Here is a 57,524-nt window from a genome sequence, read left to right as displayed (position 1 = left end):
CCATGGCCGTTGCCGTTTTCCACCAGCGGCTGCGGCGTAGCGCGGCCCGCCTGCTGGCTCAGCCCGGCCAGCGCGTCGTACTCGCCCAGCAACGCGATGACCGGGTGGCCGCTGCCGTAGCTGGCGATAAACGCCGTCTCGATGTCGCCCACGCCGCGCTCGACCGAGAAGCCTTCCTGCTCCAGCGCATCGGCCAGCAACGTGGCGGAATAGGTCTCGTTGAAGCGCGTTTCCGGGTGGTCCCAAATCGCGTCGCTCAGCGCGCTGAAGCGAGGCTGACGTTGGTCAATGTAGTCGTCGATAAATGCCTGTAGTTCTGAGTTGCTCATGATCCGCTCCCGAATGTCGGCAGGTTCAGCGCCAGCGACGCCAGCGTTTTCACCGCCACTGCCATCACCTGCTCGTTGAAGTCAAATTTCTCGTTATGGTGTCCGGCGCTCAGCTCGGTGCCGAAAATGACGTATGAGGCCTGGCCGCCGCGGGATTTCACCCGTTCCATCATGTAGGTGGCGTCCTCTGAACCCGCAGCCTGTTCGCGGCGATCGACCACCGAGGTCAGCTCGGTTATCTGCTGTGCCTGGCGACGGATGTAATCCACCCACGGTTGGGTCGGTTTGCTGCTCTGCGCAGCGCCCATCAGCGCGATGTCGCAGGCGACGCCGTGCATCTTGGCTGCGCCTTCGATGGCGTTCAGCGCCTGTTGATAGACGAACGCGTTGATCTCATTGGTGGCGCCGCGCGTCTCCACCTTCATAAACGCCCGATCGGCGATCACGTTGCGGCCGGTGCCGGCCTGCAGCACGCCGACATTGATGCGCGAGCTGCCTTCGCTGTGGCGCGGGATGGCGTAAAGCCCCAGCGCAGCCTGCGCCGCTGCGAGCAGAGCGTTGCGACCGTCTTCCGGCTTGGCGCCAGCGTGGGAGGCGACGCCGCGGAAGGTGACGTCCAGCTTGCTGGTGGCCATAAAGCTGTCGCTGCCGCATACCAGCTCACCAGCCGGCACGCCGGTGCCGATATGCACCGCGGTGAAGAAATCGACGTCGTCCACCACGCCGGCCTCCACCATCGATTTTGCGCCGCGTGTGCCTTCTTCCGCCGGCTGGAAGATCAGTTTGACGGTGCCGCGAAGCTGGGACTCCAGGCTTTTGAAGACGTGCGCCAGCCCCAGGCCGATGGTGGTATGGCCGTCATGACCGCATGCATGCATCATGCCGCTGTTGCAAGAGGCGAAGCCTTCACGGAACGGCAGGTGTTCGGGTTCCAGCAATTCGTTGAGATCGAGGGCGTCCATATCCACGCGGTAGGCGATAGTTGGGCCGGGGCGGCCGGTATCGAGCGTTGCGACGATGCCGGCGAAGCCGCCGGAAAAGTGCGGCAACCATTTTTCCAACGCCCCCTGATTGCGGGCGCGCTGTTCCTGCGCTTCCAGCTCATCGGACGAGGGGAGTCCCATGCGCGCCTCGGCCTTGATTACCTCGCGGCCCAGCTGCAGGCGATAACCCAGCCGATCGAGTTCTTCCGCCACCAGGGTGGCGGTGCGGAACTCAAACCAGCCGGATTCGGCATAGCGATGGAAGTCGCGGCGCCAGGCCTGCAATTGCGGGTACAAATCGGCCACCAACATCGTAAGCGAATTAGTCATAGTGATATCTCATAAGTTATCGCGCGCTGGATCGCTCCAGGCAGCAGTTATGCTCTGAACTGAAATCAGACGGTGAAGCTATTGCAAAGAAAAAGATATATTTGGTTACTAACTGCCGTGAATGGCGCTTATTGGCGCAGAAAATGCGCTTAATTAAGCGAAATAAGAATTTGGTTATTTATTATGTTTTTTCCGAATGTACACAATGGAATCTGGCTAAATAAGATGCCAATATCTTGCTATTGATAAATAACGGTTATCGCCTTTCGCCTATGCCAGCCTCGATAAAATTGCACCAATTACGTGCATTTGTGGACGTTAGCCGCCAAGGCAGCATCCGCGCCGCTAGCCGCACCTCACGCCTTTCCCAGCCTGCACTGACCAAGGCCATTCAGGAGCTGGAAGAGGTGCTTGGCGCCAAGCTGTTTATTCGCCGTAGCCAGGGTGTGGTATTGACCGACTGCGGCGATAACTTTTTCCAGCATGCCAGCCTGATCCTTGAAGAGCTGCGGGTGGCGCAGGAAGATATCCAACAGCGGTTGGGGTTGGCGGGCGGCACGGTGAATATCGGCGTTGGTGGCAGCATTGCGCGTACCGTGATGCCGCAGGTGGTCACGCAGTTTCATCGTGAGTATCCCAACGTGAAGGTACGCATCGTCGAGGGGCAGCTGGTGTCGATGATCCCTGAACTGCGCCAGGGCGAGCTGGACTTTACTGTCAATACCTACTACCCCAGCAGCCTCGACAACGAGCTGCAGTACGAACGGCTGATGGAAAAAGAGTATCGGGTGGTGGTACGCAAAGGGCATCCGATGGAGCGGGCGACCTCGCTGAAACAGCTGCAGCACTGCGACTGGACCATGCCGACACCGAAAGGCAGTTATTACCGGCTATTGCACGATCTGTTCGGGGACTTGGGCATGGCGCCGTCTATCAGCGTGACCTGCGAGACCTTTATGGCTTGTACCAGCCTGGTGGCGCAGAGCGATTTTGTTAGCATTCTGTCCGTGGACGTGATTTCGGATCCGATTCTGGGCAAGCATTTGGTGCCGCTTGAGCTGGAAGAGAGTCTGCCGAAAGCGACGTTTTATCTTATCCAACGCAAGGACACCACCCTGACGCCGATGGGCGCGCACCTGGCGCGCCTGTTTCGCCTTTACTGTCGGTGATACCGAGGCCCCGGCGGGGCCTCGGTATCAGAAAGCGATCGACCCCTGCACGAAGAAGGTGCGCGGTTCGCCGACGTACTTGCCGAAGTTATTGTCGTTGGAGCGGGTGAAGTAGCGCTGGTCGAACAGGTTTTTCACCCCGGCGCCCAGCGTCAGGTTCGATAGCTGCGGCCCGAAATTATATTCCCCGCGCATATTCCACACCATGTAACCGGCGATATCGCCGAACTGACCATCGGCGCTTTCCTGCGTGACGTACTCCGGCCCGGTGCCTGGCGAATGCTGTTTGGACTGCGCGTAACCGTCCAGATTCCATACCCAGCTGCCGGTGGCGTAGCGAGTGCCGACGGTATACACCTGGCGCGAGTAGAACGGCAGATCTTTACCGGCGAAGTCGCCCTTGTCGGTGCTGGCTTTGGTGTAGGTATAGCTGGTGTAGACGCTGGCACCGTCGAGCGCCCGGTTCAGCTCGCTGAGATCGTAGCTGAGCGCCAGCTCGATGCCTTTATGCTTGGTGGCGCCCATATTGGTCCAGCCCACGTCGTTGCTGATGTACTGCAGCTGGTTATCGAAGTCGATGTAGAACAGCGTGGCTTCGGCTTTGACCACGGTATCGTCGTAGCGGGTGCCGAATTCATAGGTGTGCGCTTTTTCCGCCGTCAGTCCCGGCGCAGGTTGGTTGCCGTTGCCGCCTTTGGTCAGTTGGAAATACTGCATGCTGCCGAACGACGTGTTGGCGTTGGCGAACAGTTTCCAGGCGTCGGACAGGTGGTACATCACGTTCAAGGACGGCAGCGGTTCGCTGTAGCTTTTCTCGCGGCTGATGTTGTTGAACGAATCGTCCACGTGGGTGCGGATGCTTTCATAACGCAAGCCCGGCGTGATCGTCCAGTTGCCGACGTTGATGGTGTCGTCGATATAGAACGCGTTGGCCGCGGTGCCGCCGGAGGTGTGCTGGTAATAGTCCGGGGTATCCGGCGTCGAGCCGATATTCGCCGGGTTATACCAGGCCGAACGCGACGCCTTTTCGTCCATGGTTTCATTCAGGTAACGGTAACCGAGGGTGATCTCGTGCGCCATATCCCAGAAGCGGAAGACCTGCGAATAGCTAGGTTCGATAGCCCAGGTTGAATAGTGACGCGGATAGGAGACCATGCGCCGCTGGCCCGTGTTTTTGCCGGTGCCTTCCGATTCGATGTTGCTGCCGCGGTAGCTGTCGGTGAAGTAGGTCAACACTTCGAACTGCTTGTCGTCTTCCTGATGTTTGTACTTGAACGACATATCCTTGCGGCGGCCTTCGAACTGGTCCCACGGCCGCGTGGACTGGAACGGGTTCTGCGCGTACTGCGCGGTGCTCAGCCCGCCCGGCATGCCGGCTTTGGCGTCGTAGTAGTGGAAATTGGCCAACAGTTCGTCGCGATCGGTAAACGCATAACGCGTTTTCAGCATGAAATCGTCGATGTCGGTGTTGTCGTTGTTGTCGCGGTAGCCCTGGCCGTGCAGGCCGGAGTAGAGCAGCTCGGCGCCGAAGCCGTTGTCTGCGGTGCCACCCACGGAGGCGCTGGTCAGGGTCTTCAGGCCGCCGTGGCTGGCGCCCTGGGTTTGTACGCCGGCGGTGCCGCCAAACGTTTTGGGAATGTCTCGGGTAACGAAATTGATCACGCCGCCGACGTTCTGCGGCCCGTAGCGCACCGCTCCGCCGCCGCGCACCACGTCCACCGATTGCAGATTACCGATAGACAGCGGAGCCATCGACAGCTGCGGCTGGCCGTAAGGCGCGACCGCCAGCGGGACGCCGTCCATCAGAATGGTGGAGCGTGGAGAAAGACGCGAAGTCAGGCCGCGCACGCCGACGTTGAGCGAGATGTCGCTGCCGCCGGTGCCGTTGCTGTCGCGCACCTGCACGCCGGGCACGCCGCGCAGGCTATCGGCGATGGTCTGGTCGCCTTGCTCGTGCATCTGCTGCTGGGTGACGATGGAACGCGCGCCCGGATGGTTGAGCAGCACCGAACTGGTATCAGGGTTGTCCAGCCAGTTGCCGACGACGGTCACGGTGTCGGTATCGTTTTGAGATGAGTTATCAGTAGCAAGGACAGGGAACGCGACGGCGATGGAAGCCGTCAGCAAGGAAAGCCGAAAAAGAGATGACATAATAATGCCTTAAGAGTTTCAGACCCGGATGTGTTTTTTTAGAAAAGACAATCTTAATGATAATTATTGGCAAGTAAATAGAATTGTTACGGGATAGTTAAGCGGGTAACTAAATAATGAATGCGGGAAACAGGGCCCGGCTGGCGGGCCCTGGCGGGGGTTATTGCGGTGTAAGCCAGAAGACGCCGCTGTAATCCAGCGCGGTGAATTTCTGGTGCACCATTTCGATATCCGCTTGCGGATCAATATCTTTAAACAGCGCCGGGTGCAGGAATTTGGCGATCGCCTCAACGGCGATAAAGTTGAGCGGCGTGTCGTAAAATTGATGGTAAATCGCCATCACGCGTTTTTCTTTCACCGCTTTCAGCACGTTAATGCCGGTGCGATCCAGCAGATGCGCCAGTTTCTTTTGGCTGGTGGCCATATCGGTGGTGTAACCCAGCGGCACCGCCAGCGTGCCGCGATGCCCGCGACTCCAGTCGGCGCCGGTCAGCAGATAGAAATCCGGGTTGCTGCTAATCACCTGCTCGACATTCACTTCACCGCCCATGTCTGAAAACAGCTTACTGCCGATATTGTTGCCGCCGGCGGTATCGATGAACTGACCGAAGCTGCCCTTGCCGAAGGTGTTGCAGCACTGTTCGCCTTTGATGCCGGCGCTGCGCTCGATAAAGACGCTGGGGCGTTGCTCCGGCTTCAGCGTGGCGACCCGCTGCCGCACCAGTTCGAGGCGCTGCTGATAGAGACGGATAAAGGCGTCGGCGTTGGGCTGCTCGTCAAACACTTTACCCCATAGCGTCATGCTGGCGACGGTATTGGTCAGCGGCTGCTGGCGAAAATCGATGATCAGCACCGGGATGCCGACTTTTTCCAGCTGGGTCAGTACGCCGCTGTCTTTCAATTTGCTCAGCAGGCCGATGTCGAAAATGATCAGATCCGGTTGGCGCACCACCGCGCTTTCCACGCTGAAATCACTGGTGTAGGGATTGTCGAAGGTAGGGATTTGCATGACCTGCGGAAATTTTTTCGCGTAGGCTTCAACCAGATCCGGCGCTTTGACCTTCAGCGAGTTGTCCCAGGCGATGATGTTTTTCAGCGGCTGCTGCGGGTGCAGAATATTCAGCGCCAGCAGCGCGCGAGCGTCGGCCAGAATAACGCGTTTGGCCGGTTGCGGCAGGGTGACCTGGCGGCCGGCGACATCGGTGACGACGATCGGCGCGGCTTGAGCGGCGCCGGCCAACAGCAATACACAGGTGGCCAACCAGCGGCCGGCTTTGGCGATAAGAACAGCGGGCATGAAGATCCTTGGGTAATCGGCGAAGAACGAGAGCGCAATGATAAGCGATATCCTTTCGCTTTTTGAACTCCCTTGATGCCGATCGGTTACCCCTGGCCCATCAGCGGGTCGCTGACGCTGTGTTCGCCATCCTCCAGCCGCCCCGCCAGGCGGCGCAGCCAACCTCCCTGGCTTTGCAGCGTAAAATCGTACCAACCGCCGCCGGCGCGAGCGTCAAACGCTTGCTGGTGGCTGCCGCCCGCAGGCAGCGTGATAGGCCACGGGCCTTGCTGCGTGTAAGGGCAGCGTTCGAGGGTGACCGCTATCGCTTCGGTGCCCGGATTATTCAGCAGCAGCAGCAGGCTGCGGCCCGTCGGGCGCAGACGCACCTCCGGCTGCGGCCGGCTCAGGGCGCCGCGCAGCTCGCGATGAAAGCCGTTGGGGCCGAGCAACCACAGATGGTACTCATCCTCCATCTGCCAGTCATCGCTGACCGCCTTGCCGGCCTCGACGGTATAGCGGCGCGGGATCTGCGTGAGGTCCCGGCGATCGTAGACGTGAAACACCGCTCCCTGCTCGCCGGTATTGAACAGGTTCAGCGTCACGCGACGCTGCTCGGCTGCGACGGCGGCCTCGACGTGCAGCTGGTAGGGCAACGCGCGGGAAGGGCGCGCCAGGCGGCGTTGGTGCGGCAAACGCTGGTGGGTGGGGGGCGGCAGGGGCACCTGCGGCAGCTGTTCCTGGCGCTGGCGCAGGCCATCGGCGGCGTGGCGATTGGTGGCGGGCAGGCTCGGCAGCGCTTCGCCGTTAGGATCGACAAAGTTGAACGCCGAGGTGAGATCGCCACATATCGCGCGGCGCCAGGCGCTGATGTTGGGTTCATGCACCTGAAAGCGCTTTTCCAGGAATTGCAGCACCGAGGTGTGATCGAAAACCTGCGAATTGACCCAGCCGCCGCGGCTCCAGGGCGACAGCACCAGCATCGGCACCCGTGGGCCGGGGCCGTAGATGCGGCCGTCCGGCGGCGGCTGATCCTGCGAACCGGGCGGCGCCACGTGCTGGAAGATCTCGGTGTCGAACGGCACCGTCGATTTACCGGCGAAGCTGCCGTCTTCGCGAAGCGAGGGTGCGGAAGGCGAAGGCATATGGTCAAAAAAGCCGTCGTTTTCGTCGTAGTTGACCAGCAGGACGGTTTTACTCCACACCTCCGGGTTGTCGGTCAGCGCGTTGAGGATCTCTTGGGTGAACCAGCCGCCCTGCACCGGGCTGGAGGGATCGGGGTGTTCCGAATAGGCCGCCGGCGCGATGATCCAGCTGACCTGCGGCAGTTTGCCCTGCTGTACGTCGGAGCGGAATCCGGCCAGCATGGCATCCAGATCGTTGCCGTCGGCGGCCGGCAGGGTGTTGCCGTTGCCTTTGTACAGCGGCGCGGCCTCGTTGAGCGCCTCGCGATAGGGCACGAAAGCGTTGAAGTCTTTCGGCGGCCGCGCCGGGTTGCCCACCTGAATGCTGGCGGCGCGGTATTGACGAAAACCCGCCAGCGGGTTGTCGGTAAAGTTGTCCGGCAGGAATTGGTACACCTTCCAACTGACGCCGCTCGCCTCCAGCCGTTCCGGATAGGTTGTCCACTGGTAGCCGATCTCCGCCGGGCCGGGGCTGTCCCATTCGTTGACCACCACCGCCACGTCGGCGGCGGACGGGCCGTTGGTGCCGGTCCAGTGGAACAGTCGGTTGGTGTTGGTGCCGGCGTGAATAGCGCAGTGATAGGCGTCGCACAGGGTAAAGGCGTTGGCCAGCGCGAACTGGAACGGCAGCTCCTGCTGACGGTAGTAGCCCATTGAGGCCGGCGTTTTGTAGGTGGGCCAGGCGCTCATGCGGCCGTGATCCCAGGCGGCTTGCTCATCTACCCACGAGTGCGGCGTGCCGGTGACGCGCTGGGCGTTGCCGCGTTTGCTGTCAAGGTGGTAGGGCAACACCAGCCGCTCGGCCCCCTGCTGCTGCCAGACGTGGCGGCCGCCGGGCAATGGGATGGTAAAGCGATCGCTGAAGCCGCGCACGCCCGGCAGGGTGCCGAAGTAGTGGTCGAAAGAGCGGTTCTCCTGCATCAGGATCACCACGTGTTCGACGTCGCGCAGGGTGCCGGTGCGGTTATTGGCGGGAATGGCCAGCGCTTTGCGAATCGAGGCGGGCAACAGCGAGAAAGCCGATCCGATGGCGGCAGCCCGCAGGATGTCTCTGCGTGAAAGGTCAGGCATGCGTCGTTAATCTCCGTCAGTGTGCTTTGAAGATAGCCGCTGACGACGATAATGGCGAAAAATAACAGGGAGATGAAAGCGAGGGAAACAATGCTCCCCGGCGGGAGCATTGGGGGATAACGCTTACTGTCTGATCAGGCGGCCGAGCGCCGGCGCCGTTTCGAAATCGCTGCGGAAGGGGTTGATGTCCAGGCCGCCGCGGCGGGTGTAGCGCGCGAACACGCTGAGTTTTTCCGGGCGGCAGCTCTGCTTGATGTCGTTGAAAATGCGCTCGACGCACTGCTCGTGGAATTCGTTGTGCTGGCGGAAGGAGATCAGGTAGCGCAGCAGGCTTTCACGATCGATTTTGCGGCCTTCATAGCGGATCACCACGCTGCCCCAGTCCGGCTGGTTGGTGACCAGGCAGTTGGATTTCAGCAGATTGGAAGACAGCGTCTCCGACACCGGTTCCCCTCTCTCGGCCGCGCCGCTCAGGTATTCCGGTTTGAAGGCGAAGTCGTCGATCGCGATATCCAGATCGTCGATGTTGATGCCCGGCAGGCGCTCGATCTGCACCGGGTAACCATCCAGCCCTGGATAGAGCTTGACGGTGACCTGGCCGTTGGCCGCCTGCGACAGATCTTGCTGCATGGCGGCGCTCACCTGTTCCACGCTGTCGAAGCGCGTTTGGTTGAAGCTGTTGAGATACAGCTTGAACGACTTGGATTCGATCAGGTTCGACGACGAGTGCGGGAAGGTAAATTCGCCGATGCCCACCACCGGCTTGCCCTTGGCGTTGAGCCAGGACAGCTCGAAGGCGGTCCACAGATCAAAGCCGCTGAACGGCAGCTGCCGCTCGTCCACGCCGATCAGATCGCGGCCGCGCGCACGCGGCAAGGCTTCGAGCAATGCGGGAGCATATTGATCCGGATAATCGGAATTGGCGCCAAGATGGGTGATTTTATCTTGCTTTTGGATATGCATATTCATTGCCTTTTGCTTGTTCGGTATTGATGTAGCGGTTAAACAGACTGCGGGTGGCGTAGATCGGCCCGACGCCCAGCAGGGCGTAAACCACCTTGATCAGGAACTGCGACAGGATCATGGTTTTGATGATGTCCCAGCTCAGCACGTTGTAGAACGCCAGCGTACAGAACACCACGCTGTCGATGGCCGACGCCACTACGGTGCTGGTGATCACGCGCACAAACAGGTAGCGGGAGTTGGTCAACTCTTTGATTTTGCAGAGCAGGTAGGAGTTGACGTTCTCGGAGATCAGATAGGCCGCCGACGAGGCCACCAGCACCGCCATGATGCTGTGCACGATGCCGTTGTAGGTCTCGCTGTACTCCCACTGCGGAATGCTTGGCACCAGCGTCGTTACCCAAACTCCCAGGACGAAGGTCAGGTTGGCGATAAACGAGATGATGATGGTGCGCCTTGCCAGCCGTAAGCCATAGAATTCGTTGAGGATATCCACCAGAATGAACGTGAGCGGGTAAATGAAGATCGCCGGCGGCGTGATGAGATTCAGCACCGGGATTTGGATCGGTTTGACGCCGCACAGCGTTGAGAAAATATAAATCACGCTGAGCGCCACGGTAATAATCAGGTAGGCGTACCAGGAGCGTTCGTGGCGATCGCTGAGCTCGTAGGCGGTTTTTTGTTGGTTGTCGCCATAGAGTTTGCGGTACAGCGCCTGCAGCTCGTGCCGGCTCAGATCTTCTGATATTTCGCTATCGGCCAGCTCATTTAGCCCCATGGTAATGGTTTTGCCGGTGGCCAAGACCATGACATTGGCCGCGATGGTGCCATGCCGGGTGAAGCCCAACAGCTTGAACTTCTGATTCGGTTCCATTTATAACCTTTCTCCAACGATGTAACCCAGGAATTGCACGGTGTCCTGAGGGCGTTTGTCCATGCTTTCGCTGTCTTTGTCGTCAACCACAAAGAAGCCACTTTTTCCCGAGTGATACAGCAAAGGCGAATCGCAAATCAGTACCGGCGGTCGTTTGATGATGATGACTTCGCCGGGAATAAATGACCCTTTAATTTCGGTCTCTATTTTCATTGCCAACATGTTCGACTCATCGCCGAAGAAATAAGTCAGAGGAAACTCGGTGACCAGTTGCCCGATCTTGCGCTGCGAGACGGCCAGATAGCGCGACTGCGGGATCACCGGAATGGCGGAAGGGTTCTTGTTGCCTTCGGTGGACAGCGTTTCGTTGAGCAGCTCCAGCTTTTCCAGATCGTAATCTTCGATCTCTTCACAGGAGACACCGAAGAAATCGGAGATCCGATTCACGGTGGATTGCTGAACGTTGTTCACTCTTCCGTCAAGAATTTTGTAGAGAGTCGTGCGCGTCAGGCCGCTGCGATTGGAAAAGGAAGCCTTGGTTTCACCGCGTGTACGCATCAGATATTCAATATTTTTAATGATGTTGATTTTGCGCTGTGCGTTGGTGGTTTTCATTGGCTGTCCTTACAAACATTACGCAGGCTTCACTATATCCTACGCATTGGCGTTGTCCAGATAAAAAGGCGCTGAGGAGTAGGTAACAGGCTGATTATTGGCGGTAATTATTGTTTCTCGTCAGCCGTTTAGCGCAGTGATATCAGCGGGGAGGCTTGCCTTCTCTGCACGAAAGATAAAGCCGTGTAAATCAATTGATTAGGTTTTGCTTATGGAAAAGTGAACACAAAAGCCGGTTTTATGTTTACTTTTATGTTGACCAAAGCCGATTTCATGGGCTACTGTTCATGCAAGCTGAAGTTTTTCTTTATGATAAAAACACGGAAGCCAACAATTTTTATAATAAAAAGCCCAGAGGGGGCGTTGCCACGCTCTGAGCATAATGGATAGCTTGCTACCGACACCAGGGACCCTAACTACCACGGCCGTTTGTCTGCGCGATCGGCCCCTCCTTTTGCACTGAATCTCCCTTCTCTAGCGTCAAACACTCCCCCGTCACCGGAGGAGTGCATTAGCGCGTGCGCGAAAATCAGAGCGACTTCTGCGAGGCCAGCGGTTGTTGCGCCCGGCGGAAGGCCAGTTTAAGCACCCAATACAGCAGGCTGGCGGCTACCAGGGAATTGATGGTCGGCACGCCCCATTCGGTCGCCAAGCCAACGACGCCGCCGGCGATGCTGGCGACGATCGCCGCCCAGCCGATGGTTGGCGTTTCGCTCGGCAACTGGCCGGTACGGCGGCTCTCGTCCAGGATCTTGCGGTGGCTGCGCAGCAGATAATAGTCCACCAGCATGATGCCGATAATCGGCGGGAAGACCACGCCAAGCACCGTCAGGAAGTCGACAAAGCGGTCAAGAATGCCCAGTACCGACAGCGTGGTGCCCAGAATACCGATCACCAACGTGGTGTAGGTGTACTTCAGCTTTTTGCCGGTGATGCCTTCTACCGCGTTGACGATGCCCAGCGAAGAAGAGTAAAGGTTGAGATCGTTGACGCGCAGGGTGGAGAACACCACCACCAGCAAACCGGCGCCGCCGGCCGCTTGCGACATGATGGTGACCACATCCGCAGTGCCCAGGGTTTTGGCTATCAGGATCGCCAGGCCGTTCACCACGAACTCGCCGGCGATGATGGTGAAGAGCGTGACGCCGAGCACATGCTTGCCGTTTTTGGAGTAACGGGTCAGATCGGGGGTCATCAGGCTGGCCACGATGGCGCCGCCAACGACGATGGTGATGCCGGCGCTGATGGTCAGCGGTTCACCCGGCGGCGCCAGCTGGATGATCTCCTGCAGGTTATGGCCGGAAAGCGCGGTCACCGAAATAAAGGCCACCAGCATGATAAACATCGGTACCGCGATACGGGCGGCGATGCGCAGTGCCTTGAAGCCGAATGCCACCAGGATGGTCAACAGCGTGCCCGAGAGCCCGGCGGCCAGGCCGAAGCCCAGCTTGTTGCCGAGCGCGAAGTCGAGCGACTTGGCGAAAATGGCGTTCTGAATGCCGAACCAACCCAGCAGGCTGACGGCCACCACTACGCCGATCAGCACCGAACCCAGACGGCCGAAGCCGCACCAGCGCGCCAGCAGGCTGCCGGAAATGCCTTCGCGCATGCCCGCCAGCCCCAGGCCGTAGGTCACCACGCCGAAGATCAGGCTGCCGACGAAAATGGCGGTGAAGGCGTCAATCAGCGTCATGGAGTTGCCGAGCACGGCGCCGAGCATGAACTGGTCCAGCGCGGTCAGCATGCCCATATGCACGATGGCCACGCTTAAAAACGAAACTCGTTTATCCTGCGGCACCCGGGTGAGCGGATAATCTTCGATCTTTATCACGGTGAGATCTTCCTTGCGGTTCAAATAAACTGAATGCCTTTGGTTATCAGGCGATCGGGAATGTAGTTATCCAGGTTGGCGTATTTGCAGTACTCTTCAAATTGCTGCTGAGTATGCACGTTGGCCTTCTGGTAAATGTTATAAATGCGGTTTTCGATGGTCTTATTGCTGACGTTATAGATTTTGGCGATCTCTTTCACTGTAAATCGTTGCAGCATAAGAAAAATGACATCGAGTTCGGCACGGGTGAACAGCTCGTTATTGACTTCGGTGGTCAACACGCTGGGTTTTTGCTGATTGATGTATTTCAGCGGCGACAGGCTGTTCATTGGCTTGGCGTTCCAGATCACGCCAATCACCTGTTTGTCATCGTTGTACACCGGCAGCTTTTCGCTGATAAACGGCGTCAGGCTGTCTTTGCCGTACCAGTAGTGCGTTTCTATGACCGTGACCCGATCGCGCGCCGCTTCGGTCATCTTGTCATGTTCGATAAAGTCGGCGGCGGAGTCGGCCCAGTCGGCGGGGAACTCGTGGTCATATTTGCCGGCGACGTCGAAATTCAGCGGCGTATTGGTATAGAGATAAGCGGCGCGGTTCATATAGAGGTGGCGGGACAGTTGGTCTTTGATGCCCCAGGGTTCGCTCAGGTGCTCCATCATGGTGATGAGGCCCTTAAAATAAGATTCATTATTTTTATGCGATGACCCCATACCCACCTCTGTGCCGCTCAGGCCGCGTTACAGGCTTTTAGCCAGGTAATGGCGGGTGTGGCGATGTGCATAGTCGCCCAGCTCGCCGTAGACCCGGTAGCCCAGTTTTTCGTAGAAGCCTCTGGCCTGGAAATCGAAGGTGTCGACATAGGCCATATGGCAACCGCGCTTGCGGGCTTCTTCTTCGGCCAACTCCATCAATTGGCGGCCGTATCCGCATTTGCGGCATTGATCGCCAACCCACAGATACTGCACTTCCAGACCGCCCCACCAGGTGCGTGCGACCAGGCCGCCGACGATCTGCTGATTGTCGTCGGTGACGGTCAGGAACAGCGGGTGAATGTCTACGGGCTGGGTTTTGTGATTGTGCGCCCAAAGGCTGTCGATAACGAACTCTTCATCCTGCGGGTTGGGTTTGTCGGTGATATTAATATTCATTTTTAATATAATTCCCTGATTTAATTATTCAAAACTGAACTAGGCGCTTTTGCCCCAACCGCTTCTAATATCACTTTCATTAATGTATTTCAAGGGTGGTTTTCACCCTTTTCCACCCGGTGAACGGGCGCTTATAGTAGGCGTCACAGGGAGAAGAAAATAGTGAAACAGGCGGTATTAAAACGCTGAAATGCCCTGCTTACACCATCTTTTCCTAACTTGCGCCTCACCAGGGCCCCACCGGGAAAACTGCAGTACTGTATGGCTCCACCGGATAGAGCAAGCTCACTTGCCGACGGGGGAGCCACTTTGTTTTTTGACGCGCCCACCCACGGCCGTCATTCCCTGTCTCAGATAGTAAACACTCTTCTTGGCAGAAGATATGCGCCGCAGATGAAAATGTGGCCGACACCTTCTGATCCGCGGACTCAGTCCTCTGCGATGACGCTGCTTAGCGCCGGCTCGATGGCCGCACCCAGCATAGCGCCGTGCCCCAAGGCGGGCCATTCCCGATAGCCGACGGTGAGACCGCCGAGCTGCGTCAGCTGTTCGGCCAGCAAATGCACCGCGTCTGCCGGCAGAATGGGGCTCTTCACGCCGGGCGGGGTCGCGCGATCGCGTTCCGCCAGGCCAACCCACAGTTGTAACCTTGTCTCCGTCTCCGGCACCGCACGTCGTTCCGTCATCTGCTGCGCTTCTTGCAAGATCATGCCGTTGCCCCACCACAGCGAGGGTTCTACGGCGATGTAGCGCTGGAAGGTGGTGGGATGGGTGAACAACGTGTGCAGAACGAAGAGCCCGCCATAGGAGTGGCCCCACAGCGTTTGCCGCTGCGGATCGACCGCCAGTTTGGCGGCAATCGCCGGTTTGATCCGAGTTTCAATCAATTGCAGGAACGCATCCGCGCCTCCGCTGGCCCGCGGCGGTTTCTTCATGCCTGCCGGCAGAGGGAGCGTATAGTCGTAGGCGCGGCCGGCGGCATCGATGCGCAGATCGTTGTCATAGCCGATCATTATCAGCACCGGCGGCCGCTTCGCCGCGGCCAATTTGGCCAGTAAGGCGGCGTTTAACTCCATCAGTACCGCATTGCCGTCGAGGAAATAAACCGTTGGATAGCCGCCAGGCGCAGGCGCCCGACGCGGCTGGGCGATGCGAACGCGGTAATGCCGTTGGCCATCGGCGGAGGTGAAGCGCAGATCGCTGAAACGGTAATCCGCAGAATCGCTATCGGCTACGGTAGTGCCGATCTTGCGTTCCAAATCGGGCCTGGCCAGCGCGGAGCCCGGCAGCCAAAGGCCGATGGCGAGTGCCAGAAGCGCGGAGATAAAATGCCGGTTGGACAAGAACATGCGGATCAACATCCTCGAAAAAGGCTGATAGTAGCATCCGTGCGGGGCCGGTAAAAACCTACCTTTAGGGCGGACATTCCGGCCGCGAAAGGCGGCCAAAACCCGGAAGAGGGCTACCAGTTACTTTGCCGGGTTAATAGCAACCCCTTGTTATTATTGATAAGTCAGGAATAAGAGAGATTACAATTAATTAGAAATGGTTATGATTTCTATAGGGCGGGGAATAGAGAAGGCAGGTAAAAAATCACGGTTATCAACGATATTTGGCAAAAAAAGCCCTATAAAATAGGGCAAAGACACACAACAACACCAGGGAAACTTTCCTGTATCTTATATTATAGCTTCCTATGCATATAGAACATTTTATTATAAATATGTAAGTGATTCTTATTAATCTCTCAATATCATTGTTTTTCAAATGGTTATGCAACCTGGTTGAGGTATTGCCCCTGGGTCGGTTGCGGGCAGCCAAGGGCGGGAGGCTAGGGATGTTGCCGTCACGGCGGCAGAACAGGTGAGAGCCTCGGCCCGATAACCCCCAAGGTAATACCGACTGGCGGGCGGCAAACGTACCGGCCGGTATTTTTCCTCAGGCGCGGCCAATCTTCACCGTGGGGCCAGGTGAAAATCAGTGCTGTTGCAACGTCAACATCTCGCCAAGCAAAACATCGGTCGGCGCCAGGATATCCGTATCCAGCCCGGCGGAAGGGGTAAAGGTCAGCTCGCCGAAAATGATCTGGCCTTTGGAGATGTAGAAATCAACGCGAACAAACTCGAAGGGCGCGGACAAGCGTGAGGCGTACTCAAACAGCTCATCGTAGCCTTCTGGCTTCACGAAGGCGTCTATTTCTTCCTGGCTCAAAGCCAGGCAGTCATCGCTGTAGCACAGAAACTTGAAATCTTTGTCGAAGAAGTAATATTTCGGCGACCCGGTATCTCTGCCGACACACAGCAACGTGCAGTAAGGCACACCGCGGAAACAATAGATTTTATAGTCTTCAGGCCCGTGACCATTGGCCGATTCGATATATTTCTCCCCAATGATCTTTTTTTGTATCCCTTTGTAGTTGAGTTCTACATAGGTTTTCCAATAATCGTCTTTCATCCAGCCATCGATCAATTTTTTGGCGCTCGTGATATTCAGCAATTTTTTATTCTGGCAAATCAGGTTATACCCGGAACCGTGATTTCCTTTGATCACAAACTTGTCCGGTAATGCGTCCCACGGAATATCGTTTACTGAATCACAGGCAAAGTACAATTCATTAAGGATCTCTTCGCACCCTTTTTCTTTGATGTACTGTCTTACCGCATATTTATCTGCACACTGCTTCACCAATGCATTGTGGCGATAGCCATTCAACTTCAGGTGATTGATCTTTTCATTCCAGGTGGATGGCGCCTGCAAGTTTAACGGTTTGCCAAATGCTTTTTTGTAGAGCAATCTGGCCTTGAATTCGGGGGCCAATACGGCCAGCTGCTTTACAATAAATTTAATGACTTGTCTTTTCATATACGTAATTCCATCAAAGCGTAGTGACAATGATTAAGACGTTCTTGTATTTAAAACGCGGGTGGCACGCTTTCACTGCGCCATTGAATGGCCGTCGGCGTGGTTCCCAGATCAAATGGCTTGTGGTCTAACGCCCGATTAAGAATGCGGGCCGATCGCCATGCCATCAGGCTCAACTGCGGATCGGCGATGCCGTGATTGTGCATGCTGGCGTTCATGGCGAATAAGCAGTTCTCTGCCGGGCCTTCCCACTCAAAGGTAAAGTCTGGGGCGATGCGGTATTCGCCATCCGCAGTGGTCAGCAAACGGTGGGCCAAAGGCTCAAGGAACTCTGGCGTTGCCGATTGGTAACCGGTGGCGAAGATCACCACGTCCGCCTTGAAGGCTTCTTCGCCGTGATCGAGATGATGACGCGTTTCGAGTTGGTAGGCGTTATCCAGCGTGTGTTTCACGGCCGTCAGCGAACGGCTGGGCAGCAGGCGCACCCATAATTTCTCGCGCAGGACATCGAAGCGGTGGTACATGGCGCGATAAATCGCCAACAGCGACTCACTGGTGATGCCGTCTGAGGTCATCTTCTGTTCGGCCAGCATATGCCGCTTGGCCGCGCTATCCAGCGAGTAAAAGCTCTCGACGTAATCGGGCGTGAAGTATTCGTTGGCAAAGGCCGCTTCATCGAGCGCGTTGTAATTGTTGCGGCGCGATATCCAGTCGAGCTGCTCCGGCTGCCCCCATTCCCCTTTAAAAATATTCAGGAACAGGTCTGCGCCGCTCTGGCCGCCGCCGACGATCGCCACGCGTTTGCCGGTCAAATCGGGATTGCGCAGCATCATTTCGCTGGCGTGGAAACAGCGATCGCTTTGTGCCGTCACACAATCCGGCAACTTTATTTTCTTGCCTATACCTATGCTGACGTGTTTGGCGTGGAAGACCTTATTCGAGGTGGTCACCACGAACTGGCGCTGCCGATCGTCAAATTCGACCCGCTGAACGTCTTGATTGAAGGCCAACGATCCCATTCCGCCGGCGGCCCAGGTGAGGTAATCGGCGAACTCTTCACGCGATGCGGTGCGCTGTTCCGTTGTCAGGAAGCGGTAGAACTTTCTGTTTTTTACCAGATAGTTGAGAAAGCTGTAGCGATTGGTTGGGGCAACCGCGCTCACCAGATCTTTTAAAAAGTTGGTCTGCATGCTGCAATCTGCCAGGATCATCCCTGGGTGCCAGGAGAAATGGGGTTTGCGTTCAAGAAATTGCCCTGTAAACCCCTCTATTTCACTTCCTAAGGCCGCCAGGCTAAGATTCGACGGGCCAAGGCCAATACCGATGATATCCAAACGCTGATTCATTAATAAGCTCCAGTATAATGAGAATAATACCCAGAAATACGGCTGCAGATAGGGTGGCTTATAGCAACCAGGCTGCCTTTTTCTTATAAGTAGGCTTCGTTAATTAAATGTAATTAAAAGGTGTGCGGGCCTAAAATACCGCATTTTTAAATGCCCGTTTAGAATTCGATAGCACATCAGGTAAAGGCTACGGGCGTATTTCTTTCCATGAAAATACCTATAAAAATTTTCGTGTGTTTTTAATGAATAGTCCTAAGTAAAAATCTGACATGCCTGATTTCTCGCGCCATGAAAACGGGCGTCATGGAAGATGCCCACCGTGTGAGTTCTTATCTGCTTTTCTGGTGTATATGCCATTGCATTGCCAGGATCTGGTATTCGTCGCATAGAATAGCCCTAAAATAGGCTCTGGGAAGGTGAAATAACGTGATATTAGAAGCAGGGCGCTTTTTGCAAAGATGAAATCGGAAGTGAAATTATGAAATCTGCGCGTTATGAATTGTTTTTTATCATTTAATTCAATGTGTTATTTGTTGCGACGTATCACATTCGTTCACTAAGGTGCTCCGTACAGTTCTGTGCCTTTATCTCTTCTTATTGCCGCCCCGAACGGTAAGATTTTACCCCGAGTTACATCACCCTGTGGGCGCGGATGGTTCGCGTTAACTATCGGGTTTAGGGTTCGTTTAATTAATGCCGGACAAAAGCTGGCCGGAGAGGGCGCTTGCTCGAGCCGAGTGTGAAAACCTGGCCGCGGTGGCGAACGATTGAATCCGATCCGGCAATCTGGCTTGTCATCGTCATTGGCCATTCTTACCGACAATAAAAATCGCTTGGTCAGCCCGGGGTATTTTTGCACCTTGGGTAGAATGAACAACCGTTGCGCCACAAGCGTGAAGACCTGCCAGATTGATCAGTCACGGGAGCTTCAAATTGCTGAGGTAATCATACTGGGCTTGCGAAATGTCCAGTTCTCCATCGCTGAAAAAGACTTTTATAAACATATCGCCCTGGCCGACGATATCGACACGTTGGTAGGTTCCCGTTATAAAACGGCGCACGATGGCCTGAATGGCATCGGTATAGTTGGCAGGAACTGCATTGTTATCCGTGACTTTTTGTTCAAAAGTAATAGGGTGCTCTGCCTGAGGATCGGGGCTGTATTGTGCGCGTTTGGCTGCGCTTTCAAACTTGAAATCATTAAAGGCATTGTGGGTAGAGTTAAACATATCGGCAAGGTTTTTGATATGCGCCGCCATCTGATTCACGACCATGGTTTTATTGGTCACGAAGCGTTTACCTAAATAAGTGCCTGTCACTACAGCGAGCTGGGCGGCATTTCTGCCTAAAATGCTGCCAACGCCAGAACCTGCTCCCGTCCATAATCCCGCGATAAAAACCAGTCCGGCCCCGCCTACGGTGCTCGACGCGATATTCTCAAAATGCTGAACACGGGCTCCCATTTGCCATGAGGTTCCGGGAAAAGAGACATTAATTCGGTTATCCAGGTGATTAATTCTGCCGCCTGGTCGTTGTCCTGACTCAATATTATTGGCTGTCAACCGGCGGTTGTTTTCATCTTTGAGTTCACCCAGCGTAAACGCGATCTGGCCGGTCTCTGTTTTTGTCAATCGAAAGACTTCTTCTGGTGACAGAGACCTGACGAGGATCAGCGCCTCATTCAAAATCTCACGGGTCAAAAAGTTGGCTGACACCCGATTATTCGATTCGTGTTGCGATGTCAGAGCTAAAATTTCATGTGACTTAGGAAATGCCATAATGCCCCCGTCATTACGATATGCACCGTAATGTGATTAGCTTTCTTTATTTTGCTTAATGTCCCAGCCCATCTGCACCGAAGCCCCTTTACTGCCTTGCTTCGCTTGCTCCCAGTATTCCATCGACACTTTACCGGCCTGAAAAGAGTATTCAATGCCTAGCGTGGAACCGTGCTCGACACCGATGAAGTCGGTATGAGTCACCAATACATCTTCCAAGGTAATGCGGGTATACTCCACTTCCTGCCCACCGGCTTTGCAAAGAGACAACTGTACCTTGGCGAGATGTTTACCCGCCGAGCAGTATTTCAATAAGGCAGGTGTCGCTTTATCTATCAGAGCCTGTACGGTCAGATCGCGAAAGTTCACTTTACCTGCACCGCCGCCGCCGCCAACGGCCATATTGCCAGGCTGCCGCGCGCCCCAGTTAAAGGAGAAGACATCGATCCATTGCTTGTGATTCGCATTTTTCGATTCACCATTAATGCCTTCAACTTTTAAGAACATATCCATTGCCATGATTTTATCACCCGATCATTAACGTATTGTTAGGTGCCCGAATGCGCTCAGCTCTCTTTATTCTGCTTGATATCCCAACCAGATTTGCTTTCCGCGCCTTTAGTGCCGCTGCTGCCTTGTTCCCAGTAACTCATGGTGACTTTTGACGCCTGGAAGGCGTAATCAACCACGATCGCATCATTTTGACCTACACCATTAAAATCGGTTTGTGTCACCAGCACGTCTTCGAGAACGATTTTGGAATACTCCACCTGGTTGCCGCCCGCTTTGCATACGGAAAGCTCTATTTTCGCGACATGTTTTCCACTGGAACAATATTTGAGAATGGCGGGCGTAGATTTGTCGATAAGCGCTTGAATACGGAGGTCTTGATAATTCACTTTTCCGGAGCCGCCACCACCGCCGACAGCCATATTTCCTGGCTGTGAAGCGCCCCAGTTAAACGAAAGTACGTCGGTCCATCCTTTATGATTGCTGTCTTGGGACTCGCCTGTCATTCCTTCAACTTTCATATACATATCAATTGCCATTGTCGTCGGATCCTCCATTATTTCGCGTTGGCAGCGGAATAGGTTAAAAATGTCTTATCAATGGGTAAAATTCAGCATAGCCTTATATGAATGAATTAACAGCAATGTCGTTTTTATTCGGAATGTTCCTAATTTTTTCCTAATATGTTGTTATTTAACAAAGTGATATGGCTATTGATTCGTAGCTGTATCCCATCACCGCTCGACAATAAAAACACACAATAAACACGGAATGTGAGCGTGCTCGTTTGACGTCCGGATAGTCGGGAATTGGGGGGCTTTCGAGAGAGTCCAGCTGTAATGCGGAGTTGCACATCTATCGGATGATGCGGTGGCGCTTCAGCGCTGGCCCGTAGGGTGAGGTCTTCAGACCGAATAATCGAACGCAGTTCGATGGAGAGTCCTGTCCCTGAAAAGCAAAAACCCAGCCATAGGCTGGGTTCTCTAAATATGGTGCCCGGACTCGGACAACCGGCGCATGCGCCGGGTTGAACAGCGCTTTAGCGCTGGCCCGTAGGGTGAGGCCTCTGGCCGAATAATCGAACGCAGTTCGATGGAGAGTCCTGTCCCTGAAAAGCAAAAACCCAGCCATAGGCTGGGTTCTCTAAATATGGTGCCCGGACTCGGAATCGAACCAAGGACACGGGGATTTTCAATCCCCTGCTCTACCGACTGAGCTATCCGGGCAACGGGGCGCATTAAACCGTATTGGCCGGATGGCGTCAATCGCTTTCTGTCACAAAGCCGATCGGTTGCTCTATTTTCAGGCAGCGAACCTGGCGGAGTGGGGGATGGGAGGGTATCGTCACTCAATAAATATGCATATAAAACGTGTATTTATACCGGTATTTAGATGGGTTTTTATATATTTTTGTTTAAATAACAATGCATTGCTGCTCAGTTGATGCGCATTAAATCAAGGCGATTCTTGCTTGAACCCCGCAACGAATCATGCAATCATTGCGCAAATTTTAGCACTCTCCGTTCCCTGACGGTGTTCCCGCTTCTTATAAGCCAGAGGGTTATTGGCATGACTGGTTTTGTTGCTCAAGCGCTGCTGCGCACCAGACATCTTACGCCGCCACCGTTCCGCCGTTGTTTCCTTCGCACGTCATCCGCCCGAATACGCCTGCCGGCCATGCGGTAAAGCCGCCTGATGCTCGCTGTTAGGCATGCGTAAAGCCAGCGCTGCGGCCCTGATTTTACTGATGCCTGTCGGACGCTGCCAAGACCAGTTCCCCCGATAGCCGCCTGATGATCCCCGATCATGAGCCGGTCACGCACGCCGCTTATGCTGCCGTGCCGGGGTATCGCTTTACCGGGATAACCGCGTTATCTCATTACCGTGCCGGTGGCACACCCTCATCCTTCACCGTTTGAGAGTCAGCATGATGAAAGAATTGAAAATCGCGACCAGCGCCAGCCTGGTCGCCACCATTGAGACGCTGCGCCAGATCGTGCGCGTAGAGCAGACGGACTACACCGACGTGGCGGCGGCGGTGGTGTCGGTCGCCGACGTGAACGCCGGCATTCTGGCGCGCTTGCAGGCGACGGGGTTCGACATTCCGACCTTCGTGGCGGTGGAAGGGGACGAGCATCTCTCGCCGGACTATCTGCCGTTTGTCAGTGGGGTTTTCGCGCTGCTGGCCGGCGCCAGCAAGCCGTTCTACATGGCGCAGCTGGAGGCCGCCGCCGACGCCTACGAGCAGGCGCTGCTGCCGCCGTTCTTCAAAACGCTGAAGACCTACGTCGAGATGGAAAACTCGACCTTCGCCTGCCCAGGGCATCAGGGCGGCGAGTTCTTCCGCAAACACCCGGCCGGCCGGCAGTTCTTCGATTTCTACGGTGAAACCCTGTTCCGTTCCGATATGTGCAACGCCGATGTCAAGCTGGGCGATCTGCTGATCCACGAAGGCTCGGCCAAGGATGCGCAAAAGCACGCGGCGCGGGTGTTCAACGCCGATAAAACCTACTTCGTGCTCAACGGCACCTCGGCGGCCAATAAGGTGGTGACCAATGCGCTGCTGACCCGTGGCGATCTGGTGCTGTTCGATCGCAACAACCACAAATCCAACCACCACGGGGCGCTGATCCAGGCCGGCGCCACACCGGTCTACCTGGAAACCGCCCGCAACCCGTTCGGCTTTATCGGCGGCATCGATGCGCACTGCTTCGACGAACGTTACCTGCGTGAGCAGATCCGCGAAGTGGCGCCGGAGAAGGCCGCGGCGGCGCGGCCGTTCCGGCTGGCGATCATTCAGCTCGGCACCTACGACGGCACGATTTACAACGCTCGCCAGGTGATCGACACCATCGGCCATCTGTGTGACTACATCCTGTTCGACTCCGCCTGGGTGGGCTACGAAGGCTTTATTCCGATGCTGAAAGAGTGCTCGCCGCTGCTGCTGGAGCTGGACGAGCACGATCCAGGCATTTTCGTCACCCAGTCGGTGCATAAACAGCAGGCGGGGTTCTCGCAGACCTCGCAGATCCACAAGAAAGACGATCATATCAAAGGGCAAAAGCGCCACTGTAACCACAAGCACCTGAACAACGCGTTCATGCTGCATGCGTCGACCAGCCCGTTCTATCCGCTGTTCGCCGCGCTGGACGTCAACGCCAAGATGCACGCCGGCCCCGCCGGGCGCCGCATGTGGATGGACTGCGTCAAACTGGGCATCGAGACCCGCAAACAGCTGCTCACGCGCTGTTCGCAGCTGAAGCCGTTTATTCCGCTGCAGGTGGCGGGCAAAGACTGGCAGGATCACGATACTGACCTTATTGCCAACGACGCGCGCTTCTTCACCTTCGTGCCGGGGGAAACGTGGCACGGCTTCGAAGGCTATGCCCAGGATCAGTATTTGGTGGATCCGTGCAAGCTGTTGCTGACCACGCCGGGCATCGACGCCGCGACCGGCCAATACACCGAGTTTGGCGTGCCGGCCACCATTCTGGCCAACTTCCTGCGCGAGAACGGCATCGTGCCGGAGAAGTGCGATCTCAACTCGATCCTGTTCCTGCTGACCCCGGCAGAAAACCCGGCCAAGATGGAGCACCTGGTGGCGATGCTGGCGCAGTTCGAGCGCTATGTTGCAGAGGACGCGCCGCTGAGCGTGGTGCTGCCGACGGTGTACCGCAAGAACGAGCAACGCTACCGTGGTTACAGCATTCGCCGGCTGTGCCAGGAGATGCACGATCTATACGTCAGCTTCGACGTCAAACAGCTGCAAAAGGAGATGTTCCGCCAGGATCATTTTCCGCCGGTAGTGATGAACCCGCAGGACGCCAACGTGGAGTTTATCCGCGATAACGTCGAGCTGGTGCCGATCGGCCAGGCGGAAGGGCGCATCGCGGCGGAAGGGGCCTTGCCGTACCCGCCGGGCGTGCTGTGCGTGGTGCCGGGCGAAGTGTGGGGCGGCGCGGTGCAGCGCTATTTCCTGGCGCTGGAAGAGGGCATCAACCGCCTGCCGGGCTTCTCGCCGGAGCTGCAGGGGGTCTACATCGAGAAAAAAGATCACGGCTGGAAGCGCATCTTCGGCTATATGATCAAGCCATAGAAAAAGGGCCGGTTCGCACCGGCCCTTATCATTTATCCACGCGAAACGCGTTACTTTCTGCGGTAACTCTTCTGCGCGGTATTCACTTTCACCAGATAGCGGCGTGACTCGGCGGCCGGATGCTTGGTGGTCAGCGTTTGGTACACGTCGCCCGGCTGCATGCCGTTGATGATGCCCACCGCGCGCGTTCTGTCGCTGGAGAACACCCGCAGCACGCTGCCTGCACCGCCGTTGTAGGCGGTGATCACCGCATAGCGGCGCGAGGTCGGGTTCTGAATGCCGCCCAGGTAGTTGTTCTGCAGGATAGCCAGATAGGCGGTGCCGGTGTCGATGTTGTTTTCCGGATCGAACAGGTAGCTGCGGCTCGGGGTGCCCCATTTGCCGCGCATCTGAAACACATCCTTACCGGCGGTGTGCTGTACCACCTGCATCAGGCCCAGCGCGTCCGAACCGCTCACCGCATACGGGTTGAAGCTCGATTCGGTCTGCATGATAGCCAGGATCAGCGATTCGTCCACGCCGTATTTTTCCGATGCCTTGCGCACCATCGGCAGGTATTTGTGCGCACGTTTGTCCAGGTGGTTCGGCACCAGTTGGATGGTGACCGAGTAGATCACGTGCAGGCCGGAGGTGCGCTTTTGCAGCTTGGTCTGCAGCAGGTAATCGGCGAAGTGCGCCGCGCGCCATTCCCAGCGGATCGGCGCGCCCTTGTTATCCAGCACCTGGCCGTACAGGAACGGCTCTTTGCTGATCTGGATATCGTTGGCGTCGGAATAGAGGTCGATGGACCCCGGATCGTCACCCATCAGCAGCGTGCTGATGATCGCCTGGCGCAGGTGCGCGGCCGGGTCGGTGGTGGCGATGGTCTCGATGGTAATGGCGCCGGTGTCGAAGTTGATGTGGCTGCGGGTTTGGTATTGGTCGGTATATTTGACGTAGTCTTTCGGCCCGGCGATCAGAACTTCGTTCAGACCCCAGATGTTCTCGATATTGTGGGCGAATTGGCCCATCAGAATGTCGAAGCCGTTGGTATCTTTGATCCAGGCTTCGTTGATATCTTCACTTTTTTTGCCGGAACAGGAGATCAGCAAAGGCGCTATTACGAGCAAAGCTAAAATTTTCTTCATCTTAAAGCCGTTTGGAAGAAGTATAAGAGGATTGAAGCGGGCCAGCGCCTGGCCCCAACAGCGTTATTCGCTCGGCGGCGTATAGCCTTCGATGTGCACGTCGTGCCCTTCGAACAGGAACTTGATCATTTCCTCTTCCAGCAGTTTGCGGTCGTCCACGTTCATCATGTTCAGCTTCTTCTCGTTGATCAGCATGGTCTGCTTCTTCATCCACTCGCCCCAGGCTTCCTTGGAGATCTCGTTGTAGATGCGCTTGCCGACGTCGCCGGGATAAAGCTGGAAGTCCTGGCCTTCGGCGTCGCGCTGCAGGAAAGTACAAAAAATGGTGCGGCTCATGCTAATTCCTCATCGATGGCGCTATCGCCATATAAGTTTTGTTGGATCGGGGGCTGTTTCGCCAGCTGTTGCAACAGGCGATCTACCGGCGCTGCCAGCCCGACCGACGGCGGCTGCGCTAAGTTATACCAGAGACCTGCGCCCTCATCCATGCCGCTGCCCGCCGAGTCGAGCGACAGCCACATCGGCACGATATCGAGATGGAAATGGCTGAACGTGTGGCGAAACGCGGTCAGCTGTTCCAGGCGCTTGCCTTTCAGACCGCGCTGCTGCAGCCAGAGTTCCAAATCCACGCGCGCGCTGAACTGCGGGAAGCAGAACAGGCCGCCCCACAGCCCCACCGCCGGGCGCTGTTCCAGCCACACGCGGTCGCCGTGCTGCAGCAATAAGAAGTAGGCGGTTTTTTCCGGCAGGGTCTGCTTGGGTTTTTTGCCGGGGTAGTTGGCCCAGCTGTGGTTGGCGTAAGACAGGCAGCCGACGTTGAGCGGGCAGAGTTCACACTTGGGCTTGGAGCGGGTGCAGACCATGGCGCCCAGATCCATCATCGCCTGGTTGAACTGGCCGACGCCCTGCGCCGGGGTGACCTCTTCGCTGATTTTCCACAGCCGGTTTTCGACCTCTTTCTTGCCAGGCCAGCCTTCCACCGCGTAGCAGCGGGCCAGCACGCGCTTCACGTTGCCGTCGAGGATCGGATAGTGTTGGCCCAGCGCCAACGACAGCACCGCGCCGGCGGTGGAGCGGCCGACGCCCGGTAAATCGGCGATTTCTGCGAAGGTTGTCGGGAACTCGCCGCCGTGCTGTGCGACAATGGTCTGCGCCGCCTTGTGCAGGTTGCGGGCGCGGGCGTAATAGCCGAGCCCGGTCCACAGATGCAGCACTTCGTCGAGCGGGGCCTCCGCCAGCGCGCGCACGTTGGGAAAACGGGCCATAAAACGCTGAAAATAAGGAATGACGGTGGCAACCTGGGTCTGTTGCAACATCACCTCGGAGAGCCATACTTGATAGGCGGTTTTTTCCAGCTGCCACGGCAGGGTCTTGCGGCCGTAGCGCTGATACCAGTCAAGCACCACCTGTGCGAATTGTTGTGCTTGCATCATGAGCAGCGTCGTTATCCGGCAGAAAATGAAGCGAGATTGCAGCATAGAGTCATGGTGCTGTAAACCGGAACTTTCCGACGCCGCACGGCGGGTACAGAAGATGAACACTTGCTAAACCAATGTATCTTTGCATAATGCGCGTTTCCCTAATTGGCAGCCAAACAGACAGAAAGCACTATGATTAATGACGTCATCTCCCCGGAATTTGATGAGAACGGCCGCGCGATGCGCCGTATCCGCAGTTTTGTCCGCCGCCAGGGGCGGCTGACCAAAGGCCAGCAGCACGCGCTGGAGAACTATTGGCCGGTGATGGGCGTGGAGTATCAGGCTGACGCTGTCAATCTCGCCGCGCTGTTCGGCCGCGACGCGCCGACGGTGCTGGAGATCGGTTTTGGCATGGGCGCCTCGCTGGTGACCATGGCGGGCAACAACCCGCAGCAGAACTTTTTAGGGATCGAAGTGCACTCGCCGGGCGTGGGCGCCTGCCTGGCCGACGCCCACGAGGCGAAGCTGAGCAACCTGCGCGTGATGTGCCACGACGCGGTTGAGGTGCTGGAAAACATGATCCCGGACGGCTCGCTGGACATGGTGCAGCTGTTCTTCCCCGATCCGTGGCACAAGGCGCGTCACAACAAGCGCCGCATCGTGCAAACGCCGTTTGTCGAACTGGTGCTGCGCAAGCTGAAGACCGGCGGCGTCTTCCACATGGCCACCGATTGGCAACCTTATGCGGAACATATGTTAGAGGTTATGAACGGGGTCGCAGGCTACCGTAATCTTTCCAGCGATAATGATTACGTGCCGCGTCCGGATTCGCGCCCACTGACGAAATTTGAATTACGCGGCCAGCGCCTGGGACATGGCGTTTGGGACTTGATGTTTGAGAGGAAAGAATAATGGCTAAGAACCGCAGTCGTCGTTTACGTAAAAAGTTACACATTGAAGAATTTCAGGAGCTGGGTTTCTCCGTAGCCTGGCGCTTCGCCGAAGGCACGTCGGTGGAAGACATCGACAGCACGCTGGATACCTTCATCGATGAAGTGATCGAGCCGAACGGCCTGGCGTTTGACGGCAGCGGCTACCTGCAGTGGGAAGGTCTGATCTGCCTGCAGAAGATCGGCCACTGCACCGACGAACAGCGCGAGCTGGTGAAAAACTGGCTGGAAGCGCGCAAACTGACTGACGTTAAGGTCAGCGATCTGTTCGATATCTGGTGGGATTGATCGCGCTTGCCCGATGAGCGCGGCTTCGCGCCGCGCCGTTTTATTGATCTAAGGTGCCTTAACGGCGCCTTTGTTTTGCCCGGAGTGTGACCGAGGTGGTAACAACATTGGATAACGCGTTGCTGGAGGAGATCCTGCAACAGGTACGCCCGCTGATTGGCCAGGGGAAAGTGGCCGACTACATCCCGGCGTTGACGGAAGTGCCCGCCGATCGGCTGGCGATCGCCGTCTGCACGGTGGACGGCGAACTGTTCCAGGCCGGCGACGCCGCGGAGCGCTTCTCCATTCAGTCGATCTCCAAAGTGCTGAGCCTGACGCTGGCGTTGACGCGCTATCAGGAGCCTGAGATTTGGCGGCGCGTCGGCAAAGAGCCTTCCGGCCTGCCGTTCAACTCGCTGCTGCAGCTGGAGATGGAGCAGGGCAAACCGCGCAATCCGTTTATCAACCCCGGCGCGCTGGTGGTGTGCGACATGCTGCAAACCCGGCTCAGCGCCCCCAAACAGCGCATGCTCGAGGTGGTGCGCCAGCTAGCCGGCGAAGACGACCTGGCCTATGATCTGCGGGTGGCGCGCTCCGAGTTTGAACACTCCGATCGCAATGCGGCCATCGCCTATCTGATGAAGTCGTTCGGCAACTTCGAGAACGACGTGATCACCGTGCTGCAAACCTATTTCCACTACTGCGCGCTGCGCATGAGCTGTGTGGAGCTGGCGCGCAGCTTCGTCTATCTGGCCAATCACGGCCGCGATCTCAACGGCGAGGCGGTGATCAGCCCGCTGCAGGCCCGGCAGATCAATGCTCTGATGATGACCAGCGGGATGTACGACGGCGCCGGCGAATTCGCCTATCGGGTGGGAATGCCGGGCAAGTCCGGCGTGGGCGGCGGCATCGTGGCCATCGTGCCGGGCGAGTTGTCGATCGTCGTCTGGTCGCCGGAGCTGGATGCTTCCGGCAACTCGCTGGCGGGAACTGCGGCGCTGGAACTGTTGTCTCAACGTATCGGTCGTTCGATTTTTTAATCCCAATCTGGATGGGAGTCAGGAGAAGCTATGTTGAAGAAAACCGGATTAGCCTTACTGCTGCTGGCGGCGACTGCCGTGCAGGCCCACGCCGAGTACCAATGCAGCGTTAAACCCCAGGATGATGTGATCATCAGCCCGCAGAGCGTGCAGGTGAAAGGCGCCAGCGGCGACCTGCAAATTTCGCCGGATGGCGACGTGATCCGCAATGGCCAGGCGCTGAGCCTGAACGACAGCCAGCGGCAGAAAGCCTTCAGCTACCAGAGCGCGCTGCGCAAACAACTGCCGTGGATCGACGACGGCGCGCAGCAGCACCTGGAGAAAGCCCGTTCGTCGCTGGATAAAGTGATCGTCAAAGAGCTGGGCAGCAACAGCAACGTGCGCAACCGGCTGACCACTCTGAACGGCCAGTTGAAACAGCAGATGAACCGCATCATCGAACACCGCAGCGACGGCCTGACCTTCCACCACAAGGCGATCGACCAGGTGGAACAGGACGGCCGCAACATCGTGCAGCAGAGCATGGGCGGGGTGCTGCAGGACAGCCTGAACGAGATGGGCGTCAAACAGGCCGCCAACAGCGGCGGCAACCCGCTGCAGGCGATCATGGGCAATCTGGGCGGCTTGCAGAAGGCGATCCAGAACGAATGGAACAACCAGGAGCAGGACTTCCAGAACTTCGGCCGCGACGTTTGCAACCGCGTCACCGCACTGGAAACCCAGCGCAAGGATCTGCTGAAGGCGTTGAAGTGATTTAAGAACCTTCTCGGTAGTATGTTTTTTGACCTTCTGAAGCTTGTCTGACAGACTGGTCAAACTACGTACAGATTTATGGATGTTTACGGAGGACGCTATGAGCCATACACGTTACGAAACCGATGTTGTTGCCTGGGCAAATGAACAGGCCGCTCTTTTGCGCTCCGGAAAATTGTCTGAGATCGATATTGAAAAGATCGCCGAGGAGATTGAGGACGTGGGGAAGAGCGAGCAAAGGGAACTTGCTAGCCGGATGACGGTGCTGATTGCACATTTGCTTAAATGGAAATATCAGCCGGCCAGGCGTGGAACCAGCTGGGAGAGAACGATTAAAGCGCAGCGTAAAGAGGTGCTTTACAGCTTGAAAGAATCGCCCAGCCTAAAAGGTAAACTGAGCGATGCTGATTGGCTGGATGTCGTCTGGTCGAAGGCCGTTGCGCTCGCTACGGCCGAAACTGGGCTGGATGTATATCCGGAAAACGGCATCTGGGAAACTCAGCAGATTCTGTCTCAGACGTTTTACCCGGATTAACACCAATAAAAAAGCGCTGATTATTCAGCGCTTTTTTTTACTCGTCGTCCGCCAGGAACAGTTCCAGCAGCGAGTTGAGGAACAGTTTGCCCTTCTCGGTGATCTGCCAGTGCTCCGCGGTTTCTTCCAGATAGCCTTTGGCCAGCGCTTCGTCCAGCTGCGGGCGAATGACGCTTTCCGCCAGCCCGGTATAGTTGACGAAGTCGGCGCGCGGCGCGGCTTCCAACAGGCGGAAGCGGTTCATGAAGAATTCGAACGGCCGATCCGCCGCCGCCACCTCATGCTGCTTGTCCATGTAGTCGCCGCGCATAAAGCCGCGCGGGTGCTTGGTCTTGGCGGTGCGCAGGATGCGCCCGTCGCTGAAGGTCACCTTGCCGTGCGCGCCGCAGCCGATCCCCAGGTAGTCGCCGAAGCGCCAGTAGTTGAGGTTGTGCTGGCATTGGAAGCCCGGCTTGGCGTAGGCCGAGGTTTCATACTGTTGATAGCCGGCGGCGCTCAGCAGCTGGTGGCCGCGTTCGAAGATATCCCACAGCGCGTCGTCGTCCGGCAGAACCGGCGGGCGCGAGCTGAACAGGGTGTTCGGCTCGATGGTCAGCTGATACCACGACAGGTGCGGCGGATTGAGGGCGATAGCCTGGCGCAGATCGTCCAGCGCCTCTTCCAGCGACTGATCCGGCAGGCCGTGCATCAGATCGAGGTTGAAGCTGCGTAGGCCAAGGCCGGTCGCCAGCGTCGCCGCGCGCTTGGCCTCTTCCGGGCCGTGGATGCGTCCTAAGCGGGTCAGTTTCTCGGCGCTGAAGCTTTGCACTCCGATGGAGATGCGGTTGACGCCGGCGCGCTGGTAGCCGCTGAAGCGATCGGCCTCCACGGTGCCGGGGTTGGCCTCCATGGTGATTTCGGCGTCGTCGGCGACGCGAATGCGCGCCCGCACGCCGTCCAGCAAGGCTTGCATCGCCTCGGCGCTCAGCAGGCTGGGGGTGCCGCCGCCGATGAAGATGGTGCTTATCTCCCGGCCGCCGGCCAGCGGCAGATCGGCATCCAGATCCGCCAACAGATGATCGACATACTCCTGATGCGGCACGTCACCCTTCAGCGCATGGGAGTTGAAGTCGCAGTACGGGCATTTCTGCACGCACCACGGGATGTGGATGTAGAGACTCAGCGGGGGCAGCTTAAGCATTGCGCATGGCTTCCAACATCAGCGTCAGCGCCTTGCCGCGGTGCGACATCGCCCGCTTCTCGTCGCGGCTCAGCTCGGCGGCGGTGCGGCCCAGCTCCGGCACGTAGAAGACAGGATCGTAACCGAAGCCGCCTTCACCGGCGGCCTGCTCGGTGATTTCGCCGGCCCAGCAGCCGTGGAACACCAGCGGCGTCGGATCTTCTGCATGGCGCAGATAGACCAGCACGCAGTGGAATTGCGCGCCGCGCCGGCCCGGTGCCACGTCTTTCAGCGCCGCCAGCAGCTTATCGAGGTTCTGCCGATCGTCGGCGTCTTTACCGGCATAGCGTGCGGAGTAGATGCCCGGCGCGCCGCCCAGCGCGTCGACCGCCAGGCCGGAGTCGTCGGCGATCGCCGGCAGGCCGGTGACCTGTGCCGCATGGCGCGCTTTCAGAATGGCGTTTTCGATAAACGTCAGCCCGGTTTCTTCGGCGGATTCCACGCCCAGATCGGTTTGCGCGACCACGTCCAGGCCGAAATCGGCCAACAGGTCGGCGAGTTCGCGCACTTTGCCCGGGTTACCGGTGGCAAGAACGACTTTTTGCATAATGACTACCTTGAAAATTATTCGATGAGCGCCGCGACCACGGCGGGGATCTGTTGCGGATTCACGATGCGTAACTGTTTATGCCGCCCCAGTTCGCCTTTCTCGATGGTGACGTTGCTTTTCGCCACTTTGAACTGCTTGGCGATAAACTTGATCAAATGGGCGTTGGCTTGGCCGTCGACCGGCGGGGCGGTGATGGCGACTTTCAGTTCGTCGCCATGCAAGCCGATAATTTGGTCGCGGCTGGCTTTCGGCTGAATATATAGCCTGATCGCCAGCCCGTCCAGCACCGGAGTGACTGCACTCACAGCAGGAACCAGATCTCGCCGAACAGATCCATGCCCAGGTAGTTGATCAGATAGAGGATCAGGATCACCACCATGGCGGAAAAGTCGATGCCGCCCATCGCCGGGATGATGCGACGGATCGGCGCCATCAAGGGTTCGGTCAGCTGGTACATCACGTAGTCGATCGGGCTGCGGCCCTGACTGATCCAGCTCATCAGCGCACGAATGATCATCACCCAGAAGATCAGGTAGCCGGCAGACTTCACCAGCGAGATCAGGCCGAACAGCAGGTTATAGGGGCTGAGCGATATCGCGCCGCCCTGGATCAACAGCAGCAGCGGGTACTTGATGGTCATCAGCAGGAACGCCAGCAACAGCGAAGCGCTGTCGATAGGCCCCAGCGACGGGATGATGCGGCGCAGCGGGCCGACGACCGGCTGAGTGATCTTCACCACAAACTGCGAGAACGGGTTGTAAAAATCGGTGCGCGTCCATTGCATCCAAATGCGCAGCAACAGCACCATCACGTACAGATCAATAACGGTCTTGACCAGGAAAGTCAGCGTTAGCATGAAGTGGTCCTTCTCCTTAACTCATGGTTATTTAAAATAATTTTTCCATCTCTTGGGCGCGGGCAACGGCGGCCTGCATCGCTTGTGCCACGGTTTCCGGCAACTGGCGTTCGTTGAACACCCGCAGCGCTTCGGCGGTGGTGCCGCCTTTGGAGGTGACCTGCTCGCGCAGCGTGCCCAGCGGCGTATCCGGGTTGGCTTCTACCAAGGCGGCGGCGCCGGAAGCAGCCTGCTGCACCAGATCGCGCGCGGTCTGGCTGTCGAAGCCCATGCGTTCGGCCTCTTTTTGCATCGCTTCCATAAACAGGAAGAAATAGGCCGGGGCGCTGCCCGCGGCGGCGATCACGCCGTTGATGCCATTTTCGTCATCGACCCAGCAAACTTTACCGACCGATGCCATTAAATCGCCGGTGTAATCGCGATCCTGCCGGCTGACCTGCGACGGTGCGTACAATCCGCTCATGCCCTTGCCGACCAGCGACGGGGTGTTGGGCATGATACGCACGATGTTCAGCTTGTCGCCGAGCAGCTGATAGAAACGGCTGACCTGAATGCCGGCGGCGATCGACAGCACCAGTTTGCCGCCGAAATCGACCTGCTCGCGCAGCGGTTGGCAAACGTCGGCCATCAGCTGCGGTTTGACCGCCAGCACCACTACGTCGGCCTCGCGCGCGCAGGCGACGTTATCGCCGCTGCTGACGATGCCGTAGTCCGCCGCCAGCGCGTCACGGTTTTTCGGTGAAGGGGCGCAGACGCTGATGGATTTGGCCGGATAGCCGCCCGCCACCAGGCCGGCGATGATTGCACGCGCCATGTTGCCGGCGCCGATAAAGGTAATCTTGCGATGTTGCATCAAATCCCTCGTCTGTTTGTCAGGCCTGCGAGTAGTCGCGGGCGCCAAAAATTGCGGTGCCGATGCGCACCAGTGTGCTGCCTGCGGCGATCGCCGCCGCCATATCGTCCGTCATGCCCATCGATAGCGTATCGGCCTGCGGATAACGCTGACGCAGGGCGAGAAAGGCGTCGTGCATCCGGCTGAATACCGCCAGCTGCCGCTGGTAATCCGCTTCCGGCGCCGGAATGGCCATCAGGCCGCGCAGCGTCAGGTTCGGTAGTGCGGCAATCGCTTCCGCCAGCGCCGGCAGCTCGGCCAGCGCGATGCCGGATTTGCTTTGCTCGTCGCTGATGTTGATTTGAATCAGCACGTTGAGCGGCGGCATGTCGACCGGGCGCTGATCGCTCAGGCGCTGGGCGATGCGCAGCCGATCTACGGTATGGCACCAGGCGAAGTGTTCCGCCACCAGCCGACTCTTATTGGATTGCAGCGGGCCGATAAAGTGCCACACCAACTCGCCGCCCTGCGAAGACTCGGCGAAATGCCGGATCTTGTCTACCCCTTCCTGCACGTAGTTCTCGCCGAAGGCGCGTTGGCCGGCGGCGATGGCTTCTTCGATCGCCGCCACAGGTTTGGTTTTGCTGACTGCAAGCAGGGCAACTTCTTCTGGCGCCCGCGCGCAGTTTTGCGCGGCGGCCGCGATGCGGTTTCTGACATCCTGCAGGTTCTGTTGGATAGTGCTCATTATTGACCCAGGAGAGTGATATGGATATCGATGAATTCGTGGCCCTTAGTGTAAAGCATAACGCTTCCGATCTGCACCTTTGTGCCGGCCATCCGCCGATGTTGCGCATCGACGGCGAACTGCACCCGCTGGCAGCGGTGCCAATGCTGACGGCGCAAGGCGTGCAGGCCCTCTGCGACGGATTGCTGAATGCGCAGCAGCGCGAGAGCCTGCTGCGGCTGGGGCAGGTCGATCTGGCACTGCACAGGCCGGGTGGGGAGCGACTGCGGGCCAACGTTTTTCAGCAAAACGTGGGGATGTCTCTCGCATTGCGGCGTGTCGCCGGGCAGGCGCCTTCGCTTGCCGAGCTGGCGGCGCCGGCCATCGTATCGGCGCTGCTGCGGCGCGACGATGGGCTTCTCCTGGTCACTGGTGCCACCGGCAGCGGCAAGTCCACCACGCTGGCGGCGATGATCGACGAGATCAACCGGCACCAGCCGCGGCACATTTTGACGCTGGAGGATCCGATCGAATTCCTGCACCGCAGCCGACGTTCGCTGATCCAGCAGCGGGAGATCGGCCGCGACACTCACAGCTTCGATGCGGCGTTGCGCGCCGCGCTGCGTGAAGATCCGGATGTGATCCTGCTGGGTGAGCTGCGCGATATCGCCACCATCCGGCTGGCGCTCACCGCGGCGGAGACCGGGCATCTGGTGCTGGCGACGCTGCACACCCGCAGCGCGCCGCAGGCGGTGGAACGGCTGGTGGACGTGTTTCCGGCGGAAGAGAAACCCTATGTGCGCGCCCAACTGGCCGGCAGCCTGCAGGCGGTGATCGCGCAAAAGCTGATGAGGCGGCCCGGCGGCGGGCGAGTGGCAATCTTTGAGGTGCTGACGGCGACGGCGGCGGTCAGCAACCTGATCCGCGAAGGAAAAACCCATCAGTTGGCGAGCGTGTTGCAAACCGGCGCGCAGTCCGGCATGCAAACCTTTGAGCAAGGTTTGCAGCAGCGGATCGACGCCGGCGTGTTGGGGGAGTGTGCGGGGGAGGGAACGGAGGGTTAACTCAACTGCCGTTCGAACCAGCTTTCGAGGATCACCACCGCAGAGGCGGAGTCCACGCTGCCTTTGTCGAGCGCGCGGAAGCCGCCGCGATCGAACAGGTTGGCGCGCGCTTCCACGGTGCTCAGGCGCTCGTCATGCAGATCGATCTGGATGCCGAAGCGGCCGTGCAGGCGGTTGGCGAACTTGCGCGCCTGGGCGGTCACCGGTTGTTCGGTGCCGTCCATGTTCAGCGGCAAGCCGACCACCACCAGATCCGGCTGCCACTCCTTCAGCAGCTTTTCGATTTTCAGCCAGTCCGGCGAGCCGTCCTGCGCTTTGAAAGCCGGCAGGGCGCGGGCGCTGCCGGTCAACTCCTGGCCGACGGCCGCGCCGATGCTTTTGGTGCCGAAGTCGAAGGCGATAATGGTGCGGTTGCTCATCAGGCGTGTCCTGCGTGGTTGGCGATGCTGCGAATGTCGATACCCAGGAGGTTCCCCGCCTCGCGCCAACGGCTGGCGATCGGCGTGCGGAACAGAATGTCGGTGTTGGCTTCGATGGTCAGCCAGGCGTTCTCCAACACCTCCTGCTCCAGCTGGCCCTTTTCCCAACCCGCATAACCCAGCGCCACCAGCACGTCGTCCGGTTGTTCCGGGGTGCCGAGCGTTTCCAGCACGTCTTTCGAGGTGGTGATCATGGTGTTGGGGGAGATTTGAATGCTGGCGCCGAAGCCGTGGCGCGGCGTATGCAGGATAAACCCGCGATCGTCCGCCAGCGGGCCGCCGGCGAACACCGGCTTGTCCAGGCTGATGGCCGGATCGCGCGCAGGTGGCATGATCTTCAGCTTGCTCAGTACCGTGGCTACCGTGAACTGCTCCACCGGTTTATTGATCACCAAACCCATGGCGCCTTCTTCGTTATGCTCGCAGACGTAAATCACCGAGCGCTTGAAGCGAGGATCCTGCAGGGTGGGCATGGCGATCAGAAAATGGTGCTGTAAATTCATGGCGTTAGTATAAGGTAATCAATGGGTGAGAAAATAAACAGCCGACAGTATGCGGCTATACCCGCTGCCTTTCAAGCCGCGTGCAAAGGCGCGCTTTGGCGGGCGCGATGCTGGATAGCGGGCGGCTTGCCGCCCGCATGCGCATTACTTCGCCGCCAGGCGCTTTTCAATCGCGTCCATCAGCATGCCGGTAATCGAGATGGGGAATGCCGCCTCAATTTCGCGCGCGCAGGTTGGGCTGGTCACGTTGATCTCGGTCAGGCGATCGCCGATCACGTCCAGGCCGACGAAGATCAGCCCTTTCTCTTTCAGCGTCGGCGCGACGGCGCGGGCGATTTTCCAGTCGCTCTCGCTCAGCGGACGCGCTTCGCCGCGGCCGCCGGCCGCCAGGTTGCCACGGGTCTCGCCCTGCGCCGGAATGCGCGCCAGGCAGTAAGGCACCGGCTCGCCGTCCACCACCAGGATGCGTTTGTCGCCGTCCTTGATCGCCGGCAGGAAGTTCTGCGCCATGCAGAAACGGCCGCCGTGTTCGGTCAGGGTTTCGATGATCACCGACAGGTTAGGATCGTCCTGCTTCACACGGAAGATAGACGCGCCGCCCATGCCGTCCAGCGGCTTCAGGATGACGTCGCCGTGCTGCTGGTGGAATTTGCGGATGTGCGCGGCGCTGCGGCTGACCAGCGTGTCCGGCGTCAGTTCCGGGAACCAGGCGGTGAACAGCTTCTCGTTGCAGTCGCGCAGGCTTTGCGGCTTGTTGACCACCAGCGTGCCTTTGACCTCGGCGCGCTCCAGAATGTAGGTCGCGTAAATGTATTCGGTATCGAACGGCGGATCCTTGCGCATCAGGATCACGTCCAGATCGTGCAGCGCCAGATCCTGCTCGGCGCCGAAGTTGAACCAGTTCTCCTTGTCTTCCTTCACGCTCAGCAGGCGGGTGCGGGCGCGCCCGTCACCGGCGTGCAGATAGAGATCGTTCATCTCCATGTAGTGCAATTCGTAACCGCGGCGCTGCGCTTCGAGCAGCATGGCGAAGCTGGTGTCTTTCTTGATGTTGATGGAATCGATAGGGTCCATCACGATGCCGAGCTTAATCATCTTTTCTCCTTTAACCCAGGTCGCCGAAACGGACCTGCAGAGCGGTAATGGCGGTGAGCGCTGTGGTTTCGGTACGCAGAACGCGTGGTCCCAACAGAATATCAGTAAATCCGTGGTCGGTGGTCATGGCGATTTCGTCGGCGGACAAACCGCCTTCCGGGCCGATCAGCAGGCGGACGCGGTCTACCGGCTGCGGCAGGGTGTTGATGCTGTGACTGGCGCGCGGATGCAGGTTGAGCTTCAGGCTGCCGTCCTGCTCGGCGCACCAGGCTTCCAGCGACATTGCCTCGCGGATTTCGGGAATGCGGTTGCGGCCGCACTGTTCGCAGGCGGCGATGGCGATCTTTTGCCATTGCTGGATTTTCTTCGCCAGACGCTCGCCGTCCAGTTTGACGCCGCAGCGCTCGGAAAACAGCGGGGTAATGACGTTGACGCCCAGCTCGATGGACTTCTGAATGGTGAACTCCATCTTCTCGCCGCGCGAGATGACCTGGCCCAGATGCAGGTTGAGCGGCGATTCGATGTCATCCACGCGGCCGTCGCCGAGGCGCACCAGCACGCTCTTTTTGTCCACCCGGACTATCTCGGCGTCGAACACCTGGTTGCTGCCGTCGAACAGCTGCAGCGCCTGGCCGGCGCTCATGCGCAGCACGCGCCCGACGTGGTTGGCGGCGTCTTCGCTCAGGGCGATCTCCGCCCGATCGGTCAACGGCTGCGGATGGTAAATGCGGGGTATGCGCATGGGTAGTCTGATCCTGACGAAACGGCGCCGCGGGTTGGCGGCGCCATGAAAGATAAAGGCTATAGTAGGTTAGCTTTTCTGCTGCTGACAAGCCTGTTGAATATAGGGGTTGTGGTTGCCCTGCACCTTGGCGATACGTGCTTCACGCTGACATTCCCATTGGCTCACCGGATATTGCCGGTTCCACACCTCGAACAGCTGGGTTTGCTGGCGTGACAGCCGCAGTTGGTAGCGATCGCGCATGTAGAAGTAGGTGCGGGCAATAGCGCCGCGTGCGCGGGCGGGCGGCTCCGCCTGTTTATGCTTGAAGTCCACCTTCATCGGGCATTGCCCGTATTGGCCTGCGCCGCCGTTCCATTGGCTGTACATGAAGTTATTGCGGTCGCCGTTCACTTCGCCAATCGCCGGCTGCAGGTTGTGCAGATCGGTTTCTATCTGGCGATAGGTGGCGTCTTTGTTACAGTTCTTGCGCCCGCCGTCCTGCCAGCACTGCAGCTGGTGGCCGAACTGCCAGGCCGGCACCACGTGTTCCCACTCGATGCGCTGCGCGCGCTGGGCATTTTTTCGCACCTGATAGCCGCAGCCGGCGAGATCCGGGATGCCTTTCTTGCCTTGCCAGTCGATGCGGCAGCCGCAGTAAAAACTGCCCGGCGCATCCTGGTTAATCTTGGCCGCTGCCGCCTTGGCCTGAGAAAAGTTATTGATGCCGTGCGCCTGAACGGCGCCTGCGGCGAAAACCGCCATAAACAAAATTCTGCGAAGCATATTCCAAAACAGCTCAAAATTGGAAAAGCAGGCAGGGTAACGGAACTTGCCGGCAGTGGCAAATGGCGATATTTGCTTGTTTTAACGTATAAATCGTTTAACTAAAGGTTCTCGATAGCGAGAAATTTCAGTTTTTCGCCGCACCGGCGGCAGCGGTACTCGCTTTCGCCGCGCAGCACGCGGTTATGGCGGCGAATGGTGAGCTGGTGCTGCCCGCAGCCGCAGCGGTAGGGGAAGGTTTTGCTTTGCACCGAGGCGGTTTCGAAGCGGTGAGTGCGGCTGGCGGGGGTCAGTAGTACGCTTTCCATCATCCAGCGCCATTCGCGGCCGTGCGGCGCCACCCGGCCGAATTGGCGAAATACCAGCAGGTGCGCCAACTCGTGCGGCACCACTTCATCGATAAACGGCTGTTGGTTTTCCAGCAGCAGTACCGGATTCAGGCGGATTTCCCAGCTTTGCAGCCAGGCGGTGCCAGCGCTGGTGCCGCGTTGCTGATAGACGATGCTGGGTTCGGGGAACTCGACGGCAAAATGCCGGCGTGCCAACTGCAGCTTTTCTCGCAGGCAGCGCATCACCGCTTGTTGCAGCGCGATGGGGATTCTTGGTTTGTTCATTGCGGCCTAGCTTAAGCAATGGCGCGGCGGCTGACAATATGCCCCGGCCTAAATCCGCATCCGACGCTTTCTTGGCGCCGCGCGCCGGTTTTTCGCCACATTGATAAGGCGATCGCCGCCGATGGATTGTAATCAATGTGTTAACTGCGGGATAATAAAGCGTGCATGATGAGCCTGTACCCGCAGTTCTCACCGAGCAAGGTTGAAACGCCGCCTGTGGTAACCCCTTACGCAAAGAGCGGTTATTTTGCGATTTGGCGCAATAACTGACTGATTAAAAATACGTAAGGTGGAGGCAGTTTTTTGACAAGGCGCCGAGCCGTGCGCCGCAAGTGTGAATTTAACGCAGCTGATGTTGCAAGTGAGAGATCAATGTCGAATAAACCGTTCCACTATCAAGATCCGTTCCCGCTGAAGAAAGACGATACCGAATACTACCTGCTGAGCCGCGACCACGTTTCCGTGAGCGAATTTGAAGGCCAGGAAATTCTGAAAGTTGCCCCTGAAGCGTTAACCCTGCTTGCCCAGCATGCGTTCCACGACGCCTCGTTCATGCTGCGCCCGGCGCACCAGCAGCAGGTGGCCGATATCCTCGACGATCCGGATGCCAGCGAAAACGACAAGTACGTTGCGCTGCAATTTTTGCGTAACTCAGAAATCGCCGCCAAGGGTATTTTACCGACCTGCCAGGACACCGGCACGGCGATCATCGTCGGCAAAAAGGGCCAGCGCGTCTGGACCGGCGGCGGCGATGAAGCGGCGTTGTCGCGCGGGGTGTACAACACCTACATCGAAGAGAACCTGCGCTATTCGCAGAACGCCGCGCTGGATATGTATAAAGAGGTCAATACCGGCAGCAACCTGCCGGCGCAGATCGATCTCTACAGCGTGGACGGCGAAGAGTACAAGTTCCTGTGCATCGCCAAGGGCGGCGGTTCCGCCAACAAAACCTATCTGTATCAGGAAACCAAGGCGCTGCTGTCGCCGGGCAAACTGAAAAACTACCTGGTCGACAAGATGCGCACGTTAGGCACCGCGGCTTGCCCGCCGTACCACGTGGCGTTCGTCATCGGCGGCACCTCGGCGGAAGCGACGCTGAAAACCGTCAAGCTGGCCTCGACCAAGTATTACGATGGCCTGCCAACCGAGGGCAACGAGCATGGCCAGGCGTTCCGCGATCTGGAACTCGAAGCGGAACTGCTGCAAGAAGCGCAGAATCTGGGTCTGGGCGCGCAGTTCGGCGGCAAATACTTCGCGCACGATATCCGCGTGGTGCGTCTGCCGCGCCACGGCGCGTCCTGCCCGGTCGGCATGGGTGTTTCCTGCTCGGCGGACCGCAACATCAAAGGCAAGATCAACCGCGATGGCATCTGGCTGGAAAAACTGGAGCACAATCCGGGTAAATTCATTCCTCAGGAGCTGCGTCAGGCCGGGGAAGGTGAAGCGATCAAAGTCGATCTCAACCGCCCGATGGCCGAGATCCTCAAACAGCTGTCGCAGTACCCGGTTTCCACCCGTCTGTCGCTGAGCGGCACCATCATCGTCGGCCGCGATATCGCGCACGCCAAGCTGAAAGAGCGTCTGGATCGTGGTGAAGGGCTGCCGCAGTACGTCAAGGATCACCCGATCTACTACGCCGGCCCGGCCAAAACGCCGGAGGGCTACGCGTCCGGTTCGCTGGGGCCAACCACCGCCGGGCGTATGGACTCTTACGTCGATCTGCTGCAGTCCCACGGCGGCAGCATGATCATGCTGGCGAAAGGCAACCGCAGCCAGCAGGTGACGGATGCCTGTCACAAACACGGCGGTTTCTATCTCGGCAGCATCGGCGGCCCGGCGGCAGTGCTGGCGCAGCAGAGCATCAAGAGCCTGGAGTGCGTGGAGTATCCTGAGCTGGGCATGGAAGCGATCTGGAAAATCGAAGTGGAGGATTTCCCGGCGTTTATCCTGGTGGATGACAAAGGCAATGACTTCTTCCAGAAGATCCAGGCCGGCCAGTGCTCCAGCTGCCTGAAATAAGCGCTGCCCCCTTCGCCGCCTGCGGGCGGTGAAGGGGAGTATGTAAAGTCCTGTAGCTTGCTGGACGTCGAGTTTTAACCTGTATACCCTACGCGGATAGCACTAAAATTCGACTAATGGAATATCGGCAACAGAAGGTTCGGCAAGCACATGGGTACGCAGGAAAGTCATATCAAGGAATTGCTGGTCTGGATTGAAGATAACCTGACCAATCCGCTGTCGTTGGATATCGTTTCCGCCAAGTCAGGCTATACGAAATGGTACCTGCAGCGCATGTTCAAGAAGCAGACCGGATTATCGTTAGCCTCGTACATCCGCGCTCGCCGTCTCTACCTGGCCGCCTTCGCCTTGCGTTTCACGCAGAAGAGCATCCTCGATATCTCGGTCGAATACCAATTCGATAACCAGCAGACGTTTTCGCGCTGTTTCAAAAAACACTTCGCCGAATCGCCCAGCGTCTATCGCCATGCCCGCAAGCAGGACTTCAGCAATCTGGTGCGTTCGCTGGCGGCCAGCCAGCCCGGCGATATTCAGGTTGAACGCGTCAGCATCGCCCGCGGGCAATACGCCTTTCACGGCAAACAGTACGCTTATCACCTGGATATCGAGAAGCTGGACAAGTCGCACCTGCCGCAGCGCAGCGCGCTGCGGGGGCAGTTCTACACCTTGTTGGGCGAGCGCCCGACGCAAACCTATTCGTTTACCCAGCTGGTGCCGGACGGCGAGCGGGTCAGGGTCGATTATACCCTGGGCGTGACGACGGAATACCCGCTGCGCGAAGGCGTGGTGCTGGAGGCGCTGCCGGAGATCCACGGCGAGTTTTGCCTTTTTCGCTATTCCGGCAAGCCGGTGGCGCTCAACGACCACATCATTCAAATCTACACGCAGGTGTTGCCCGAAATGGGGCTGGCCCGCGGTGACGGGCCGGACATGACGGTGTTCAGCTATTCGCTGAGCGGGAAAGAGGAGCTGTATTTGGAGCTTCAACATCTGGTGCCGGTGGTGCCGCTGCATTGATCCCGTCGGCGGCCGGCAGCCGGTTTTTTTGCTGCACGATCGCCGCCATCACCGCCAGGGCGATCTCCGCCGGGGTTTTGCTGCCCAGCGGCAGGCCGATCGGCGCATGGATGCGTTCCAGCTCCTGCGGCGTGAATTCGGCAATCTGCTGCAAACGCTGGCGCCGCCGCGCGCTGTTTCTGAGCGATCCCATGGCGCCGATGTAAAACGCCGGGGTGTGGATCGCTTCCATCAGCGTCAGGTCGTCCATGCGCGGATCGTGGGTCAGCGCCACGACGGCGGTATTGGCGTGGCATCCCCCTTCCTCAATAAATTTGGCCGGAAACTGACGCAGCAGCGTCACGCCCGGTTTCAGCTCGGCGGCAAAGTTATCCAGTACTTCCGGACGGCTCTCGCACACCAGCACCTCAAACCCCAGCGCCACGGCGAAATCGGCGCAGTACAGCGCCACGCTGGACAGCCCGGCGATCAGCAGGCGCGGCGCGGCCGCGATGTGCAGGGTGATCTGCTCGAGCCGGCGTTCGACCTGCGTAGCACTGGTGAAGTGGCTCTGCTCGAGGCAGTGGCAGGCGTTGGGCAGCGTCAGGCGTTTGATCAACGCGTGATGCCCTTCCAGCGCGCCGGCGATGCGTTGCAGGTAAGCGATGCTGTCTTCACCCGCCGGCAGGTATTCGATCAGCACGTCCAGCACGCCGCCGCAGGGCAGCGCCACGTTGGGCGTCATGCCGCCTTCGCCGTAACGGATCACCTGGCTGGCCGCCTGATACTCCCCGGCGGCCACGCGGCGCAAAAAATCCTCCTCCACGCAGCCGCCCGACAGCGAACCACTGTAGCGGCCGTCGCGAGTCGCCGCCATCAGCGCGCCCGGCGACCGCGGCGAAGAGCCATAGGTACTGAGCACGGTGCATAACCAGACCGGCTGTTGCTGCAGCCAGCTTATCGCCTGGCTGACCACGGTGACATCAAGATGTTGCATAGGTGAATTTACTCGCTGGCCGGGAGTTGCGATGGAAGATCAATATCCTGCACGACGCCGGGGTGCTCAAGCGGCAGCAGGTGCACTGCCGCGCCTTGCAGCAGTTCACGCGCGCCATTATCGCCGCGCAGTTGGCAAAGGGGTTTGCGCAATAGGGCGGAAAAGCCGACCGGGTGGCCGGGCTGTTGCGCATAGCAGGGGCGCACGATCGCGTGCTGCCGTAAGGCATCCGCCACCTGCCGGAAAACCTCGGCGCCGACGAACGGCATATCGGCCAGGTGGATCAGCCAGCCCTGCCAGTGCGGCGTGGCGGCAACGCCCGCGGCGATCGAGTCGCCGAGGCCCGAACTGGCGAGCAGGGTGACCGGCACCTGATTGGCGGCGCAGGCTGCCAGCACCGGCAGATTATCCGGCCGGGTCACCACCTGTACCGGCAGGCCGGAAGCCAATGCCTGGCGCAGGGTGTGTTCGAACAGCGATCGCCGCTCGCCCGCCGCGTCGGTAAATCCGGCGTTCAATTTGTTGCCCTGGCCGCCGGCCTGAATAAAGCGCTCCCCGCGTCCGGCGGCGGTAATGACAATGCCCGTGGTCATGGTTGAAGTCCGCGTTTGCGCAAATTATTTATTAGCCTACAAACTACCTGTGTTTTGCAAATGTTTTTTTGTTGAAAACAGCCTGTTAATCATCACATAATTTTAGTTATAAGCATATGCTTATGACGTCTACGGCAAGGTCGTCAGCGTTTGCGCAACAACACCGCGAACAAAAACCAATTACAAGAAAGACGTGAAGGACTTATTTATGAGCAATTTCAACCCGTCGCGGCGCCGCTTTATCAAAAGCGCCGTGATTGCGGGGGTGTCTGTGTATCTCGCGCCCCTGTACAGCCGCGCCTACGCCGCGCTGTTCGAGCAAAAAATCCTCCAGTCACCCAACTGGGATCCGCAGACCAAACGCGTCCGTTTCCGTATCGATGGCCGCGCCAAGGTCATGGGGCAGAAGGTGTTCGCGCGCGATATCCGCGTGGTGGACATGCCGCACTGGCCGCAGAAACAGGCGCACGCCTTCATTCTGCGCGTCACCAAAGCCGACCGGCTGTTCGAAGGGGTCGATCTGTCGCTGTTGGGGGACGACCTGCAGCCGGATCGCCTGGTGACGGCGGAAGATCTGGCGCGCGACGGCCTGGCCTTCCCGGCGTTCTACGGTGACGACATGCTGCTGCCGAGCGGCAAAACCCCTGCCTACCTCGGCCAGGCGGTGGCGATCCTGATCTATCACGACTTCGCGCGTTTCCGCTTCGCCAAGGACAAGCTGAAATTCCGCGAAGAAACCATCAAATACGGCGCGGTCACCGGCCCGCTGGAGCGCGATCCCTGGGGCAGCTTCCGCTATGTGCGGGTAGGGGGCGATCAACCGTTCGACGACGATCGCTTCTCCAGCCTGAAGGACACGCCAATCTTCCCGGTGTCGATGAAAAAACACCTGCCGGTGTGGCCGGAAGGGCGCGAGGGCGGCAAGCTGGATCAGGAAGGCATGCGCTATGCGGGCCTGATCGCCGACGAGATGGCCAATCCGCCGGCCGATTGGCTGGTGATGTCGCGCCGCTACACCACGCAGTCGATCGACACCTCGGCGCTGGAGCCGGACAACGCCAACGGCTGGTTCGATGCCGAGACGCAAACGCTGCATCTGGTGGTGCCGACCCAGTCGCCGCAGGAAGTGGCCGACGAGATGCCGCGCATGCTGGCCAAGCGCAACCCGCCGGTGAAACAGCTGATCTTGCACCCGTGCTACACCGTGGGCTACGGTTCGAAAGATCACTACAACTTCCCGTATTATGGCGCGGTGGCGGCGATGTACGGCGACGGCCACCCGGTGCGCCTGGCCAATGACCGCTTCGAGCAGTTCCAGACGGCGCTGAAGCGCCATGCGTTCGATATGAATTACCGCATCGCGGTGAATCGCCAGACCGGCGTTATGCAGTCGTTCCTCGGCGACATGACGGCGGACGGCGGCGGCCGCAGCAACTTTACCCCTTCGGTGGTGATGGTCGGCGCGACCGCCGCCCAGTCGATTTACTACTTCCCCAAAAGCGATCTGTCGTCGGTCGGGCTGGCCTCGCGCGCCATCGATGCCGGCTCGGCGCGCGGTTACGGCACGCTGCAGAGCATGGCCGCCACCGAGATGATGGTGGACGAGCTGGCCGCCGAACTGAAGATCGACCCGATCGAATTCCGTCTGCGCAACGTGCTGAAATCCGGCATGAAAAACACCCAGGGAGCGATCCCGGCCGGTGCGATCCGCGCCGATGAAGTGCTGGAGAAGGCGGCGAAGCATGAGATGTGGCTCAAGCGCGCCGAACGCAAGGCCGAGTTTGAGAGCCGCCATCCCGGCAAGCGCTATGGCGTTGGCTTCGGCTGCGTGCAAAAAGACTTTGGCACCGGGGCGGAAACCTCATTCGCCCGGGTGGAGCTGAGCGAAGACGGCCGCATCACGCTGCATCACAGCGGCGCGGAGATGGGCACCGGCATGTCGACCTCGCAGTCGGTGCTGTGCGCGCAGTGGCTGGGCAAACCGGCCGACGAAGCGCATTTCTCGGTCACCGACTGGTCGGTGCTGCCGATGGTCACCAGCGGCGATCCCTACCTGATGTCGCAAGAAGAGCAGGACAAGCTGCAAACCAACCCTAACTGGACGCCGAGCTACTGTTCGCCGTCCAGCGCCAGCAACTCGGCCTATTACTTCTCGCACAGCACCCGCGAAGCGGCGCGCCTGATCTTCGATCACGGCCTGTGGCCGGCGGCGATGGCGTTGTGGCAGGCCGGCATCGGCGGCGGCCAGGCGGCGCCGCTGGTGGTGCGGCGTGAAGATGCGCGTTGGGTCGAAGGCGGCCTGACGGCGGCGGGCATGTCGGTGCTGAGCCTCGAACTGCTGGCCAAGACGGCTTATCAGATGGGCGGCGTCACCGGCGCGGCGGTACACGTCTTCAACCGCTGGCAATGGGCGGAGGCTGATTTCACGATGAACGGCAAAAGCGAACGCCTGCCGATCGACGGCATGGCGCTGCGCAATGCCGGCGGCGAATTCAAACCGCTGGCGCGTGGGCAGGTCTACTACCCGCCAACCCAGCGCAACAATGCGGCGGTGACCTACTACAGCGCCGTCGGCACGCTGGCAGAAGTGGCGGTGGATATCGCCACCGGCCAGGTGGAATTGCTGAATCACCATTCGATCATGGAGTGCGGCAACCTGATCGTGCCGGAACTGGTTTCCGGCCAGCTGCAGGGCGGGCTGGCGATGGGTATCGGCCATGCGCTGCACGAATATTTACCGCTGTACGAAGACGGCCCGGGCAACGGCACCTGGAACTTCAACCGTTACCATCTGCCGCGCGCCAGCGACGTGGCGGTGTGGAAGCAGAGCGGCGACATCCTGCCGGCGCTGTCGGAAACCGATCCGCCGAAAGGCATGGCGGAGGTGGTGATGATCCCGATCGTGGCCGCGCTGGTCAACGCCATCGCCGATGCCACCGGCCACCGTTTCCGTGATTTGCCCGTTCGTGCAGAAAATATTCGTGAGGTATTACAATGAGCATTAAAACCCAGCCGATTTCCCTGATCATCAACGAGAAACCGTACGGCCCGATCGAGGTGCCGGAAGGCTTGATGATGATCGATTTCCTGCACGAGTATCTCGATCTGACCGGTTCGCGCCTCGGCTGCGGGCAGGGCATTTGCCACGCCTGCGTGGCGATCGTCGATCACCCGAGCGGCACCAGCGAAGAGGTGCGCACCTGCATCACCGGCGCGCATTTCTTCAACGGCAAGAAAGTGCGTACCGTCGAAGGCCACGCCAAGGTGGACGAGCAGGGCGAGGTGGTTGAACTGTCGCCGATCCAGCAGGCGTTTCTGGAACACTACAGCTTCCAGTGCGGCTACTGCACACCGGGCTTCGTCAACGCCGCCACCATTTTCGTGGAAAAGCTCAAGCGTGAGCCTATCGCTCGCGAGCAGCTGGAAAGCGCCATCGAGCAGGCGCTGGACAGCCACATCTGCCGCTGCACCGGCTACGTCCGCTACTACGAGGCGGTGCGCGACGTGGTGCTGAAAACGCCGGGCCTGCTGAAGGAGACGGCGCAATGAAAAAACGTCTCGCAGTGTTGATTTTGCTGGTGGCGATCGTGGTGATTGCGCTGCTGTGGTGGCGGGAAAACCGCCGTTACGACGGCCCGGTGCAGCAGGTGACCGCCGACGCCGAACAGATCGTCCGCGGCCGCTATCTGGCGCAGGCCGCCGACTGCGCCGCCTGTCATACCGCCAGCGGCGGGGCGCCGTTGGCCGGCGGCTATCCGCTGGAAACGCCGTTCGGTACGATTTACGGCAGCAATCTGACGCCGTCGGCCGACCACGGCATCGGGCGCTGGACCAAGGACGACTTCTTCCTGGCGCTGACGCAGGGCGTGGCACCGGGCGGGCGGCACCTGTACCCGGCGATGCCTTACACCTCGTACAAGGGCATGTCGCGTCAGGACGCCGACGACATCTACGCTTACCTGATGACGCGCCCGGCGGTGGACGTCGCCATTCCGGCCAACGAGATGCCGTTCCCGTTCAACCAGCGCATGGCGCTGATCGGCTGGAACCTGCTGTTCCGCAGCCAGGATCCGCTGCCGGCCAGTTCGCAGGGCAGTTCGCCGCAATGGCAGCGCGGCCGCTATCTGGCCGACGTGCTGGGGCACTGTGGCGAATGCCACACGCCGCGCGGCGCGCTGGGGCAGATGGATCTCGCCAAGCCGATGCAGGGCGGCGATCTCGGCCGCTTCATGGCGCCGGACATTACGCCGCACGGTCTGGCGCAGCGCGGCTGGACGCCGCAGGATGTCAGCCGCTTCCTCAGCACCGGCCTCGCGCCGCAGGGTTCCGCCTTCAGCGAGATGCACATGGTGGTGGATCTCAGCACCCGTCATTTGACGCCGGAAGATCATCAGGCGCTGGCGCTGTATCTGATGGGCGAGCAGCCGCCGGCGGCGGTGCCGGTGAAAATGGGCCAGGGCAGCGATGCCGGGCGCATGGCCTATCTGGATCAGTGCGCCGGCTGTCACGCGCGTGAAGGCGAGGGCAAACCGCACGTGGCACCGGCGATGCGCGATAATGCCACGCTGCGCCAGGCGGACGGCAAGAACCTGATCGTGTCGGTGCTGGATGGCCTGCCGGCCCAGCAGTTCCCGAACGATGAAAGCATGCAGAGCATGCCGGGCTTCGGCGAGCGGCTGAGCGATGCCGAAGTAGCGGAGCTGGTGAATTACCTGCGCGTGACCTGGGGCGGCTTGCCGGCGGATATCACCGCCGAGCAGGTGAAAGCGCTGCGCAAGTAAGCGGCGTTCAGGCGAAAAAAATGGCCCGCATCTGCGGGCCATTTTATTGCGCGATCACGGGGGTCAACGGCTGGTGACGCCATCGACGCGTTGGCTACGCTGTTTGATAGCGTAACCGACGGCCAGGATCGCCACCCACACCGGGATCAGCAGCACCGAGATTTGAATGCCCGGCGTCAGGTACATGATCACCAGGATGCCGGCCATGAACAGCAGGCACAGGTAGTTGCTGAACGGGTACCAGAAGGCTTTGAACTTCGGCACCACGCCTTCGCGGTTTTTGGCGGCGCGGAACTTCAGATGCGCCAGGCTGATCATCGCCCAGTTGATCACCAGCGCCGATACCACCAATGCCATCAGCAATTCGAAGGCCCGCCCCGGGATCAGGTAGTTAATCAGCACGCACAGCGCGGTGGCGAGGGCGGAGATACCGATGGCCACCACCGGCACGCCGCGGCCGTCGACCTTCAGCAGGCTTTTCGGGCCGTTGCCCTGCTGCGCCAGGCCGTACAGCATACGGCTGTTGCAGTAGACGCAGCTGTTGTACACCGACAGCGCGGCGGTGAGCACCACGATGTTCAGCACGGTCGCCACCAGGTTGCTGTTCAACGCGTGGAAGATCAGCACGAACGGGCTGCCGCCTTCGACCACTTTGCCCCACGGGTACAGCGACAGCAGAATGGCCAGTGAACCGATATAGAAGATCAGGATGCGGTAGATCACCTGATTGGTGGCTTTCGGAATGCTTTTTTGCGGGTTGTCGGCTTCGGCGGCGGTGATGCCGACCAGCTCGAGGCCGCCGAAGGAGAACATGATCACCGCCATCGCCATTACCAGTCCCATGACGCCGTTGGGGAAGAACCCGCCCTGCGCCCACAGGTTGGTGACGGTGGCCTCCGGGCCGCCCATGCCGCTGAACAGCAGGTAGGCGCCGAACACGATCATGCCGATAATCGCCACCACTTTGATGATGGCGAACCAGAACTCCATCTCGCCGTAAACTTTAACGTTGGCCAGGTTGATGGCGTTGATCGCCAGGAAGAACACCGCGGCGGAGACCCAGGTGGGGATCTCCGGCCACCAATACTGCACATAGATGCCGACCGCGGTCAGCTCCGCCATCGCCACCAGGACATACAGCACCCAGTAGTTCCAGCCGGAAGCGAAGCCGGCAAAATTGCCCCAGTATTTGTAGGCAAAGTGGCTAAAGGAACCGGCGACCGGCTCTTCCACCACCATTTCACCCAGCTGGCGCATGATCAGAAACGCGATGAAGCCACCGATGGCGTAGCCGAGAATAACCGATGGGCCGGCCATTTTTATTGTTTGAGCGATACCGAGAAATAACCCGGTGCCGATTGCGCCACCTAAGGCGATGAGCTGAATATGGCGGTTTTTCAGGCCGCGTTTCAGCTGGTCACCATGCTGTTGACCATCCATCAATCTAACCCTCTGTCGTTGTGAATGCCCACATGCCCGTAAAGCAGTGGTTACGATGTGTGTTTTGTTTTATTTACGGCGTTATAGCTATTAATTCCACGGCGCCGCTACCGTTTGGCAGAGAATAATGTTATGCGCGTCGGTTTGCACCTGCTTTGTCGTGTGAGTGATTAAGATTGCAGCAGTTTAGGAAACAAAATGCGGGTTGTGTGATGGCAGGGGGGATTCAGTGCATGAAATAAGCAACAAATCACATAATGCGCAAAAATAACGTAGATCTGAACGGCGGCGTACGTTCAAATAATGAACGAACTCCCGTTGCGCTGCTCGCCAAATAGTCATTCATCAAAGCGTCATAACCATGCAATAAAACTCGGGCAAAAAGTTTGCACTCTGCCTTGCGTAAGGTTTGGTAAAAGTTAAATCCCCAACCCGGCGCGTAAATGGTAATACCATCACGGCGTTACCGGTTTGCAGCGGGGTTTTCAGCGGGGTGTTAAAATGTGCGGGTAACCTGATTTCGATCAAGGCCCGTATGGACAGGAGGTGAATACTTTGTTACTTTACCGTCACGTTTTTGAAATTGGTATTACCAATTGACTCCGCGCCATTCGCAGAGAAGAATTCACTCATGGCCTACAGCAAAATCCGCCAACCCAAGTTGTCAGATGTTATCGAGCAACAGCTCGAATACCTGATCCTCGAGGGGACACTCCGCCCAGGCGAAAAACTGCCTCCGGAGCGCGAGCTGGCGAAACAATTTGATGTCTCCCGTCCTTCTCTGAGAGAGGCCATTCAGCGCCTGGAAGCGAAAGGGCTGCTCCTGCGCCGTCAGGGCGGCGGCACCTTCGTGCAAACTAATCTGTGGCAGAGCTTCAGCGATCCGCTGGCCGAGCTGCTGGCCGACCATCCCGAATCACAGTTCGATCTGTTGGAAACCCGTCACGCGCTGGAAGGCATTGCCGCCTATTACGCGGCGCTGCGCGGCACCGATGAAGATCTGGCGCGCATCCGCGACTGCCATATCGTGATTCAACAGGCTCAAGACAGCGGCGATCTCGACGCCGAAGCCGATGCGGTCATGCAGTATCAAATCGCCGTGACCGAAGCTGCCCACAACGTTGTGTTACTTCACCTGCTACGCTGCATGGGGCCGATGCTGGAACAGAACGTGCGTCAGAACTTTGAATTGCTCTACTCGCGCCGTGAGATGTTGGCAAAAGTGAGCAGCCACCGCGCCGGGATTTTTGAGGCGATTGTGGCACGCGAGCCGGAAAAGGCCCGTGAAGCCTCGCATCGCCACTTGGCGTTTATCGAGGAAATCTTGCTGGATCTCAGCCGGGAGCATACTCGGCGCGAGAGATCGCTACGGCGTCTCCAGCAACGCAAGGATTAAGAGCTGTCCTCTTCAGGGTACACCAGCCTGCGGGGGTTAAGTTCGAGGTACTTAGTTAAGTACTTAAGCGGCAACTAAACTGATGGGCCTGTCTTCGTGTGTTTTTGCACAGAACACAGGAAGACAGGCTCCAAACAAACCATTAGACAGATAAGGAATACCACCATGTCAGAACGTTTAAACAATGACGTGGATCCGATCGAAACCCGCGACTGGCTGCAGGCGATCGAATCGGTCATCCGTGAAGAGGGTGTTGAGCGAGCTCAGTTTCTGATTGATCAGGTATTGGGAGAAGCCCGCAAAGGCGGCGTTAACGTTGCGGCCGGTGCTGCAGCGCACAACTACGTCAACACCATCGCGGTAGAAGACGAACCGGCCTACCCAGGCAACCTGGATCTGGAACGCCGCATTCGCTCTGCGATCCGTTGGAACGCGGTCATGACCGTTCTGCGCGCATCCAAAAAAGACCTGGAGCTGGGCGGCCACATGGCTTCCTTCCAGTCTTCCGCGACCTTCTATGAAGTCTGCTTTAACCACTTCTTCCGCGCACGCAACGAGAAAGACGGCGGCGACCTGGTGTACTTCCAGGGCCACATCTCTCCGGGCGTTTACGCGCGTGCCTTCCTTGAAGGCCGCCTGACCGAAGAACAAATGAACAACTTCCGTCAGGAAGTGCACGGCAACGGCCTGTCCTCTTACCCGCATCCTAAACTGATGCCGGAATTCTGGCAGTTCCCGACCGTTTCCATGGGCCTGGGCCCAATCAGCGCCATCTATCAGGCGAAGTTCCTGAAATATCTGGAACACCGTGGCCTGAAAGATACCTCTGAGCAGACCGTTTACGCCTTCCTGGGCGACGGCGAGATGGATGAGCCGGAATCCAAAGGCGCCATCACCATCGCGACCCGCGAGAAGCTGGACAACCTGGTGTTCGTCATCAACTGCAACCTGCAGCGCCTGGACGGCCCGGTCACCGGCAACGGCAAGATCATCAACGAACTGGAAGGCATCTTCTCCGGCGCAGGCTGGCAGGTGCTGAAAGTGATCTGGGGCGGCCGCTGGGACGAACTGCTGCGTAAAGACACCAGCGGTAAACTGGTTCAGCTGATGAACGAGACCCTGGACGGCGACTACCAGACCTTCAAATCCAAAGACGGCGCTTACGTGCGCGAGCACTTCTTCGGCCGTTACCCGGAAACCGCGGCGCTGGTCAAAGACATGACCGACGACGAAATCTGGGCGCTGAACCGTGGTGGTCACGACCCGAAGAAAATCTTCGCTGCACTGAAAAAAGCGCAGGACACCAAAGGCAAACCGACCGTTATCCTGGCCCACACCATCAAAGGTTACGGCATGGGTGAAACCGCGGAAGGTAAAAACATCGCTCACCAGGTGAAGAAAATGAACATGGAAGGGGTTCACCACTTCCGCGATCGTTTCAATGTGCCGGTTGCCGATGCTGACATCGAAAAACTGCCGTACATCACCTTCGAGAAAGAGTCCGAAGAGTACAAATACCTGCACGAACGTCGCCAGGCGTTGAAAGGCTACGTGCCGACGCGTCTGCCGGAGTTCACTCAGAAGCTGGAAATGCCGGCGCTGGAAGATTTCAGCTCGCTGCTGGAAGAGCAGAACAAAGAGATCTCCACCACTATCGCCTTCGTGCGTGCCCTGAACGTGATGCTGAAGAACAAGTCGATCAAAGATCGCCTGGTGCCAATCATCGCCGACGAAGCGCGTACCTTCGGTATGGAAGGTCTGTTCCGTCAGATCGGTATCTACAGCCCGAACGGCCAGCAGTACACCCCGCAGGACCGTGAGCAGGTGGCTTACTACAAAGAAGACGAGAAAGGCCAAATCCTGCAGGAAGGCATCAACGAACTGGGCGCAGCCTCTTCCTGGCTGGCCGCAGCGACTTCCTACAGCACCAACGATCTGCCGATGATTCCGTTCTACATCTACTACTCGATGTTCGGTTTCCAACGTATCGGCGACCTGTGCTGGGCAGCGGGCGACCAACAGGCGCGCGGCTTCCTGATCGGCGGGACCTCGGGCCGTACTACCCTGAACGGCGAAGGTCTGCAGCACGAAGATGGCCACAGCCACATTCAGTCTCTGACCATCCCTAACTGCATCTCTTACGATCCGGCTTACGCGTACGAAGTGGCGGTGATCATGCACGACGGTCTGGTGCGCATGTATGGCGACAACCCGGAAAACGTGTACTACTACCTGACCACGCTGAACGAAAACTACCACATGCCTGCGATGCCGCAGGGTGCGGAAGAGGGTATCCGCAAGGGTATCTACAAGCTGGAAACGCTGGAAGGCAGCAAAGGCAAGGTACAGCTGCTGGGCTCCGGTGCCATCCTGCGCCACGTGCGCGAAGCTGCGCAGATCCTGGCGAAGGACTACGGCGTGGGTTCCGACACCTACAGCGTGACCTCGTTCACCGAACTGGCGCGCGACGGCCAGGATTGCGAGCGCTGGAACATGCTGCACCCAACCGAAACGCCACGCGTGCCTTACATCGCTCAGGTGATGAGCGACGCGCCGGCGGTAGCTTCTACCGACTACATGAAACTGTTCGCCGAACAGGTTCGTACTTATGTGCCGGCCAGCGATTATCGCGTACTGGGCACCGACGGCTTCGGTCGTTCGGACAGCCGCGAAAACCTGCGTCACCACTTCGAAGTCGATGCATCCTACGTGGTGGTTGCTGCTCTGGGTGAACTGGCTAAACGCGGTGAGATCGAAGCTTCTGTGGTTGCCGATGCAATCAAGAAATTCGACATCAACCCGGAAAAAGTTAACCCGCGTCTGGCCTAAGAGGTACTGAATAATGTCTATCGAAATCAACGTACCGGACATCGGTGCAGATGAAGTCGAAATCACCGAGATCCTGGTGAAGGTCGGCGATAAAGTTGAAGCGGAACAATCGCTGATCACCGTGGAAGGCGACAAGGCCTCCATGGAAGTGCCCTCCCCGCAGGCGGGTGTGGTGAAAGAGATCAAAGTGGCGGTCGGCGATAAAACCGAGACCGGCAAACTGATCATGATCTTCGAAGCGGCAGGCGCAGCGGAAGCTGCACCGGCGGCGAAAGCGGAAGAAAAACCGGCGGCAGCAGCGGCCCCGGCCGCCGCTGCGGCTAAAGACGTTGCCGTGCCGGACATCGGCGCTGACGAAGTCGAAGTGACCGAGATCCTGGTGAAAGTGGGCGACAAGGTGGAAGCCGAGCAGTCCCTGATCACCGTAGAAGGCGACAAGGCTTCCATGGAAGTTCCTGCGCCGTTCGCGGGCACCGTGAAAGAGATCAAGATCGCGACCGGCGACAAAGTGAAAACCGGTTCCCTGATCATGGTGTTCGAAGTGGCCGGCGCCGCTTCCGCTGCGGCCCCGGCTGCGGCGCAAGCACCTGCCGCCGTTGCAGCGCCTGCGGCCTCTGCGGCCAAAGACGTCGCCGTGCCGGATATCGGCGGCGACGAAGTCGAAGTGACCGAAGTGATGGTTAAGGTGGGCGACAAGGTTGCCGCCGAGCAGTCTCTGATCACCGTGGAAGGCGACAAGGCCTCCATGGAAGTGCCTGCACCGTTCGCGGGTACCGTGAAAGAGATCAAGATCGCGACCGGCGACAAAGTGAAAACCGGCTCCCTGATCATGGTGTTCGAAGTGGAAGGCGCTGCGCCTGCCGCTGCCGCCGCTCCAGCCGCTAAAGCGGAAGCTGCGCCGGCACCGGCCGCCGCTAAAGCCGCCGCACCGGCTGCGAAAGCTGACGACAAAGGCGAGTTCGCCGAGAACGCGGCATACGTGCACGCGACCCCGGTCATTCGTCGTCTGGCGCGTGAATTCGGCGTTAACCTGGCGAAAGTGAAAGGCACCGGTCGTAAAGGCCGCATCCTGCGCGAAGACGTTCAGGCTTACGTGAAAGACGCGGTGAAACGCGCTGAAGCGGCTCCGGCTGCTGCCGGCGGCGGTCTGCCAGGCATGCTGCCATGGCCGAAAGTGGACTTCAGCAAGTTCGGCGAGATCGAAGAAGTCGAAATGGGCCGCATCCAGAAGATCTCTGGCGCGAACCTGAGCCGCAACTGGGTGATGATCCCGCACGTGACTCACTTCGACAAAACCGACATCACCGATCTGGAAGCGTTCCGCAAACAGCAGAACGAAGAAGCGGCCAAGCGCAAGCTGGACGTGAAGTTCACGCCTGTCGTGTTCATCATGAAAGCCGTTGCTGCCGCTCTGGAGCAGATGCCGCGCTTCAACAGCTCGCTGTCCGAAGACGGTCAGAAGCTGACGCTGAAGAAATACATCAACATCGGCGTGGCGGTTGATACCCCGAACGGCCTGGTGGTTCCGGTGTTCAAGGACGTGAACAAGAAGAGCATCACCGAGCTGTCTCGCGAACTGATGGCCATCTCCAAGAAAGCGCGCGACGGCAAGCTGACCGCGGGCGAGATGCAGGGCGGCTGCTTCACCATCTCCAGCCTGGGCGGCATCGGGACGACTCACTTCGCGCCGATCGTCAACGCGCCGGAAGTGGCTATCCTGGGCGTCTCCAAGTCTGCGATGGAGCCGGTCTGGAACGGTAAAGAGTTCATGCCGCGCCTGATGATGCCGATGTCGCTGTCCTTCGACCACCGCGTTATCGACGGTGCCGATGGTGCGCGCTTCATCACCATCATCAACAACATGTTGTCCGACATTCGCCGTCTGGTGATGTAATGCAAAAGGGGCGCAGCATGCTGCGCCCCTGACGATTCTGTAGCAGTTTTGTCGGATTTTGCACAACTCGACAAAATTGTTGAGACACGGGTCACTCGAACACGCTTTGCAGATTATTAACAATTCTGTAAACTGCTCGCGGTGTAAGCGTCCCGGTGGATGAAGGGCGTTATGAGATCGATTAGCAATAAAAATGACGTCTGACCCGCCGGACAATCAATTAAGAGGTCATGATGAGTACTGAAATTAAAACTCAGGTCGTGGTACTTGGGGCGGGCCCGGCAGGTTACTCTGCAGCCTTTCGTTGCGCTGACTTAGGTCTTGAAACCGTTCTGGTTGAACGTTATTCCACTCTGGGCGGGGTTTGCCTGAACGTGGGATGTATCCCTTCCAAAGCACTGCTGCACGTTGCCAAAGTGATCGAAGAAGCCAAAGCGCTGGCCGAACACGGCATCGTTTTCGGCGAGCCGAAAACCGACATCGACAAAGTGCGCGTCTGGAAAGAAAAAGTCATCACTCAGCTGACC

The 57,524-nt window shown here is 58.5% G+C and carries 52 protein-coding genes and 1 tRNA gene (2 of these 53 only partly in view); 17 read left to right on the top strand and 36 right to left on the bottom strand.

Annotated elements, in window-relative coordinates; all coding sequences use genetic code 11:
• Together C9411_RS10815 and C9411_RS10810 are read right to left on the bottom strand one after the other, a co-directional pair.
• A protein-coding gene (locus C9411_RS10815; protein ID WP_107227045.1) for a M20 family metallopeptidase crosses the window boundary here: on the bottom strand, positions 1-329 show its 5' end (the start). Its footprint begins 1,123 nt before the window's first position; the window shows 329 of its 1,452 coding nt (coding positions 1-329); it begins with the start codon at positions 327-329; its stop codon lies off the left edge, out of view.
• A complete protein-coding gene (locus tag C9411_RS10810; protein WP_063988689.1) occupies positions 326-1,642 on the bottom strand; it encodes a M20 family metallo-hydrolase in 1,317 nt (438 codons plus the stop codon). The genes C9411_RS10815 and C9411_RS10810 overlap by 4 nt, the downstream gene beginning before the upstream one ends.
• Before the next feature lie 272 nt (positions 1,643-1,914).
• Between C9411_RS10810 and C9411_RS10805 the strand changes: the two genes are divergently transcribed.
• A complete protein-coding gene (locus C9411_RS10805) occupies positions 1,915-2,811 on the top strand; it encodes a LysR family transcriptional regulator (protein ID WP_063988690.1) in 897 nt (298 codons plus the stop codon).
• Between the two features lie 27 nt (positions 2,812-2,838).
• On the opposite strand, the gene C9411_RS10800 is transcribed toward C9411_RS10805, so the two are convergent.
• From C9411_RS10800 to C9411_RS10725, 16 genes are all read right to left on the bottom strand, one after another.
• Positions 2,839-4,962 (bottom strand): TonB-dependent siderophore receptor, encoded by a 2,124-nt coding sequence (locus C9411_RS10800; RefSeq protein ID WP_063988691.1) that lies wholly within the window; start codon positions 4,960-4,962, stop codon positions 2,839-2,841.
• Positions 4,963-5,122: 160 nt separating this feature from the next.
• Complete coding sequence (locus C9411_RS10795) at positions 5,123-6,259, bottom strand: ABC transporter substrate-binding protein (protein ID WP_107227044.1); 1,137 nt, start codon at positions 6,257-6,259, stop codon at positions 5,123-5,125.
• 86 nt (positions 6,260-6,345) lie between these two features.
• Positions 6,346-8,493, bottom strand: coding sequence for a phosphocholine-specific phospholipase C (locus C9411_RS10790; protein WP_107227043.1), 2,148 nt, complete (start codon positions 8,491-8,493; stop codon positions 6,346-6,348).
• A 123-nt stretch (positions 8,494-8,616) separates the two neighbouring features.
• Positions 8,617-9,456 (bottom strand): NADPH-dependent 7-cyano-7-deazaguanine reductase QueF, encoded by an 840-nt coding sequence (queF, locus tag C9411_RS10785; RefSeq protein WP_107227042.1) that lies wholly within the window; start codon positions 9,454-9,456, stop codon positions 8,617-8,619.
• Positions 9,434-10,330, bottom strand: a complete 897-nt coding sequence (locus C9411_RS10780) for a queuosine precursor transporter (protein WP_004937338.1) — start codon at positions 10,328-10,330, stop codon at positions 9,434-9,436. Before C9411_RS10780 ends, queF begins: the two co-directional genes overlap by 23 nt.
• A complete protein-coding gene (locus tag C9411_RS10775) occupies positions 10,331-10,945 on the bottom strand; it encodes a helix-turn-helix transcriptional regulator (protein WP_004937341.1) in 615 nt (204 codons plus the stop codon).
• A 529-nt stretch (positions 10,946-11,474) separates the two neighbouring features.
• Positions 11,475-12,776, bottom strand: a complete 1,302-nt coding sequence (locus C9411_RS10770; protein ID WP_063988760.1) for a cytosine permease — start codon at positions 12,774-12,776, stop codon at positions 11,475-11,477.
• Between the two features lie 20 nt (positions 12,777-12,796).
• Positions 12,797-13,486, bottom strand: coding sequence for a PAS and helix-turn-helix domain-containing protein (locus C9411_RS10765; RefSeq protein ID WP_033636032.1), 690 nt, complete (start codon positions 13,484-13,486; stop codon positions 12,797-12,799).
• 27 nt (positions 13,487-13,513) lie between these two features.
• Positions 13,514-13,924 carry a GNAT family N-acetyltransferase gene (locus C9411_RS10760; protein WP_063988696.1) on the bottom strand — a complete coding sequence of 137 codons (411 nt, stop codon included), beginning with the start codon at positions 13,922-13,924 and terminating at the stop codon, positions 13,514-13,516.
• A gap of 428 nt (positions 13,925-14,352) precedes the next feature.
• Positions 14,353-15,273, bottom strand: coding sequence for an alpha/beta hydrolase (locus C9411_RS10755; protein ID WP_063988761.1), 921 nt, complete (start codon positions 15,271-15,273; stop codon positions 14,353-14,355).
• A gap of 628 nt (positions 15,274-15,901) precedes the next feature.
• Positions 15,902-16,786, bottom strand: a complete 885-nt coding sequence (locus C9411_RS10750) for an ATP-grasp fold amidoligase family protein (RefSeq protein ID WP_107227041.1) — start codon at positions 16,784-16,786, stop codon at positions 15,902-15,904.
• A 50-nt stretch (positions 16,787-16,836) separates the two neighbouring features.
• Positions 16,837-18,132 carry a lysine N(6)-hydroxylase/L-ornithine N(5)-oxygenase family protein gene (locus C9411_RS10745; protein WP_107227040.1) on the bottom strand — a complete coding sequence of 432 codons (1,296 nt, stop codon included), beginning with the start codon at positions 18,130-18,132 and terminating at the stop codon, positions 16,837-16,839.
• A 917-nt stretch (positions 18,133-19,049) separates the two neighbouring features.
• A complete protein-coding gene (locus C9411_RS25990; protein WP_233221900.1) occupies positions 19,050-19,910 on the bottom strand; it encodes a hypothetical protein in 861 nt (286 codons plus the stop codon).
• 36 nt (positions 19,911-19,946) lie between these two features.
• The gene (locus C9411_RS10735) at positions 19,947-20,429 is read right to left on the bottom strand and encodes a type VI secretion system tube protein Hcp (RefSeq protein WP_107227038.1); all 483 of its coding nucleotides are present in this window, start codon (positions 20,427-20,429) and stop codon (positions 19,947-19,949) included.
• Positions 20,430-20,476: 47 nt separating this feature from the next.
• The gene (locus C9411_RS10730; protein ID WP_025304260.1) at positions 20,477-20,959 is read right to left on the bottom strand and encodes a type VI secretion system tube protein Hcp; all 483 of its coding nucleotides are present in this window, start codon (positions 20,957-20,959) and stop codon (positions 20,477-20,479) included.
• 611 nt (positions 20,960-21,570) lie between these two features.
• Positions 21,571-21,646: transfer RNA gene (locus C9411_RS10725), tRNA-Phe, on the bottom strand.
• Positions 21,647-22,350: 704 nt separating this feature from the next.
• Here C9411_RS10725 and speF point away from each other — a divergent pair.
• Complete coding sequence (gene speF / locus C9411_RS10720; RefSeq protein WP_063988762.1) at positions 22,351-24,516, top strand: ornithine decarboxylase SpeF; 2,166 nt, start codon at positions 22,351-22,353, stop codon at positions 24,514-24,516.
• A gap of 50 nt (positions 24,517-24,566) precedes the next feature.
• Here speF and mltC read toward each other — a convergent pair whose 3' ends face one another.
• The 3 genes from mltC to mutY form a co-directional block, all read right to left on the bottom strand.
• Complete coding sequence (gene mltC, locus C9411_RS10715) at positions 24,567-25,643, bottom strand: membrane-bound lytic murein transglycosylase MltC (protein WP_063988701.1); 1,077 nt, start codon at positions 25,641-25,643, stop codon at positions 24,567-24,569.
• A gap of 63 nt (positions 25,644-25,706) precedes the next feature.
• A complete protein-coding gene (locus tag C9411_RS10710; RefSeq protein ID WP_004937404.1) occupies positions 25,707-25,979 on the bottom strand; it encodes an oxidative damage protection protein in 273 nt (90 codons plus the stop codon).
• Positions 25,976-27,076, bottom strand: coding sequence for an A/G-specific adenine glycosylase (mutY, locus tag C9411_RS10705; protein ID WP_233221899.1), 1,101 nt, complete (start codon positions 27,074-27,076; stop codon positions 25,976-25,978). The genes C9411_RS10710 and mutY overlap by 4 nt, the downstream gene beginning before the upstream one ends.
• A gap of 177 nt (positions 27,077-27,253) precedes the next feature.
• Between mutY and trmB the strand changes: the two genes are divergently transcribed.
• From trmB to C9411_RS10680, 5 genes are all read left to right on the top strand, one after another.
• Entirely contained in the window at positions 27,254-27,973 is a 720-nt protein-coding gene (gene trmB / locus C9411_RS10700; RefSeq protein ID WP_063988703.1) for a tRNA (guanosine(46)-N7)-methyltransferase TrmB, read from the top strand.
• Entirely contained in the window at positions 27,973-28,299 is a 327-nt protein-coding gene (locus C9411_RS10695) for a YggL family protein (protein WP_019456098.1), read from the top strand. The genes trmB and C9411_RS10695 overlap by 1 nt, the downstream gene beginning before the upstream one ends.
• A 95-nt stretch (positions 28,300-28,394) precedes the next feature.
• Entirely contained in the window at positions 28,395-29,318 is a 924-nt protein-coding gene (gene glsB, locus C9411_RS10690; RefSeq protein ID WP_107227130.1) for a glutaminase B, read from the top strand.
• Between the two features lie 30 nt (positions 29,319-29,348).
• On the top strand, positions 29,349-30,071 hold the full coding sequence (locus C9411_RS10685) for a DUF2884 domain-containing protein (RefSeq protein ID WP_063988704.1): 723 nt from the start codon (positions 29,349-29,351) through the stop codon (positions 30,069-30,071).
• Positions 30,072-30,171: 100 nt separating this feature from the next.
• The gene (locus C9411_RS10680; RefSeq protein ID WP_016930094.1) at positions 30,172-30,606 is read left to right on the top strand and encodes a DUF29 domain-containing protein; all 435 of its coding nucleotides are present in this window, start codon (positions 30,172-30,174) and stop codon (positions 30,604-30,606) included.
• A gap of 37 nt (positions 30,607-30,643) precedes the next feature.
• Here C9411_RS10680 and hemW read toward each other — a convergent pair whose 3' ends face one another.
• The 6 genes from hemW to C9411_RS10650 are packed head-to-tail and all read right to left on the bottom strand — an operon-like array spanning position 30,644 to position 34,811.
• Positions 30,644-31,786, bottom strand: coding sequence for a radical SAM family heme chaperone HemW (gene hemW / locus C9411_RS10675; RefSeq protein WP_060434548.1), 1,143 nt, complete (start codon positions 31,784-31,786; stop codon positions 30,644-30,646).
• Positions 31,779-32,372: an XTP/dITP diphosphatase gene (locus C9411_RS10670; protein ID WP_063988705.1), complete on the bottom strand. Its 594-nt coding sequence runs from the start codon at positions 32,370-32,372 to the stop codon at positions 31,779-31,781. The genes hemW and C9411_RS10670 overlap by 8 nt, the downstream gene beginning before the upstream one ends.
• Positions 32,373-32,389: 17 nt before the next feature.
• On the bottom strand, positions 32,390-32,680 hold the full coding sequence (gene yggU / locus C9411_RS10665; RefSeq protein WP_004948014.1) for a DUF167 family protein YggU: 291 nt from the start codon (positions 32,678-32,680) through the stop codon (positions 32,390-32,392).
• Complete coding sequence (locus C9411_RS10660) at positions 32,677-33,231, bottom strand: YggT family protein (RefSeq protein ID WP_063988706.1); 555 nt, start codon at positions 33,229-33,231, stop codon at positions 32,677-32,679. The genes yggU and C9411_RS10660 overlap by 4 nt, the downstream gene beginning before the upstream one ends.
• A 31-nt stretch (positions 33,232-33,262) precedes the next feature.
• Positions 33,263-34,084, bottom strand: coding sequence for a pyrroline-5-carboxylate reductase (proC, locus tag C9411_RS10655; protein WP_107227036.1), 822 nt, complete (start codon positions 34,082-34,084; stop codon positions 33,263-33,265).
• 19 nt (positions 34,085-34,103) lie between these two features.
• Complete coding sequence (locus tag C9411_RS10650; RefSeq protein WP_107227035.1) at positions 34,104-34,811, bottom strand: YggS family pyridoxal phosphate-dependent enzyme; 708 nt, start codon at positions 34,809-34,811, stop codon at positions 34,104-34,106.
• Positions 34,812-34,831: 20 nt separating this feature from the next.
• Here C9411_RS10650 and C9411_RS10645 point away from each other — a divergent pair, with 20 nt between their 5' ends.
• On the top strand, positions 34,832-35,854 hold the full coding sequence (locus C9411_RS10645) for a type IV pilus twitching motility protein PilT (protein WP_107227034.1): 1,023 nt from the start codon (positions 34,832-34,834) through the stop codon (positions 35,852-35,854).
• Here C9411_RS10645 and ruvX read toward each other — a convergent pair.
• The 6 genes from ruvX to C9411_RS10615 form a co-directional block, all read right to left on the bottom strand.
• Positions 35,851-36,273 (bottom strand): Holliday junction resolvase RuvX, encoded by a 423-nt coding sequence (ruvX, locus tag C9411_RS10640; protein WP_063988710.1) that lies wholly within the window; start codon positions 36,271-36,273, stop codon positions 35,851-35,853. The two genes, C9411_RS10645 and ruvX, sit on opposite strands and share 4 nt — an antisense overlap.
• On the bottom strand, positions 36,273-36,836 hold the full coding sequence (locus tag C9411_RS10635) for a YqgE/AlgH family protein (protein WP_033635940.1): 564 nt from the start codon (positions 36,834-36,836) through the stop codon (positions 36,273-36,275). Before C9411_RS10635 ends, ruvX begins: the two co-directional genes overlap by 1 nt.
• 144 nt (positions 36,837-36,980) lie before the next feature.
• Positions 36,981-37,931 (bottom strand): glutathione synthase, encoded by a 951-nt coding sequence (gene gshB, locus C9411_RS10630; RefSeq protein ID WP_107227033.1) that lies wholly within the window; start codon positions 37,929-37,931, stop codon positions 36,981-36,983.
• A gap of 10 nt (positions 37,932-37,941) precedes the next feature.
• Entirely contained in the window at positions 37,942-38,673 is a 732-nt protein-coding gene (gene rsmE / locus C9411_RS10625; RefSeq protein ID WP_049194742.1) for a 16S rRNA (uracil(1498)-N(3))-methyltransferase, read from the bottom strand.
• Positions 38,674-38,742: 69 nt separating this feature from the next.
• Entirely contained in the window at positions 38,743-39,438 is a 696-nt protein-coding gene (endA, locus tag C9411_RS10620; RefSeq protein WP_107227032.1) for a deoxyribonuclease I, read from the bottom strand.
• Positions 39,439-39,539: 101 nt separating this feature from the next.
• Complete coding sequence (locus C9411_RS10615) at positions 39,540-40,052, bottom strand: SprT family zinc-dependent metalloprotease (protein WP_107227031.1); 513 nt, start codon at positions 40,050-40,052, stop codon at positions 39,540-39,542.
• Between the two features lie 372 nt (positions 40,053-40,424).
• Between C9411_RS10615 and fumA the strand changes: the two genes are divergently transcribed.
• Together fumA and C9411_RS10605 are read left to right on the top strand one after the other, a co-directional pair.
• On the top strand, positions 40,425-42,071 hold the full coding sequence (gene fumA / locus C9411_RS10610; protein WP_033635936.1) for a class I fumarate hydratase FumA: 1,647 nt from the start codon (positions 40,425-40,427) through the stop codon (positions 42,069-42,071).
• Between the two features lie 150 nt (positions 42,072-42,221).
• On the top strand, positions 42,222-43,088 hold the full coding sequence (locus C9411_RS10605; protein ID WP_063988713.1) for a helix-turn-helix domain-containing protein: 867 nt from the start codon (positions 42,222-42,224) through the stop codon (positions 43,086-43,088).
• Here C9411_RS10605 and C9411_RS10600 read toward each other — a convergent pair.
• Positions 43,012-44,064, bottom strand: a complete 1,053-nt coding sequence (locus tag C9411_RS10600; RefSeq protein WP_063988714.1) for an XdhC family protein — start codon at positions 44,062-44,064, stop codon at positions 43,012-43,014. The genes C9411_RS10605 and C9411_RS10600 overlap by 77 nt on opposite strands.
• Positions 44,065-44,072: 8 nt before the next feature.
• Entirely contained in the window at positions 44,073-44,657 is a 585-nt protein-coding gene (locus tag C9411_RS10595; protein ID WP_107227030.1) for an NTP transferase domain-containing protein, read from the bottom strand.
• Between the two features lie 208 nt (positions 44,658-44,865).
• Between C9411_RS10595 and C9411_RS10590 the strand changes: the two genes are divergently transcribed.
• From C9411_RS10590 to C9411_RS10580, 3 genes are read left to right on the top strand one after another with little or no spacing between them, the layout of a single operon-like run.
• Positions 44,866-47,655: a xanthine dehydrogenase family protein molybdopterin-binding subunit gene (locus C9411_RS10590; protein WP_107227029.1), complete on the top strand. Its 2,790-nt coding sequence runs from the start codon at positions 44,866-44,868 to the stop codon at positions 47,653-47,655.
• On the top strand, positions 47,652-48,206 hold the full coding sequence (locus C9411_RS10585; RefSeq protein ID WP_063988717.1) for a (2Fe-2S)-binding protein: 555 nt from the start codon (positions 47,652-47,654) through the stop codon (positions 48,204-48,206). The genes C9411_RS10590 and C9411_RS10585 overlap by 4 nt, the downstream gene beginning before the upstream one ends.
• Positions 48,203-49,438, top strand: coding sequence for a cytochrome c (locus C9411_RS10580; protein WP_107227028.1), 1,236 nt, complete (start codon positions 48,203-48,205; stop codon positions 49,436-49,438). The genes C9411_RS10585 and C9411_RS10580 overlap by 4 nt, the downstream gene beginning before the upstream one ends.
• 63 nt (positions 49,439-49,501) lie before the next feature.
• Here C9411_RS10580 and C9411_RS10575 read toward each other — a convergent pair whose 3' ends face one another.
• Positions 49,502-50,878: an amino acid permease gene (locus C9411_RS10575; RefSeq protein WP_048234660.1), complete on the bottom strand. Its 1,377-nt coding sequence runs from the start codon at positions 50,876-50,878 to the stop codon at positions 49,502-49,504.
• 631 nt (positions 50,879-51,509) lie between these two features.
• Between C9411_RS10575 and pdhR the strand changes: the two genes are divergently transcribed.
• From pdhR to lpdA, 4 genes are all read left to right on the top strand, one after another.
• Positions 51,510-52,274, top strand: a complete 765-nt coding sequence (gene pdhR / locus C9411_RS10570; RefSeq protein WP_004937490.1) for a pyruvate dehydrogenase complex transcriptional repressor PdhR — start codon at positions 51,510-51,512, stop codon at positions 52,272-52,274.
• Between the two features lie 165 nt (positions 52,275-52,439).
• Positions 52,440-55,103 carry a pyruvate dehydrogenase (acetyl-transferring), homodimeric type gene (aceE, locus tag C9411_RS10565; RefSeq protein WP_063988719.1) on the top strand — a complete coding sequence of 888 codons (2,664 nt, stop codon included), beginning with the start codon at positions 52,440-52,442 and terminating at the stop codon, positions 55,101-55,103.
• A 13-nt stretch (positions 55,104-55,116) separates the two neighbouring features.
• Positions 55,117-56,997 (top strand): pyruvate dehydrogenase complex dihydrolipoyllysine-residue acetyltransferase, encoded by a 1,881-nt coding sequence (gene aceF / locus C9411_RS10560; protein WP_107227027.1) that lies wholly within the window; start codon positions 55,117-55,119, stop codon positions 56,995-56,997.
• 233 nt (positions 56,998-57,230) lie between these two features.
• Positions 57,231-57,524, top strand: partial view of a dihydrolipoyl dehydrogenase gene (gene lpdA / locus C9411_RS10555; RefSeq protein WP_004937500.1) — the 5' portion only. The gene runs 1,131 nt beyond the window's last position; 294 of the gene's 1,425 nt are visible here — the first part of the coding sequence; its start codon is at positions 57,231-57,233; the stop codon falls past the right edge of the window.

The organism is Serratia sp. Nf2, assembly GCF_003028435.1.
Lineage (GTDB): Bacteria > Pseudomonadota > Gammaproteobacteria > Enterobacterales > Enterobacteriaceae > Serratia > Serratia marcescens_L.
Note: the sequence above shows the minus strand (reverse complement) of the source record. Positions and strands in the feature narration are given on the sequence as shown.

Bases quoted from the DNA above. Each gene is read 5' to 3' on its own strand.
- C9411_RS10810 (WP_063988689.1), bottom strand. From the start codon at position 1,642: ATGACTAATTCGCTTACGATGTTGGTGGCCGATTTGTACCCGCAATTG.
- C9411_RS10805 (WP_063988690.1), top strand. From the start codon at position 1,915: ATGCCAGCCTCGATAAAATTGCACCAATTACGTGCATTTGTGGACGTT.
- C9411_RS10800 (WP_063988691.1), bottom strand. From the start codon at position 4,962: ATGTCATCTCTTTTTCGGCTTTCCTTGCTGACGGCTTCCATCGCCGTC.
- C9411_RS10795 (WP_107227044.1), bottom strand. From the start codon at position 6,259: ATGCCCGCTGTTCTTATCGCCAAAGCCGGCCGCTGGTTGGCCACCTGT.
- C9411_RS10790 (WP_107227043.1), bottom strand. From the start codon at position 8,493: ATGCCTGACCTTTCACGCAGAGACATCCTGCGGGCTGCCGCCATCGGA.
- queF (WP_107227042.1), bottom strand. From the start codon at position 9,456: ATGCATATCCAAAAGCAAGATAAAATCACCCATCTTGGCGCCAATTCC.
- C9411_RS10780 (WP_004937338.1), bottom strand. From the start codon at position 10,330: ATGGAACCGAATCAGAAGTTCAAGCTGTTGGGCTTCACCCGGCATGGC.
- C9411_RS10775 (WP_004937341.1), bottom strand. From the start codon at position 10,945: ATGAAAACCACCAACGCACAGCGCAAAATCAACATCATTAAAAATATT.
- C9411_RS10765 (WP_033636032.1), bottom strand. From the start codon at position 13,486: ATGGGGTCATCGCATAAAAATAATGAATCTTATTTTAAGGGCCTCATC.
- C9411_RS10760 (WP_063988696.1), bottom strand. From the start codon at position 13,924: ATGAATATTAATATCACCGACAAACCCAACCCGCAGGATGAAGAGTTC.
- C9411_RS10755 (WP_063988761.1), bottom strand. From the start codon at position 15,273: ATGTTCTTGTCCAACCGGCATTTTATCTCCGCGCTTCTGGCACTCGCC.
- C9411_RS10750 (WP_107227041.1), bottom strand. From the start codon at position 16,786: ATGAAAAGACAAGTCATTAAATTTATTGTAAAGCAGCTGGCCGTATTG.
- C9411_RS10745 (WP_107227040.1), bottom strand. From the start codon at position 18,132: ATGAATCAGCGTTTGGATATCATCGGTATTGGCCTTGGCCCGTCGAAT.
- C9411_RS25990 (WP_233221900.1), bottom strand. From the start codon at position 19,910: ATGGCATTTCCTAAGTCACATGAAATTTTAGCTCTGACATCGCAACAC.
- C9411_RS10735 (WP_107227038.1), bottom strand. From the start codon at position 20,429: ATGGCAATGGATATGTTCTTAAAAGTTGAAGGCATTAATGGTGAATCG.
- C9411_RS10730 (WP_025304260.1), bottom strand. From the start codon at position 20,959: ATGGCAATTGATATGTATATGAAAGTTGAAGGAATGACAGGCGAGTCC.
- speF (WP_063988762.1), top strand. From the start codon at position 22,351: ATGAAAGAATTGAAAATCGCGACCAGCGCCAGCCTGGTCGCCACCATT.
- mltC (WP_063988701.1), bottom strand. From the start codon at position 25,643: ATGAAGAAAATTTTAGCTTTGCTCGTAATAGCGCCTTTGCTGATCTCC.
- C9411_RS10710 (WP_004937404.1), bottom strand. From the start codon at position 25,979: ATGAGCCGCACCATTTTTTGTACTTTCCTGCAGCGCGACGCCGAAGGC.
- mutY (WP_233221899.1), bottom strand. From the start codon at position 27,076: ATGATGCAAGCACAACAATTCGCACAGGTGGTGCTTGACTGGTATCAG.
- trmB (WP_063988703.1), top strand. From the start codon at position 27,254: ATGATTAATGACGTCATCTCCCCGGAATTTGATGAGAACGGCCGCGCG.
- C9411_RS10695 (WP_019456098.1), top strand. From the start codon at position 27,973: ATGGCTAAGAACCGCAGTCGTCGTTTACGTAAAAAGTTACACATTGAA.
- C9411_RS10685 (WP_063988704.1), top strand. From the start codon at position 29,349: ATGTTGAAGAAAACCGGATTAGCCTTACTGCTGCTGGCGGCGACTGCC.
- C9411_RS10680 (WP_016930094.1), top strand. From the start codon at position 30,172: ATGAGCCATACACGTTACGAAACCGATGTTGTTGCCTGGGCAAATGAA.
- hemW (WP_060434548.1), bottom strand. From the start codon at position 31,786: ATGCTTAAGCTGCCCCCGCTGAGTCTCTACATCCACATCCCGTGGTGC.
- C9411_RS10670 (WP_063988705.1), bottom strand. From the start codon at position 32,372: ATGCAAAAAGTCGTTCTTGCCACCGGTAACCCGGGCAAAGTGCGCGAA.
- C9411_RS10660 (WP_063988706.1), bottom strand. From the start codon at position 33,231: ATGCTAACGCTGACTTTCCTGGTCAAGACCGTTATTGATCTGTACGTG.
- proC (WP_107227036.1), bottom strand. From the start codon at position 34,084: ATGCAACATCGCAAGATTACCTTTATCGGCGCCGGCAACATGGCGCGT.
- C9411_RS10650 (WP_107227035.1), bottom strand. From the start codon at position 34,811: ATGAGCACTATCCAACAGAACCTGCAGGATGTCAGAAACCGCATCGCG.
- C9411_RS10645 (WP_107227034.1), top strand. From the start codon at position 34,832: ATGGATATCGATGAATTCGTGGCCCTTAGTGTAAAGCATAACGCTTCC.
- ruvX (WP_063988710.1), bottom strand. From the start codon at position 36,273: ATGAGCAACCGCACCATTATCGCCTTCGACTTCGGCACCAAAAGCATC.
- C9411_RS10635 (WP_033635940.1), bottom strand. From the start codon at position 36,836: ATGAATTTACAGCACCATTTTCTGATCGCCATGCCCACCCTGCAGGAT.
- gshB (WP_107227033.1), bottom strand. From the start codon at position 37,931: ATGATTAAGCTCGGCATCGTGATGGACCCTATCGATTCCATCAACATC.
- rsmE (WP_049194742.1), bottom strand. From the start codon at position 38,673: ATGCGCATACCCCGCATTTACCATCCGCAGCCGTTGACCGATCGGGCG.
- endA (WP_107227032.1), bottom strand. From the start codon at position 39,438: ATGCTTCGCAGAATTTTGTTTATGGCGGTTTTCGCCGCAGGCGCCGTT.
- C9411_RS10615 (WP_107227031.1), bottom strand. From the start codon at position 40,052: ATGAACAAACCAAGAATCCCCATCGCGCTGCAACAAGCGGTGATGCGC.
- fumA (WP_033635936.1), top strand. From the start codon at position 40,425: ATGTCGAATAAACCGTTCCACTATCAAGATCCGTTCCCGCTGAAGAAA.
- C9411_RS10605 (WP_063988713.1), top strand. From the start codon at position 42,222: ATGGGTACGCAGGAAAGTCATATCAAGGAATTGCTGGTCTGGATTGAA.
- C9411_RS10600 (WP_063988714.1), bottom strand. From the start codon at position 44,064: ATGCAACATCTTGATGTCACCGTGGTCAGCCAGGCGATAAGCTGGCTG.
- C9411_RS10595 (WP_107227030.1), bottom strand. From the start codon at position 44,657: ATGACCACGGGCATTGTCATTACCGCCGCCGGACGCGGGGAGCGCTTT.
- C9411_RS10590 (WP_107227029.1), top strand. From the start codon at position 44,866: ATGAGCAATTTCAACCCGTCGCGGCGCCGCTTTATCAAAAGCGCCGTG.
- C9411_RS10585 (WP_063988717.1), top strand. From the start codon at position 47,652: ATGAGCATTAAAACCCAGCCGATTTCCCTGATCATCAACGAGAAACCG.
- C9411_RS10580 (WP_107227028.1), top strand. From the start codon at position 48,203: ATGAAAAAACGTCTCGCAGTGTTGATTTTGCTGGTGGCGATCGTGGTG.
- C9411_RS10575 (WP_048234660.1), bottom strand. From the start codon at position 50,878: ATGGATGGTCAACAGCATGGTGACCAGCTGAAACGCGGCCTGAAAAAC.
- pdhR (WP_004937490.1), top strand. From the start codon at position 51,510: ATGGCCTACAGCAAAATCCGCCAACCCAAGTTGTCAGATGTTATCGAG.
- aceE (WP_063988719.1), top strand. From the start codon at position 52,440: ATGTCAGAACGTTTAAACAATGACGTGGATCCGATCGAAACCCGCGAC.
- aceF (WP_107227027.1), top strand. From the start codon at position 55,117: ATGTCTATCGAAATCAACGTACCGGACATCGGTGCAGATGAAGTCGAA.